General features: G+C 44.8%; 55 protein-coding genes, 1 rRNA gene and 1 riboswitch. Of the genes, 17 read left to right on the top strand and 39 right to left on the bottom strand.

From position 1 onward, the window contains the following. Positions 1-94 (bottom strand): 16S ribosomal RNA (locus F0232_RS22795); the annotation flags it as partial. 580 nt (positions 95-674) lie between these two features. Here F0232_RS22795 and F0232_RS22790 point away from each other — a divergent pair. Continuing rightward, positions 675-1,127 carry an RNA-binding protein gene (locus F0232_RS22790; protein ID WP_102425826.1) on the top strand — a complete coding sequence of 151 codons (453 nt, stop codon included), beginning with the start codon at positions 675-677 and terminating at the stop codon, positions 1,125-1,127. Here F0232_RS22790 and murI read toward each other — a convergent pair. From murI to btuB, 3 genes are read right to left on the bottom strand one after another with little or no spacing between them, the layout of a single operon-like run. Next, positions 1,090-1,896, bottom strand: a complete 807-nt coding sequence (gene murI, locus F0232_RS22785; RefSeq protein ID WP_205416605.1) for a glutamate racemase — start codon at positions 1,894-1,896, stop codon at positions 1,090-1,092. The two genes, F0232_RS22790 and murI, sit on opposite strands and share 38 nt — an antisense overlap. A gap of 60 nt (positions 1,897-1,956) precedes the next feature. Continuing rightward, positions 1,957-2,622, bottom strand: a complete 666-nt coding sequence (locus tag F0232_RS22780) for an ATPase (RefSeq protein WP_105057896.1) — start codon at positions 2,620-2,622, stop codon at positions 1,957-1,959. Between the two features lie 48 nt (positions 2,623-2,670). Then, positions 2,671-4,506, bottom strand: coding sequence for a TonB-dependent vitamin B12 receptor (btuB, locus tag F0232_RS22775; RefSeq protein WP_105057897.1), 1,836 nt, complete (start codon positions 4,504-4,506; stop codon positions 2,671-2,673). 39 nt (positions 4,507-4,545) lie between these two features. Continuing rightward, positions 4,546-4,750: riboswitch (cobalamin riboswitch) on the bottom strand. A gap of 154 nt (positions 4,751-4,904) precedes the next feature. On the opposite strand from btuB, the gene trmA reads away from it, so the two are divergent. Then, positions 4,905-6,014 carry a tRNA (uridine(54)-C5)-methyltransferase TrmA gene (trmA, locus tag F0232_RS22770; RefSeq protein ID WP_061034228.1) on the top strand — a complete coding sequence of 370 codons (1,110 nt, stop codon included), beginning with the start codon at positions 4,905-4,907 and terminating at the stop codon, positions 6,012-6,014. 86 nt (positions 6,015-6,100) lie between these two features. Here trmA and F0232_RS22765 read toward each other — a convergent pair whose 3' ends face one another. Both F0232_RS22765 and fabR read right to left on the bottom strand, forming a co-directional pair. After that, complete coding sequence (locus F0232_RS22765; protein WP_004740556.1) at positions 6,101-6,472, bottom strand: YijD family membrane protein; 372 nt, start codon at positions 6,470-6,472, stop codon at positions 6,101-6,103. Then, the gene (gene fabR / locus F0232_RS22760; RefSeq protein ID WP_004740554.1) at positions 6,472-7,113 is read right to left on the bottom strand and encodes an HTH-type transcriptional repressor FabR; all 642 of its coding nucleotides are present in this window, start codon (positions 7,111-7,113) and stop codon (positions 6,472-6,474) included. Before fabR ends, F0232_RS22765 begins: the two co-directional genes overlap by 1 nt. A gap of 327 nt (positions 7,114-7,440) precedes the next feature. Between fabR and sthA the strand changes: the two genes are divergently transcribed. Next, positions 7,441-8,841 (top strand): Si-specific NAD(P)(+) transhydrogenase, encoded by a 1,401-nt coding sequence (gene sthA, locus F0232_RS22755; protein ID WP_105057898.1) that lies wholly within the window; start codon positions 7,441-7,443, stop codon positions 8,839-8,841. A 171-nt stretch (positions 8,842-9,012) separates the two neighbouring features. Here sthA and dinF read toward each other — a convergent pair whose 3' ends face one another. The 4 genes from dinF to F0232_RS22735 all read right to left on the bottom strand — a co-directional run bounded on the left by dinF (position 9,013) and on the right by F0232_RS22735 (position 12,541). Next, positions 9,013-10,368 (bottom strand): MATE family efflux transporter DinF, encoded by a 1,356-nt coding sequence (gene dinF / locus F0232_RS22750; protein WP_171750977.1) that lies wholly within the window; start codon positions 10,366-10,368, stop codon positions 9,013-9,015. A 119-nt stretch (positions 10,369-10,487) separates the two neighbouring features. After that, positions 10,488-11,366 (bottom strand): class I SAM-dependent methyltransferase, encoded by an 879-nt coding sequence (locus F0232_RS22745; protein ID WP_105057899.1) that lies wholly within the window; start codon positions 11,364-11,366, stop codon positions 10,488-10,490. A 97-nt stretch (positions 11,367-11,463) separates the two neighbouring features. Then, the gene (gene lexA / locus F0232_RS22740) at positions 11,464-12,084 is read right to left on the bottom strand and encodes a transcriptional repressor LexA (RefSeq protein WP_004740541.1); all 621 of its coding nucleotides are present in this window, start codon (positions 12,082-12,084) and stop codon (positions 11,464-11,466) included. 94 nt (positions 12,085-12,178) lie between these two features. Then, a complete protein-coding gene (locus tag F0232_RS22735; RefSeq protein WP_061034231.1) occupies positions 12,179-12,541 on the bottom strand; it encodes a diacylglycerol kinase in 363 nt (120 codons plus the stop codon). A 221-nt stretch (positions 12,542-12,762) separates the two neighbouring features. Here F0232_RS22735 and plsB point away from each other — a divergent pair, with 221 nt between their 5' ends. Next, positions 12,763-15,186, top strand: coding sequence for a glycerol-3-phosphate 1-O-acyltransferase PlsB (gene plsB / locus F0232_RS22730; RefSeq protein ID WP_061034232.1), 2,424 nt, complete (start codon positions 12,763-12,765; stop codon positions 15,184-15,186). A 100-nt stretch (positions 15,187-15,286) separates the two neighbouring features. Here the strand turns inward: plsB and ubiA are convergent, their stop codons facing one another. Both ubiA and F0232_RS22720 read right to left on the bottom strand, forming a co-directional pair. Continuing rightward, positions 15,287-16,141, bottom strand: a complete 855-nt coding sequence (gene ubiA, locus F0232_RS22725) for a 4-hydroxybenzoate octaprenyltransferase (RefSeq protein ID WP_008224247.1) — start codon at positions 16,139-16,141, stop codon at positions 15,287-15,289. After that, positions 16,142-16,681, bottom strand: a complete 540-nt coding sequence (locus F0232_RS22720) for a chorismate lyase (protein WP_162884274.1) — start codon at positions 16,679-16,681, stop codon at positions 16,142-16,144. 161 nt (positions 16,682-16,842) lie between these two features. On the opposite strand from F0232_RS22720, the gene F0232_RS22715 reads away from it, so the two are divergent. Then, entirely contained in the window at positions 16,843-17,250 is a 408-nt protein-coding gene (locus F0232_RS22715) for a flagellar basal body-associated protein FliL (RefSeq protein ID WP_004740536.1), read from the top strand. A 72-nt stretch (positions 17,251-17,322) separates the two neighbouring features. Here the strand turns inward: F0232_RS22715 and glpG are convergent, their stop codons facing one another. The 6 genes from glpG to ftsY form a co-directional block, all read right to left on the bottom strand. Next, positions 17,323-18,165 carry a rhomboid family intramembrane serine protease GlpG gene (glpG, locus tag F0232_RS22710; protein ID WP_105057900.1) on the bottom strand — a complete coding sequence of 281 codons (843 nt, stop codon included), beginning with the start codon at positions 18,163-18,165 and terminating at the stop codon, positions 17,323-17,325. A gap of 48 nt (positions 18,166-18,213) precedes the next feature. Continuing rightward, positions 18,214-18,534: a thiosulfate sulfurtransferase GlpE gene (gene glpE / locus F0232_RS22705; protein WP_105057901.1), complete on the bottom strand. Its 321-nt coding sequence runs from the start codon at positions 18,532-18,534 to the stop codon at positions 18,214-18,216. Positions 18,535-18,959: 425 nt separating this feature from the next. Then, positions 18,960-19,817 carry an RNA polymerase sigma factor RpoH gene (rpoH, locus tag F0232_RS22700; protein ID WP_004740532.1) on the bottom strand — a complete coding sequence of 286 codons (858 nt, stop codon included), beginning with the start codon at positions 19,815-19,817 and terminating at the stop codon, positions 18,960-18,962. Positions 19,818-19,994: 177 nt separating this feature from the next. Next, positions 19,995-20,963: a permease-like cell division protein FtsX gene (gene ftsX / locus F0232_RS22695; protein ID WP_105057902.1), complete on the bottom strand. Its 969-nt coding sequence runs from the start codon at positions 20,961-20,963 to the stop codon at positions 19,995-19,997. Further along, the gene (gene ftsE, locus F0232_RS22690) at positions 20,953-21,627 is read right to left on the bottom strand and encodes a cell division ATP-binding protein FtsE (RefSeq protein ID WP_004740528.1); all 675 of its coding nucleotides are present in this window, start codon (positions 21,625-21,627) and stop codon (positions 20,953-20,955) included. Before ftsE ends, ftsX begins: the two co-directional genes overlap by 11 nt. A 77-nt stretch (positions 21,628-21,704) precedes the next feature. Next, positions 21,705-22,964, bottom strand: a complete 1,260-nt coding sequence (gene ftsY / locus F0232_RS22685) for a signal recognition particle-docking protein FtsY (protein WP_171750976.1) — start codon at positions 22,962-22,964, stop codon at positions 21,705-21,707. A gap of 230 nt (positions 22,965-23,194) precedes the next feature. On the opposite strand from ftsY, the gene rsmD reads away from it, so the two are divergent. Both rsmD and F0232_RS22675 read left to right on the top strand, forming a co-directional pair. After that, entirely contained in the window at positions 23,195-23,797 is a 603-nt protein-coding gene (gene rsmD / locus F0232_RS22680; RefSeq protein ID WP_061034237.1) for a 16S rRNA (guanine(966)-N(2))-methyltransferase RsmD, read from the top strand. Positions 23,798-23,807: 10 nt separating this feature from the next. Beyond that, the gene (locus tag F0232_RS22675; protein WP_004740523.1) at positions 23,808-24,074 is read left to right on the top strand and encodes a DUF1145 domain-containing protein; all 267 of its coding nucleotides are present in this window, start codon (positions 23,808-23,810) and stop codon (positions 24,072-24,074) included. An 80-nt stretch (positions 24,075-24,154) separates the two neighbouring features. On the opposite strand, the gene F0232_RS22670 is transcribed toward F0232_RS22675, so the two are convergent. The 4 genes from F0232_RS22670 to F0232_RS22655 all read right to left on the bottom strand — a co-directional run bounded on the left by F0232_RS22670 (position 24,155) and on the right by F0232_RS22655 (position 27,161). Then, complete coding sequence (locus F0232_RS22670; RefSeq protein ID WP_061034238.1) at positions 24,155-24,739, bottom strand: YhgN family NAAT transporter; 585 nt, start codon at positions 24,737-24,739, stop codon at positions 24,155-24,157. A 171-nt stretch (positions 24,740-24,910) separates the two neighbouring features. Next, entirely contained in the window at positions 24,911-25,147 is a 237-nt protein-coding gene (locus F0232_RS22665; protein WP_008221868.1) for a YecH family metal-binding protein, read from the bottom strand. Between the two features lie 90 nt (positions 25,148-25,237). Beyond that, the gene (locus F0232_RS22660) at positions 25,238-25,858 is read right to left on the bottom strand and encodes a lysoplasmalogenase (protein ID WP_061034239.1); all 621 of its coding nucleotides are present in this window, start codon (positions 25,856-25,858) and stop codon (positions 25,238-25,240) included. A gap of 928 nt (positions 25,859-26,786) precedes the next feature. Beyond that, positions 26,787-27,161 (bottom strand): DUF4145 domain-containing protein, encoded by a 375-nt coding sequence (locus tag F0232_RS22655; protein ID WP_105057904.1) that lies wholly within the window; start codon positions 27,159-27,161, stop codon positions 26,787-26,789. 244 nt (positions 27,162-27,405) lie between these two features. On the opposite strand from F0232_RS22655, the gene F0232_RS22650 reads away from it, so the two are divergent. Next, the gene (locus F0232_RS22650; RefSeq protein WP_017061032.1) at positions 27,406-27,735 is read left to right on the top strand and encodes a DUF2500 domain-containing protein; all 330 of its coding nucleotides are present in this window, start codon (positions 27,406-27,408) and stop codon (positions 27,733-27,735) included. Between the two features lie 60 nt (positions 27,736-27,795). Here F0232_RS22650 and F0232_RS22645 read toward each other — a convergent pair whose 3' ends face one another. The 7 genes from F0232_RS22645 to rhtB all read right to left on the bottom strand — a co-directional run bounded on the left by F0232_RS22645 (position 27,796) and on the right by rhtB (position 34,258). Beyond that, positions 27,796-28,809 (bottom strand): acyltransferase, encoded by a 1,014-nt coding sequence (locus F0232_RS22645; RefSeq protein WP_105057905.1) that lies wholly within the window; start codon positions 28,807-28,809, stop codon positions 27,796-27,798. 160 nt (positions 28,810-28,969) lie between these two features. Then, positions 28,970-30,190, bottom strand: a complete 1,221-nt coding sequence (arsJ, locus tag F0232_RS22640) for an organoarsenical effux MFS transporter ArsJ (RefSeq protein ID WP_105057906.1) — start codon at positions 30,188-30,190, stop codon at positions 28,970-28,972. Positions 30,191-30,286: 96 nt separating this feature from the next. After that, the gene (locus F0232_RS22635) at positions 30,287-30,778 is read right to left on the bottom strand and encodes a cyclin-dependent kinase inhibitor 3 family protein (protein WP_105057907.1); all 492 of its coding nucleotides are present in this window, start codon (positions 30,776-30,778) and stop codon (positions 30,287-30,289) included. A 41-nt stretch (positions 30,779-30,819) separates the two neighbouring features. Next, positions 30,820-31,821, bottom strand: a complete 1,002-nt coding sequence (locus F0232_RS22630; RefSeq protein WP_060468838.1) for an ArsJ-associated glyceraldehyde-3-phosphate dehydrogenase — start codon at positions 31,819-31,821, stop codon at positions 30,820-30,822. A 112-nt stretch (positions 31,822-31,933) separates the two neighbouring features. Then, positions 31,934-32,275: a metalloregulator ArsR/SmtB family transcription factor gene (locus tag F0232_RS22625; RefSeq protein WP_105057908.1), complete on the bottom strand. Its 342-nt coding sequence runs from the start codon at positions 32,273-32,275 to the stop codon at positions 31,934-31,936. A gap of 99 nt (positions 32,276-32,374) precedes the next feature. Next, positions 32,375-33,595, bottom strand: a complete 1,221-nt coding sequence (locus tag F0232_RS22620) for an EAL and HDOD domain-containing protein (RefSeq protein ID WP_102423317.1) — start codon at positions 33,593-33,595, stop codon at positions 32,375-32,377. Between the two features lie 45 nt (positions 33,596-33,640). Further along, positions 33,641-34,258, bottom strand: coding sequence for a homoserine/homoserine lactone efflux protein (gene rhtB, locus F0232_RS22615; protein ID WP_061034245.1), 618 nt, complete (start codon positions 34,256-34,258; stop codon positions 33,641-33,643). Between the two features lie 81 nt (positions 34,259-34,339). On the opposite strand from rhtB, the gene F0232_RS22610 reads away from it, so the two are divergent. Together F0232_RS22610 and F0232_RS22605 are read left to right on the top strand one after the other, a co-directional pair. Next, positions 34,340-35,320 (top strand): alpha/beta fold hydrolase, encoded by a 981-nt coding sequence (locus F0232_RS22610; protein ID WP_105057909.1) that lies wholly within the window; start codon positions 34,340-34,342, stop codon positions 35,318-35,320. A gap of 190 nt (positions 35,321-35,510) precedes the next feature. Next, complete coding sequence (locus F0232_RS22605) at positions 35,511-36,338, top strand: Cof-type HAD-IIB family hydrolase (RefSeq protein WP_105057910.1); 828 nt, start codon at positions 35,511-35,513, stop codon at positions 36,336-36,338. A 66-nt stretch (positions 36,339-36,404) separates the two neighbouring features. On the opposite strand, the gene F0232_RS22600 is transcribed toward F0232_RS22605, so the two are convergent. After that, the gene (locus tag F0232_RS22600; protein ID WP_004740480.1) at positions 36,405-36,872 is read right to left on the bottom strand and encodes an EVE domain-containing protein; all 468 of its coding nucleotides are present in this window, start codon (positions 36,870-36,872) and stop codon (positions 36,405-36,407) included. 39 nt (positions 36,873-36,911) lie between these two features. Here F0232_RS22600 and F0232_RS22595 point away from each other — a divergent pair, with 39 nt between their 5' ends. Beyond that, positions 36,912-38,447 carry a COG3650 family protein gene (locus F0232_RS22595; protein WP_105057911.1) on the top strand — a complete coding sequence of 512 codons (1,536 nt, stop codon included), beginning with the start codon at positions 36,912-36,914 and terminating at the stop codon, positions 38,445-38,447. A 2-nt stretch (positions 38,448-38,449) separates the two neighbouring features. Then, a complete protein-coding gene (locus tag F0232_RS22590; RefSeq protein ID WP_105057912.1) occupies positions 38,450-39,046 on the top strand; it encodes a tRNA-uridine aminocarboxypropyltransferase in 597 nt (198 codons plus the stop codon). A 127-nt stretch (positions 39,047-39,173) separates the two neighbouring features. Here the strand turns inward: F0232_RS22590 and F0232_RS22585 are convergent, their stop codons facing one another. From F0232_RS22585 to F0232_RS22550, 8 genes are all read right to left on the bottom strand, one after another. Next, a complete protein-coding gene (locus F0232_RS22585; protein ID WP_105057913.1) occupies positions 39,174-41,654 on the bottom strand; it encodes an EAL domain-containing protein in 2,481 nt (826 codons plus the stop codon). Positions 41,655-41,846: 192 nt separating this feature from the next. Further along, positions 41,847-44,345: an EAL domain-containing protein gene (locus F0232_RS22580; RefSeq protein ID WP_105057914.1), complete on the bottom strand. Its 2,499-nt coding sequence runs from the start codon at positions 44,343-44,345 to the stop codon at positions 41,847-41,849. Between the two features lie 169 nt (positions 44,346-44,514). Continuing rightward, positions 44,515-45,231 (bottom strand): 5-amino-6-(5-phospho-D-ribitylamino)uracil phosphatase YigB, encoded by a 717-nt coding sequence (gene yigB, locus F0232_RS22575; protein WP_105057915.1) that lies wholly within the window; start codon positions 45,229-45,231, stop codon positions 44,515-44,517. A gap of 15 nt (positions 45,232-45,246) precedes the next feature. Then, positions 45,247-46,179 (bottom strand): tyrosine recombinase XerC, encoded by a 933-nt coding sequence (gene xerC / locus F0232_RS22570; RefSeq protein ID WP_061034253.1) that lies wholly within the window; start codon positions 46,177-46,179, stop codon positions 45,247-45,249. Then, positions 46,148-46,846 (bottom strand): DUF484 family protein, encoded by a 699-nt coding sequence (locus tag F0232_RS22565; protein WP_008221909.1) that lies wholly within the window; start codon positions 46,844-46,846, stop codon positions 46,148-46,150. Before F0232_RS22565 ends, xerC begins: the two co-directional genes overlap by 32 nt. Positions 46,847-46,891: 45 nt before the next feature. Next, entirely contained in the window at positions 46,892-47,722 is an 831-nt protein-coding gene (gene dapF / locus F0232_RS22560; RefSeq protein WP_008221911.1) for a diaminopimelate epimerase, read from the bottom strand. 11 nt (positions 47,723-47,733) lie between these two features. Then, the gene (gene lysA, locus F0232_RS22555; RefSeq protein ID WP_061034255.1) at positions 47,734-48,987 is read right to left on the bottom strand and encodes a diaminopimelate decarboxylase; all 1,254 of its coding nucleotides are present in this window, start codon (positions 48,985-48,987) and stop codon (positions 47,734-47,736) included. A gap of 42 nt (positions 48,988-49,029) precedes the next feature. Beyond that, positions 49,030-49,242 carry a lipoprotein gene (locus F0232_RS22550; RefSeq protein WP_017061011.1) on the bottom strand — a complete coding sequence of 71 codons (213 nt, stop codon included), beginning with the start codon at positions 49,240-49,242 and terminating at the stop codon, positions 49,030-49,032. On the opposite strand from F0232_RS22550, the gene cyaY reads away from it, so the two are divergent. Further along, positions 49,222-49,536: an iron donor protein CyaY gene (cyaY, locus tag F0232_RS22545; RefSeq protein ID WP_008221918.1), complete on the top strand. Its 315-nt coding sequence runs from the start codon at positions 49,222-49,224 to the stop codon at positions 49,534-49,536. The two genes, F0232_RS22550 and cyaY, sit on opposite strands and share 21 nt — an antisense overlap. Positions 49,537-49,605: 69 nt before the next feature. On the opposite strand, the gene F0232_RS22540 is transcribed toward cyaY, so the two are convergent. Further along, entirely contained in the window at positions 49,606-52,134 is a 2,529-nt protein-coding gene (locus F0232_RS22540; protein WP_061034256.1) for a class I adenylate cyclase, read from the bottom strand. Between the two features lie 344 nt (positions 52,135-52,478). Here F0232_RS22540 and hemC point away from each other — a divergent pair, with 344 nt between their 5' ends. From hemC to F0232_RS22520, 4 genes are read left to right on the top strand one after another with little or no spacing between them, the layout of a single operon-like run. Further along, the gene (gene hemC / locus F0232_RS22535; RefSeq protein ID WP_105057917.1) at positions 52,479-53,417 is read left to right on the top strand and encodes a hydroxymethylbilane synthase; all 939 of its coding nucleotides are present in this window, start codon (positions 52,479-52,481) and stop codon (positions 53,415-53,417) included. A 2-nt stretch (positions 53,418-53,419) separates the two neighbouring features. Further along, on the top strand, positions 53,420-54,148 hold the full coding sequence (locus tag F0232_RS22530) for a uroporphyrinogen-III synthase (protein WP_061034257.1): 729 nt from the start codon (positions 53,420-53,422) through the stop codon (positions 54,146-54,148). 19 nt (positions 54,149-54,167) lie between these two features. Continuing rightward, positions 54,168-55,385, top strand: coding sequence for a uroporphyrinogen-III C-methyltransferase (locus tag F0232_RS22525; RefSeq protein WP_105057918.1), 1,218 nt, complete (start codon positions 54,168-54,170; stop codon positions 55,383-55,385). Continuing rightward, on the top strand, positions 55,385-56,566 hold the full coding sequence (locus tag F0232_RS22520; protein WP_105057919.1) for a heme biosynthesis protein HemY: 1,182 nt from the start codon (positions 55,385-55,387) through the stop codon (positions 56,564-56,566). The genes F0232_RS22525 and F0232_RS22520 overlap by 1 nt, the downstream gene beginning before the upstream one ends. Positions 56,567-57,623 lie beyond the last annotated feature (1,057 nt).

The raw sequence follows: 57,623 nt of genomic DNA, 5'->3' as shown, positions 1-57,623 counted from the left end.
CCCCGAAGGTTCAGATAACTCGTTTCCGCTCGACTTGCATGTGTTAGGCCTGCCGCCAGCGTTCAATCTGAGCCATGATCAAACTCTTCAATTTAAGATTTTGTCGACTCAACGAATACTGACTTCAAAACTACTGTGTAATTTTAAAGCTATTACCATTCCAACAGAATGATAATGAATTGACTGTGCCGATAATAAATTATCGATTGGTCACTCAGTTCATTGAAATCAATTTGAAACCGAAGTTTCATTTTTTGATATTCATCAACGAGTGCCCACACAGATTGATAGGTTTAAATTGTTAAAGAGCGCTAGCGTTTTGTGATTAACATCTCAGTCGCTAGGGGTGCGTACTATACTCGCACCGTTTTTAGAGTCAAGGGTTATTTTCAAACTCTTTTTCTCTACCGATTTCGCTGTGTGACTTTCGTCTCACTCCGTGTCGGTGAGGCGGCATTATAGAGAGATTGAGAAGGAGCACAAGAGCTTTTTCAAATAAAAGTTTTGTTCGCCTAAAAAGCCACCAGATCCGCATTTTTCGAATAAAAACTAAACATTTGAGACGTATCACAGCAATACATTGGAAAAATGAAAGGCATGAACGTAAGATTCATGTGTCTATTTTGTTAATGGTAGATGCGTCTATTTCGTTTATTAATATGTAGTATTCCGATATGAACTCAAAAAAATCGATGTTGTTAATTGTCGCACTGGCTGTATTAGGCGGCATTGTTTTCTCTCAGGTAGATATATCGCCTGCAATTACCTTTATCCTTGGTGTCTTGGCTTCCGCTTTTGTTGTTAACTTTTCAAGCACCGACTCAAAATCAGATTCAGAACCTAAAGCTTCAACAAAAACGCTTTATGTGGGTAACCTTCCATACAAGGCGAACGAATCGCATGTTCGTGAATTATTCTCAGAACATGGTGAAGTGTTTGCAGTACGCTTAATGAAAGACAAGCGAACTGGTAAAAGAAGAGGCTTCGGATTTGTTGTTATGGCAAGTAATGATGTGAATCATGCAATCTCTGCCCTTAACGACAAAGATTACATGCAACGAACTTTAAAAGTACGTGTTGCGAATGATCCTAAGCATCCTGAAGCGGACGAATCTGAACAGAACTAAACCCTAACTGCTTCAACATACTATTTAGTGCACTTTCTTTCTTGGGAAGTGCACTACAAAAAACCTCTCTTACTCCCCCTTCTTCATGACCATCTTCTAAACCCAACAAATCTTGGACTCGTTTCGCTATCGCTTTACCCGAATCCACCAATGCCACACTTTCGCCTAATACTTGCTGAATCTCAGACTTTATCAGTGGGAAATGGGTACAGCCTAAAACAGCAACATCAATGGTATTAATCATCGGCTGAAGGATTTGCTTGAGCTCTTCTAAGTTGATTGCCTCTCCTCTGAGCTTATCTTCGGCCATATCCACCAGCCTCGTCGAGCCAAGAAGTTCAACCCTCTTATTAATTGAGAAGTTTTTGATCAGTTCGTGCGTGTATTCACGGGTAATGGTCGCCGGAGTAGCAATCAGCCCCACCGCTTTGTTTGCTAGCAAAGAAGCCGGCTTGATTGCCGGAACAACACCGACAATAGGGATAAGATTATTGGCTCTGAGTGTAGGTAAGACAATCGTGCTCGCTGTATTACAAGCTATCACTACGATATCTATCGCGTGACTAGCCACAAAACTGGCGACTATGCTCTGAACTCTTCTAATCAGAACCTGCTGATTGAGCTCACCATATGGGTAAGCTTCATTATCGAATACATAGATATAGTTATGATTAGGCAATAGCTGACTTATCTCTTTATAGACAGATAGCCCACCCACCCCTGAATCAAAGACCAATATGTTTTTTTGTAGACTATCCGACACGACGATTACCTATATGTAGTTTCGCAGCAATAATACCCCTTCACTTAGTTTTCGCCAATCTTCACGCTATAGAATACAAGCTCGATAACGTTGATGTACAAAACGCTCACCTTGCTCTATCGCTTCTAGTTCTATATCAAGCTTTCCTTTAAAGCATGGTGCAGAGGTCACTAAGGTATGGAATTCTCCATCTTCACCACACGGATCCACATGGTTAGGTAATCCCTCTATTAGTTCATTGGTATATTTCAACCCACAGTAGCTAATATCTAGTGCGTTGCTGTCTACTGTGACTAGAAAGGTTTCGATTTCTCTGTCTATTATCTCTCGAGCTAACGCCTTACTGCTCTCTCCCATGAGAGGGAACACACATTCCCAGCCAGCAGGTTCAATATAGCTTCTTCGGTAGTCGGCAATACCGTTACAAAACATGTCACCAAATGCCACGCTATCAATTGATAAGCCAGAATCTTTCAATGCAGAAACAATCGTACTTTGATAGACCTCATTACTTGGGAACACTTCCGGAAGCTCGATTGTGATAAGCGGCAAACCGATTAATTGCGCTTGCATGGCAACCACATCAATAGGAGTGACTTGGAAAGGAACTTCATCTCCAACATAGGTAGTATAGAGAGCAACAACTTCATACTCAGCACTCTCAAGCAAACGCTCTAGGGTTAAGGTGGAGTCTTTGCCTGATGACCAACTTATGACGACTTTCTTTTTCATTGATATACCCAATAATAAAAAACCGCCCGAGGGCGGTTTAGGTGTTAGTTAGAACTGGTAAGTAGCATTGACGTAATATGTACGCTCTGGCGATGGGTATCCACCAGCAGTTTCATACTCTTCGTCTGTTAAGTTATCTACTCGACCATTTAAGGTTAGGTTTTCATTCGCATAGTAGTTAACTGAAACATCGAACAAGCTATACGCGGCAAGATCTTCAGAGAAGTCAGGTCGCTCACCTACATATTGGTAACCTAGTGAAACATCAACCTCGTCGAAACTAGCCACTGCATTATACTTGTATATCTTCTTAGCTCGGCGTATTAGTTGCTCACCAGATTGATCTTCTGGGTCTTGAAAGTTAGCGCTCACTTGATGATTAATAAAGCTAGTATCAAATCCAACGACCATTTCCACACCACGCAGTTGGCTTTCGCCATCGGTATTGTAGTACTTGCTTGTTGCGTAGTTGTAATCAATTAGGTCTTCGACGTTCGTGTCATAGCCAGTAATCGACCAGTCAATACCCTTGATTAAGCCACCAAAGGTCAGCTCAAATGAATCTGCCTTTTCAGCTTCTAACTGTGCATTCCCGTAGTAGCTATATAGTTGATACAAGTTAGGTGCTTTGAAGGATGTACCATAAGCTGCTTTTACAACAAGCCACTCAGCATAACGATAGCCTAACCCTGTATTGTAAGTAGTTTCTGTACCAAACTGCTCATTGTCATCAACACGAAGACTCAATTCTCCGAACACTTTATCCGCATCTGCGTTTAATGCAGCGAAGTACGCAACATTCGTTCTGTCGTATTCAGTATTCGAAGGCTTAACAATATAAGCCTCATCACGCCAATCTACACCGCCACTAAGAGTCATTGCCGAAGTCAGTTTGTATGAATTCACCCATTGAACATTTAGCTGTTCAAGCTCATCAGATGTTGCTGACGCTGAGTTCTTGCCTAAAGCCTGTTCGTAGTTCCAGTTATCTTGATTCTGATAGTTAACTAGGAAATCAGACTTAAGTTCACTGCCACTATATTTAACACCAGCAGCAAAGGTAGAGTTCTGAACTTCTGCCTCTTTGTAAGAGTGGACAGGAGCTCCCGTTATATAGTCAACATACGAACCATCATATTGAGAGATAGTCTCAAACATGCGGAAGTTAGCAAAACCACTCCATTGCTGATCAAAGTTATGAACATAGCCAATAAGTGCATTGCGCGATTCAAAACCATGTCGGTCACCATCATTTATTCCCGACATAGGATGAACGTTGTATCCCTCATCGGAGTCATAGCCAACAGATACGTTTAAGTGACCATTTTCACCAACCTTAGTACCACTAACAAAGCTCAACTCTTCATAATCTAAGCTTCCGAGACCAGCACTTACTGCCGTTTTTTCATTGTCGGAATTTGCAACGGTAATAATGTTGATAACGCCACCGATAGCTTCAGAACCATACATAGCAGCACGGGCACCTCGAACGTATTCCACTCGATCGACAAATGTAATTGGTAATTGGCTAAAATCGACACCACCTTTTGCTGCTCGCGCAAAACGAATACCATCAATTAGAACAAGTACTTGATCAGAGTTAGCACCACGAACAAAGATCGAAGCTTGCTGACCTCGACCTCCATTTTGTGAAACCTGAATACCCGTCAATCGTCTAAACACATCTGTTAGAGACTTAGCTTGGATTCGATCGATATCTTGGCGTGTTACTACTTCAACTTGAGCGACAACACTTTCCGTGCTCTGCTCAAAACGGTTAGCCGTAACCACCATGGTTTCATCAGCAGATGCTTGTTGGGCGTGTAAATTGGAGATAGGTGAAAGCAGCGATGCTACAGCAACCGCTAAAAGGGATTTGTTCATGTTGTGATCCTAAATCGCGTAAATTCCTACCAAACCACATGTTATGGTTTAGCCGCTGGCAGGTATTCGGACTCAAGAGCACAACCTTATGGTTACCTGATATTCGACTTCCCACAAAAAGCTATTTGCAGTGTCTTATGAATACTCGTTCTCTTTTACCGCTGCGCGTCAGTTCTGGATTCACACCAGATTCCCTCTTCAGCCATCTATACATCTAAATGGCACCAGCTTGCCGAAGATAGTATTGACCTCTGAATCATTTGTCTAGTCTAAGATAGTTATAAGCTATAGTTTTCATGGCCTATTTACACTGATTGGCTCTCAACACTGGACAAGCGCCTGTGATTGAATAAAATCTGCGCTCTTGATTTAAAAGCACGACAGCAAAAGGCATAACAATGGCGAATTTAGATGTAAACCCGCAACGCTACCAAGAACAACTGGCAGAAAAGACTGAGCGTCTGACTGAAATGTTCTCAGAATATAATGTGCCTGAGCTGGAAGTGTACGAATCTCCAGAACAACACTACCGCATGCGTGCTGAGTTCCGCGTGTGGCATGAAGGTGACGATATGTATTACGTCATGTTCAATCAAGAAACTAAAGAAAAATACCGTGTAGACCAGTTCCCTGCTGCTAGCCGTCTTATCAATGACTTAATGCCTTTGTTAGTTGATGCAATGAAGGACAACCACTCTCTACGCCACAAGCTATTCCAAGTAGACTTCTTATCTACGCTTAGCGGTGAGATTTTGGTGTCTCTGCTTTACCACCGTCAACTAGGGGAGCAATGGATTCAAGATGCTAAAGCGCTAAAACAACAATTGAACGATGAAGGTTTCAACCTAAACCTGATTGGTCGTGCACGTAAGATGAAGATCGTATTAGACCGTGATTACGTTATTGAAAAGCTAGACGTAAATGGCGATAGCTACATCTACCAACAAGTAGAAAACAGCTTTACTCAACCAAACGGTAAAGTTGCTGAGAAAATGTTGGAGTGGGCCGTTGACTGTACTCAAGACAGTAAAGGCGATCTACTAGAGCTTTACTGTGGAAACGGTAACTTCTCATTAGCACTGGCACAAAACTTCGAGCGTGTATTAGCGACTGAGCTAGCGAAACCATCGGTTGAATCAGCGCAATACAACATTGCAGCCAATAAGATTGATAACGTTCAGATCATCCGTATGTCTGCGGAAGACTTTACGGTAGCGATGGAAGGCAAACGTGAGTTCCGCCGTCTGCAACAAGCAAACATCGATTTGAAGAGCTACAACTGCAACACTATTTTTGTTGATCCACCACGTTCAGGTATGGATGTAGATACTTGTAAGATGGTTCAAGGCTACGAGCGCATCATGTACATCTCTTGTAACCCTGAAACATTGAAAGAGAACCTAGATATCTTAAGCGAAACACACGATATTACTCGTTTTGCTCTATTCGACCAGTTCCCTTACACACACCACATGGAAGCTGGCGTATTCCTAGAGCGTAAAGCGTAATACTCGCTTTCCTAATCTAGGTAAAAGCCAAACTGTAGACACAAAAAAACGAGCCAATCGGCTCGTTTTTTTGTTTATAGGTTGGATTAAGCTGTCTTACCGATAAAGCCTAACTTCTTACCTACCCAAGCGAGCAGTAGCATTGCAACGATAATCGCGAAGAAGTTTGAACCCGCATCTGGGTGTTGTGCTTTCACAAACGCAGAGTGACCAAATGCGCCCACGAAGAAACACGCTAAACCAACTAGCGGGATATCTTCCGATACTGGGTTAGTGAGGTACTCTTGGTACAGTGCTTGTACAGCTAAAACTAAAGCAATCAGTGGGAAGATTGAGAAGCCCACTTCGCTCATTGTTACCCAAGATAAAAGTGCATCGCCACACACACCAGCAATCAGAGCCAGTACCAGTGTTTTTCTTTCTGAGCCACGGTTTACAGTATTATTTTCATTCGACATTATTCTATCCCGCCTTTTAATCGGTTACGTTCACGTTCTTTACGATACCAAAAAGCCCCTTTGGCCATCATTCGCAATTGCATGATCAAGCGCTCAGCCAGTTCGTCTCGCTGACGTCGATCTAAATCTAATGCTTCTGCCCCTGAGTTAAAGACCAATATGACCGAAGCTTCTGCTTGCGTAAAAGCTTCATCTCGTGTCATGCCAGTCGTGATTAGGTATTCGGTTAACTCAGCAGAAAAGTGCTGTATCTCACGAGCCACCGCTGTACGAAACTCAAATGAAGTTCCTGAGCGCTCTCGCAATAACAGTCTGAATACGTTAGGGCTGCTTTCAATGAACTCCATAAAGGTTTCAACCGATGTGCGAATAACACTGCCTTCTTTTACTATACGCTGCCTAGCTTGACGCATTAGCTGGCGCAGTAGTAAGCCCCCCTCATCTACCATGGTTAAGCCAAGCTCATCCATATCTTTGAAGTGACGATAAAAGGAAGTCGGTGCTATTCCAGCCTCACGAGCGACTTCTCTCAAGCTTAGGTTGGAAAAACTACGATCGGCACTGAGTTGGCTAAATGCTGCATCGATTAAGCTGCGACGAGTTTTTTCTTTTTGCTGTGCGCGAATGCCCATTGGTTTCATACTTTATCAATTTCTTCTTTTACAGCCTAAACAGGCATGTCTAATACTCTGTTCAATATAACGCGAATCACTTATTTTTATAAGATACTCCGGTTATATAAGACACCAAACACGCCTCTTTGTTCACGTACCGAAGTAAATACGTTCGCAGAAAAAATTTCAATATCCACACCGCCATTTGGAGACATACGACATACCAAAAATTATTTTTTCGCTAGCACTGCGTGATCCCGCCGACTCTCTGATGCCCTTTTCATGTACGCAAGAACAGAATCAGTTAAAATCCCGCTACAGCAATGTTAATCAAATATAACAAGGAAGATATCTATGCCACACTCCAACCACTTTGATGTAATCGTAATTGGTAGTGGCCCCGGAGGCGAAGGGGCAGCGATGGGATTAACCAAAGCCGGGTTGAACGTTGCAATCATTGAAAAAGAGAGCAGCGTTGGTGGTGGTTGTACCCACTGGGGAACCATTCCTTCGAAAGCTCTGCGTCATGCTGTAAGCCGTATTATCGAATTCAATAATAACCCTCTATTCTGTCAGAACAACAAAAGCATTCACTCGACATTTTCCAACATTCTCGGGCATGCGAAATCCGTTATCGATAAACAGACTCGACTGCGTCAAGGCTTCTACGATCGTAACCAATGTACGCTGGTGTTTGGTACAGCTCGTTTCATTGATACCAACACTATTTCGGTAATGCAAAGTGATGGTACCGAAGAGCATTACAGTGCCGACAAGTTTGTGATTGCGACAGGTTCTCGTCCATATCAACCAGACAACGTCGACTTTCTACATGAACGCATCTACGACAGCGACTCGATTCTTTCTCTTAAACATGACCCGCAACACATCATCATCTACGGTGCAGGTGTTATCGGCTGTGAGTACGCGTCGATCTTCCGTGGTTTGGGCGTAAAGACCGATCTCATTAATACACGAGACCGTCTGCTGTCATTCCTAGATAATGAAACCTCTGACGCACTTTCTTACCACTTCTGGAACAGCGGTGTGGTGATTCGTAACGATGAGACCTTTGAGAAAATCGAGGGCACTGACGATGGCGTTATCATTCACCTGGAGTCAGGCAAAAAGATGCGTGCTGACTGCTTGCTGTATGCCAATGGTCGAACCGGTAACACTGACAAACTGAATTTAGGCGCGGTTGGTCTAGAAGCGGACTCTCGTGGTCAAGTATCAGTGAATACCAATTACCAAACTAATGTTGACCATGTATACGCGGTCGGTGATGTGATTGGCTACCCTAGCCTAGCAAGTGCTGCTTATGACCAAGGTCGTTTTGTTGCACAAGCGATTGTTAAAGGTGAAGCGGAAGGTCACTTGATTGAAGATATCCCTACGGGAATCTATACCATTCCTGAAATCAGCTCCGTCGGTAAAACCGAGCAAGAGCTGACGGCAGCGAAAGTACCTTACGAAGTAGGACGCTCTTCATTCAAGCACTTAGCTCGCGCTCAAATCGCCGGTAAAGACATCGGCAGTTTGAAGATTCTGTTCCACCGTGAAACCAAAGAAATTCTAGGTATCCACGTATTTGGTGAGCGTGCCGCAGAAATCATTCATATCGGCCAGGCAATCATGGAGCAAAAAGGAGAAGCGAATACTATCGAGTACTTCGTTAATACCACCTTTAACTACCCTACAATGGCCGAGGCGTATCGTGTTGCCGCTCTTAACGGCCTTAACCGTTTGTTCTAAATAAAGAGCGAGTAGGAGTATTTGACCACCCATAGGCCAAATACATAAACAGCAAGCCATGAGCTTGCTGTTTTTATTTAAGGCATTGAAAAATATAACAACAAGAGTAATTAGATCATGATGTTCTAAATGCCACTTAATCTGTACACCCTCTATTTATACCCATTAGAACTAGGCGAGAAATTCGCCCTTCTTCCACTGCGACACAAATAACACACCAAGACCTATACCACGCATTGCCATAAAGCTGAGCATCGCAAGCCACAGAGCATGATTTTCTAAGCTAGCCGCTAGGAAGAAAATCGCAAAGAAGCTGCAGGTCGCGACAAACATACTATTACGCATGTCCTTGCCTTTAGTTGCGCCAACAAAAATCCCATCGAGTAAGAAGCACCACATTGAAACCAGTGGCATTGCGATCAACCAAGGCAGATACACCTCAGCTTGGCTTTTTACATCTGGGATGGTGGTGATCATATTAATTAGATTAGACCCAGCGATCGCGAACACTATGGTCAGAACCAAACAAATATTGAAGCTCCAAAACAAAGTACCTATCAACGACTGATTCAACTCATCTTTATCTTTCGCTCCTATCGCCTTACCCACCATGGCTTCCATCGCGTAGGCAAAACCATCCATTCCATAAGAGATGATCATCAAGAAACTCATCAATACCGCATTGGCTGCCACGACATCATCACCAAAGCTTGCTCCTTGAAAAGTCATGAAAGTAAACGTGGCTTGCAAGCACAAAGAGCGTAGGAAGATATCGCGATTCAGTTTTACGAAGCGGCTTAAACCTTGGCTGGTTTTCTTAATCAAAGCCCATGGTGATGGTAACTGTCTCTTTATCCAGATTCGATAAACGCAGATCAGTCCAAACGTTAGACCTGCATAGTCAGCCAATACCGATGCCAGTGCAGCACCTTCCACCTGCCAACCGAAACCAATCACAAAAACAACGTCCAACACGATATTGGTGATGTTAGTGATAATCACCATCCACATCGGCGCTTTAGCATTCTGAGTTCCAAGTAACCAACCCAAAATAACGAAATTCGTCAGTGCTGCAGGGGCACTCCATGCTCGAATGGAGAAATACTGTTGTCCATAATGCTTCACTTGATCACTGGCACTACTTGATGAAAAAACCAGGTCAGCCACTAGGCCATGTAACAGTAAGAAGACACCAGCAAACCCGAGAGCCATAGTCGCGCCCTGTACGAAGACCAAACCAAGCTGCTTGCCATCGTTTGCACCATACGATTGTGCGGCAAGGCCAGTTGTCGACATACGCAAGAAGCCAAGCAACCAAAAGGTCACACTGATCATGGTGCCACCTAACGCCACACCTCCTAGATACCAAGAATGCTCTAAGTGGCCGATAACAGCAGCATCAACTAAACCCAGTAGTGGAACGGTAATATTAGAAAGCACCATCGGGATCGCGAGCAACAGCACTTGTTTGTGCATTGCCTGATTAGATAGCGTTTGGAAAATGGTTTGGGGATTAAATAGCTTCACGATCACCTCTTTGATTAGAGGCGATAGTTTAACCTAGTGAGTGTGCTTTCACTATGTTGTGAAATTTTTGATTATTACTAATATGGCTTCGAGTATATGTAAATAGTGCTGCTCTAGCGCTACCACTTCACCAGCACCAATTGCGGTGTTAAACGCTTTTTAACCTGGGATATTTTGCACAATAGTCGCTGCCATAGTTTCCAACGATTGCATTGTTGTTCCAATGGCGAAAATGCTTTAACCCACTGCGCCCATGGTAGCCAATTAAGAATACTATCGACTGGGGAAGATAAGCCGTGTGCATAATCACCAGAACCGAGCTTTTTCCCTAAAGTACTTGAGCTCTTATCTCCTGCTAGCACAACACACGCATGCGCATGAGTAAAGTAACGGCTCAGCGATTGAATAAAGTGCGCGGTTTGCTGCTCATTGCAATCCAGCAGTGCATGTTCACACACCACCATTACCGAAGCTTGCTCTGGAATATTGAGTTCATCCAACCATGTTAGGTCATCTACTGAACCACACTCCAAACGGTAGCGTTCATTTTTGTGGAACAAACGTTGTCGCCAAAGTAGATTCTCGGTTACATCCAGCTCTACCCAGTGACAGCGGCCATTGTCTAATCGGTAAAAACGGGTGTCGAGCCCTGCTCCTACGTTAATAATCCAAGCATCAGGATTGTGAGATAGAAATTGCTGAACTTGAGAGTCACAAAGTTGAGTCAATGTCGCGTAGAGAAGTTGTTGTTGGTCGAGTTCGCCAGTAAGGCACTCAGGTGCTAGCTGGCAACGCTTACAAGCTTGAGCTGCAATAGGGTCATAGACTAGGCCATCATCGGCAAGGCTTTCTCGGCTGCGAAACCAAAGGTGTTGAACGAGGTTTGTCGGAACTTGAAGTTCTTGGTGTGTAGATGCTTGATCAGCGGAAACCTTTTGATCAGAGGAGCGCGGCTTAGCTGTAAGCGGCTTTATTTGAGGCTTGGTTTGGATTGGCATCATCATCTTCCTTGTATCTCGACAAAGAAGATGATAATGAATATCAATTACAATAACAAGTTATTGAGAATAAATATCAATAAGATGTTTGTACTGATTACATCCAGTCCGTGTTGCGAATGATACCAACAGCAAGACCTTCAATAGACAAGTGCTGAGATTCTAGATCGACACGGATTGGAGAAAACTCTTCGTTTTCAGCATGTAACAGCACTGTCGAACCTTTGCGTTCTAGGCGTTTTACCGTTACATCATCATCAACACGAGCAACCACAACCTGACCGTCGCGGACGTCTTGTGTTTTGTGAACAGCAAGCAGATCGCCATCCATAATACCGATGTCTTTCATACTTTCGCCATTTACACGAAGTAAGAAGTCAGCTTGAGGTTTGAACATGCCTGGGTCAACTTGGTAATGCATTTCTACATGTTCTTGAGCCAAAATAGGCTCACCTGCGGCAACCTGACCGATCAAAGGCAGACCTTGCTCTTCGTTCGCTGCATCTTCAAGCAAAATACGAATACCACGAGACGCACCCGGGATAATCTCAATCGCCTCTTTACGAGCAAGAGCTTTCAAATGTTCTTCTGCAGCATTTGCAGAACGGAAGCCTAATTCACGGGCAATTTCTGCGCGTGTCGGTGGCATACCGGAATCTTCAATCTTACCTTTGATAAGGTCAAAGACTTGTTGTTGGCGGGGCGTTAACGGCTTCATGATTCACCTGTCTTTTTATACAGTTGACTGTGAGTATATCCAGTAACTGGACAAAAGCAAAGCAATTGGTTGTTTTTAGTTCATTTTTCGCTAATTACAAAACCAAGATCTCGAACCACACATAAGCCGCAAGCGCTAAACAGATGAAAACGGCTGCCGAACCGACATCTTTCGCCATTCCCGAAAGTTCATGATGTTCACTACCAATACGATCAACAACTGCTTCAATTGCAGTATTGATAAGCTCAACCACCATTACCAGCACGACCGATGACACCATTAAGATTCGCTCGACCTGGCTTACATCTAAGTAAAATGCTAACGGAATAAGAACCGTAGCCATAAAGACTTCTTGTCGAAATGCTGCCTCGTTTTTAAACGAACTTGTGATGCCTTGCCATGAAAAGCCTGCTGCTTTCACGATGCGTTTTAATCCGGTGTTTGATTTTTTGGTCATTTTTAACCCTATACTCAATCAGTCGATGAATGATTTTCCACAAACTTAACGGCAATATGACTATTTCCATTAAAAGGTTAGACCAGTTTCTGGTATTCTTGCATCGATTAAATTTACGCCTAGGCTTATCCCTATTTTACTTGAAGGATTTACCCTTTCTCATCATAGAAATAGAGATACGCTTAAGCACATTGAAATAACTATTGAGGCTGTGAACCTATATGTCTTCTGGACAATCTTTTTCACGTTCATTAATGAAATTACCTTTATCCGTATTGGTAAAAGGCACATCAATCCCTTCGAATCCAGTTGAAGATTTGCAGATTGATTTAGGCAAACCAATTGTATACGCCTTGCCGTTTCGCTCAAGCGTCGACCTGCTTACACTACAAAAGCATGCGCTAGAACTGGGATTACCGGATCCGCTAAGCAAGCTTGAAATAAGTGGTAAGTCACTGCCACGCTACGTTTTTATCTCTTCACGCAAAACTCTGTTGCAAGACGATGATTACGTACCAGCCTCTTCTATTGAAGTCTTCTCTGAGCTACTTGCATTGCATGCAGACGACTCAGAGCTGGATGTGCAAGTTATCCCTGCAACCGTATTGTGGGGCCGTAAGCCTGGTAAAGAGAATAACCAGAAGCCTTACCTACAAGCAATGAACGGCTTAGAAAAATCGAAAGCTGTACTACTCGCAGGCCGCGACTGCCTAGTGCGCTTCAGCCCTGTAGTATCTCTGCGTTACATGGCGAATTCACACGGTACCGACAGCACCATCGCACACAAACTAGCGCGTGTGGCTCGAATCCACTTCTCTCGTCAAAAACTGGCAGCATCTGGCCCTAACCTGCCAAGCCGTCAAGCATTGTTCGATCGCCTACTAAAATCAGAAGCGATCAAGAAGGCGATTGAAGACGAAGCGAAGTCAAAGAACATCTCCATCGAGAAAGCGAGCAAAGAGGCTCAAGACATCATGGATGAGATCGCAGCAAACTTCTCTTACTCACTGATCAAACGTGGCGAGAAGATTCTAGGTTGGTTGTGGAACAAGCTTTACCAAGGCCTACATATTAGCAACGCTTCAACCGTTCGTAAGCTGGCACAAGATGGTCACGAGATTGTTTATGTCCCTTGTCACCGCAGCCATATGGACTACTTACTGTTGTCTTACGTGCTTTACCATGAAGGTATGGTGCCTCCGCATATCGCTGCCGGTATCAACTTGAATTTCTTCCCTGCCGGCCCGATTTTCCGTCACGGTGGTGCGTTCTTCATTCGCCGTAGCTTTAAAGGTAATAAGCTGTACTCAACGATCTTCCGTGAATACCTCGCAGAGCTGTTCGCTAAAGGTTACTCGGTAGAGTACTTTAGTGAAGGTGGCCGTTCTCGCACCGGTCGTCTGTTACAAGCGAAAACCGGTATGTTAGCGATGACCATTCAGGCAATGCTGCGCGGCATGAACCGCCCAGTAACGCTCGTGCCTGTTTACATCGGCTACGAGCACGTAATGGAAGTGGCGACTTACGCGAAAGAACTACGTGGTAAGCGTAAAGAGAAAGAAAACGCGAGCCTAGTAATTCGTACTATCCGTAAGCTACGTAACTTTGGTAAAGGCTACGTGAACTTCGGTGAGCCGATTCAACTTAACCAATACCTAAATGAACACTCTCCAGAGTGGACGAAAGACATCGACCCAATGGGTACCAGCAAGCCACAATGGATGACACCTGTGGTTAATGACTTGGCAACCAAGATGATGACACACATCAACGATGCGGCAGCGACCAACGCACTGACACTATGTGCAACCGCTCTGCTTGCCTCACGTCAGCGTGCATTGTCTCGTGACTCTCTGGTTTCTCAGATCAATTGCTACCTGTCTCTACTTAACAATGTGCCTTACTCAGACACATTTACGGTACCGAAAGACAGCGCGGAAGAGTTAGTGAAACATGCAGAATCTCTGAACAAGTTCTTAATTGAGTCAGACTCAATGGGTGACATCATTTCACTAGACCGTCACCAGTCTATTCTGATGACTTACTACCGCAACAACATCATTCACTTGTTTGCTCTGCCATCGTTAATTGCTCAGATGACCATTCGTCAGCACGGCCTAACGATCGATGCGATTCAACAGAACGTAGCGGCAATCTACCCGTTCTTGAAGAAAGAGCTGTTCCTAAGCTACGACGAAGATCAGCTAGAGACTGTAGTTGCAAACATCATCGATGAATTGGTTAGCCAAGGTATGCTTGTTGTGTCTGACAACCAAGTCACCATTAACCAGTCAAACAGCCAAGCACTGATGCTACTAGGTCGCACGATCTCAGAAACACTTCAGCGTTACTCGATTGCTCTGAACCTATTGGCAGAGAATCCGGAGCTGGATAAATCTGACCTTGAGCAGAAGAGTCAAGACATCGCACAACGTCTAGGTCGCCTTCAAGGCATCAACGCACCTGAGTTCTTCGATAAAGGCGTGTTTGCTTCGATGTTTGCTACGCTTAAGCAGCAGCAATATCTGGATAACGACGGTAATTGCGATTTAGAGAAGACTCAGCAGTTCGCTAAACTTCTGTACTCAATGCTTTACCCAGAAGTTCGTTTGACGATTCAAGAGAGCATCCACCAAGCAGAATAGTTTGTTGGCTCGCTAGCTTTAAGCGCTAAACTGAAAACGTTCAAAAAAGGCACCCACTGTGGGTGCCTTTTTATTTGCGCTCTTGTTATCAAACCATCGCTTACCAAAAAGTGATGAACAAGCCGATGGTGACGGCCATTCCCACATAGTTGTTATTAAGGAAGGCTTGAAAACACAAATCTCGATCGCGATGACGCATCAGGTGTTGTTGATAAACAAACAAACCACCTGCTACCAACAGTGCCCAGTAGAAAGTATCACCTAGGTGGTAATGCATGCCTAACGCAATCAACATCGCTAAAGTCACTAACTGTAGTGAGCCAACAATCAGTTTGTCAAAACGGCCAAATAAAATCGCCGTCGATTTAATACCAATCTTCAGGTCGTCATCTCGATCAACCATCGCATATTGCGTGTCATAAGCGATTGTCCACAGTGCGTTAATCACGAATATAAACCACACAATGCTTGGTAGCTCATTGGTTTGCGCAGCCCATGCCATTGGAATCGCCCAGCTAAACGCCAAACCAAGGAACAACTGTGGAAGATGCGTAAAACGCTTCATGAAAGGGTAAATGAACGCTAGGCCCACCCCAATGAAAGAGAGCTTAATGGTCAGCGGATTCATAGTCAGTACTAACAAGAATGAAATCACGGCTAGCACTAAAAAAAGGATAACGGCTTCTTTACTCGACACCAAACCTGACGGCAGTGGACGCTGCTTGGTACGCTTTACATGACCATCCACCTTACGGTCAGCAAAATCATTAATCACGCAGCCTGCTGAGCGCATTAGTACAACACCCAACACAAATACGACCAAGACATCCAAATCTGGCATACCTTGTGCGGCGATAATCAACGACCATAACGTAGGCCAAAGGAGTAACAAGGTACCAATCGGGCGATTCATTCGCGTTAATTGCCAGTACGCTTTCGCTTTGGTGGCAAGCATTTACACACTCTCCTTAGAGTAAATGGGTGATGTTGGTAAAAACAGTTCTGCTACAAGCATCGGTTTATGGTTCATCCATAATCGAGAGCGGCGTGCGAGTAATCGTTCGTCGCCAGCGATAACCCAACCGACTTGCAGCGCGTCTCGCTCGACGTTCTCCGCACTAAAAACGGTCAACCCTAACGGGACATTACCTTGTTGAGAAAGGTCTGAATGCTGATCTTCTAATGTCACTCGAGGAATTAAGGTTCGGCCTAATACCCATGGTTCATCATCCCCATTCAAAATTACTTTGCGAAGTAAGCAATCAGACGATGATAAAAGGTGCTGCTCATCTTGTTGCACAATTGAGCGTTCTACAACTTGATTGTGAAGCAACTCCACAGACAGATGTTGGCAACACTTACCCAACTTACGGGAAAGAGAACCTTGCTCCATCAGCCACTCTTTGGTGGTTTCATTAGGAAAATCAAATGTTTCTGTACTTTGCCAATCTACATTCATTAAAGAATTAAGATACAGCGATATTGGCTGATTCATACTAGTATTCAATAGGTGACTTTACACGTACAATAAAGCTTCAACTTTCGAACAAAATTAAAGCGTCTTCGAATTGTAAACGTATTTAGATTTAGACCGTTCATTGTAACAAGACTAATGCGTTTCGAATATCGCGAATAAACTAAAGAAAAGTCACAAATATGCACAAACGTTATGTAGCCCAAATATTTCTTGCGATTACTCTACTCTTTTCAGCATCAAGTTTCGCAGAAGAGGAATCGGAACCTAAACTAGCCTACTTCACGCTAGAACCAGACCTGACCACCAATTTTTACACTAAAGGTAAAAAACTGGGCTACATTCAAGTTCGTCTCGATATCATGGTGGCGAATAGCAAAGATTTAGCAACCATCGAGCATCACCAACCATTGATTCGTGATGCAGTAATCGAGCTATTAGGCAAACAAAACGAAGAGACGATTAAATCACTGTCCGGTCGTGAAGATTTAAGAAAAACGTTAGTTGAGCATCTCAACAAGATTTTACTTCCAGAGACGGGCAAAACCCTGATTGCGGATTTGCTGTTTACCAAATACCTCTATCAGTAACAGCGGGTATAAAACGAATCTAAAAAAAGCGGCTCATTTGGCCGCTTTTTTTGTTTCTATCGATGCTAGGAACTAACTTCTTGCCGATTTCGGCGCTTTCATTGAATCAACGAAACCGATAATCACGCCCGCCGCTAGACCCGCTAGGTGAGCGGTATTGGCGATCGCCATAAATGGCTGCATGTACCCAAGTGCCAACCACACCAGCATAAAGCCAACGATCTGTCTTGGGATTCCCAAACCAAGTTGCGGTGCTTTTGCGCCCACCACCCACAGGTAGCCAACCAGGGCATACACAACACCAGATAAGCCACCGAAGTTGGCCCCTTCAACCCAGTATTGCCCAGCTCCCGACAACGCCGAAGAGACTGCAAAGATCTGAAGTAGCTTAAGACCACCTAACTTTTTCTCAATATCTCCACCCAGTTGCCACCACCACAAAATATTGAAAGCGATGTGCATAACCGAGAAATGAAGCACGGCATGACTCAACCAACGCCACAATTGCCACTGCTGTCCGTCCACCGCAGGGAAGTGCAACGCATTGAAAATCGCTTGGCCAAAACCGATCTGCTGAAGTGCAAAAATCACCACGCACACCAACATGATGCTAAGTGTCACAGGGCCGGCCTTGGCTTTTATCATCCCCATGAAGCTAGGCGTGTGATAATGGAAGTGACTCTTTCTAGTCTCAGCCATATCCCAAGAGGCCGCTTGGTAGCGTTTATGATTGGGTTCCGACAAGAAGCGGTTGAGCTCCGCTTCTGTTTCAACTTGAAACTGGCCATCAAGCAGCCAAAGCGCAAAGCGCCCTTCTCCCTCAGGTGACATCTGAATAGGGATCTGGCGAGAAGCCATGTAATCAATAAATGCTTGAGCAAGACGTGGATTGTCTAACACCATCAGTCTAATCATTGTTATTTCCTATTCATGCTATGAGAGATGTTTAAGCGATAAAGGTCATTAGCCAGCACTCACAGGAAGTTCAGCACGGTGCCATGCTTCGAAGCCACCATCAACACTATATACCTCTTCAAAACCTTGGTTCACTAAATATTGTGCCGCACCTTGGCTACTAATGCCGTGGTAACACATTACCAAAATAGGTTGTTCAAACTCCACCTCATCCATAAACGAGACCATAGTGTCATTTGTTAGGTGATAAGCGGTTTTTGAGTGAGCAACCGCGAAAGATTGCGGGTCGCGGATATCAACAAGTCGAGCTTGGCCTTGTTCAATAAGGGCCTGAGCACCTTGCACGTCGATATGTTTAAACTGGTCCATGACTTTCTCTTTTTATACTGATTTACTTTGCTGCCATTGTAACCTATCCCAAGGCTAACAATCACATCCACTTAATAAGGTTATCCACCAGCGATCACTTTTACACCATTTGTGGATAAATCTGTGAATTGCGTGAATAAAGTGCCTTTGAAAAAATAGATCCACAACATGTAGTGATGATCCTGATCTAACTGTGGGTTAACTAAAACATATCCCCACTCAAAAAACACGCTCAAAGCCTTACTACACCCTGCTTTTAGACAGCTGACGAATAAACTTGTCACAGAGTTATCCACAAAATCATTTTGCAAATTACGATCGCAAAAGTTGAGAATTCGATCCAAAACAAAAAGGCCGAGATCTCTCGATCTCGGCCTTTTCAAAATTCAGTTTTTTGCTAGCTACTATTTAGAAACTAAGTGCTATTAGAAATCGCCAACGGCTTGTTTCAATTTCTTCATCGCATTCTTTTCTAACTGGCGAACACGCTCTGCTGAGATACTGTAGGTATCCGCTAAGTCTTGTAGTGTTGCTTTATTGTCATCTAACCAACGTGAGCGAACAATGTGTTGGCTACGCTCATCTAGGCTTGCTAGTGCTAGACCTAAACGGTTATTGGTGTGAGACTCCCAGTTAGATGCTTCAACCGTTTCAGCAACGTCTGACGCTTTATCTTCTAGGTAGTAAACCGGAGCTGTGTAAGCAGAACCGCCGTCATCGTCATCCATTGGTGCTTCAAACGTTGCGTCTTGCGCTGCCAAGCGAGATTCCATCTCACGAACTTCAGAGGGCTCAACACCCAGTTCACGAGCGACTGTCTCAACTTCACCGTTATTAAACCAACCTAAACGCTTTTTAGATTTACGAAGGTTAAAGAACAGTTTGCGCTGTGCCTTAGTTGTCGCAATCTTAACGATACGCCAGTTACGCAGAACGTACTCATGAATCTCAGCTTTGATCCAGTGAACTGCGAAAGAAACCAATCGAACGCCAACCTCTGGGTTGAAACGCTTAACGGCTTTCATTAGACCGATGTTACCTTCTTGAACGAGATCAGCCATAGGCAGCCCGTAGCCAGAGTAACCTCTTGCAACGTGCACCACGAATCGTAGGTGTGAAAGGATCAAGCCTTTCGCAGCGTCGATCTCACCTTTGTAATGTAATCGCTCTGCAAGTCCACGTTCCTCTTCAGGCGTCAGCATTGGGTAGCTGTTCGCTGAGCGGATATAGCTGTCTAAACTATCTTGTGTGACTAAAGCCATTTGATACGCTTGGTTTGCCATTCGGTTCCTCATCAATCTCTGATCTGGAGTAGTACATCTATTAAAACCCAACAATCTTGAACCTAAAATGAACAGGTTTCAAGAAGGGGGAAGTAATTATGCATAATCAATTCGTCTATACAAGGCAAAAACTGGTTAAGAAGTGCCTATTTTTCGTCTAAATATGACTCTATTCACCTAAACAGGTTCAATTTCTTTTAGGTGACGCTGTGCAGAAAGCTTCGCAGCCACACTACCCAGCAGGGTTCCAACGATCAAAAGCAGTAATGATTCATCCCAGCTTAGGCCAATTAAGCGGAAGTGGCTGTCGTAAAGCTGAGCCAAGTCATCCACTGCGCTGTTCAGTAACACGGTAATTAATGCCGTCATTACCCATGCGCTAATCGAACCTAATACGCCGAACCACATACCTGAATATAGATATGGTCGAAGAATGTAGCTGTCGGTGGCACCAATCAGCTTCATGGTTTGAATCTCTTCCTTATGCGCCAACACATTAAATCGTAATGTGTTGCCGATAATCAAAAACACAGCGCCCAACATCAATACCGTTAGGGTAATGACGATGACAGCGGCTAGCGCTTTAATCGCGTCTAATCTTGCTAACCAATCTTCGTCTAAACGAACATCAGTCACTAATTCTTGTTTTTTAACTTGGCCTGCCAGCTCTTTGATTTGAGCATCGCTTTGTACGCTTGGTGTTATCACCAACACACCTGGCAGTGAATAGTCGTCGAGAATAGTTAGGGCATCATCAAAGCCAGAATACTGGCTGAGGTCAGCAAGCCCTTGTTGAGGTGAAATGTACTCCACCAGCTCAACTTGCTCCCAACTCTCGATTTCATCCTTAAGCACCATCACTCGAGGCTCAGGAATGCCATCCTCTACATAAGCACTAATTTGTGACGGGCTGGTGACATCTTTTGCCACTTCACCTACGTTTTTCCCTAGTAGGTACAAACACGCAGGCATTGCTAAAGCCATAGAAATAACCGCAAGCGTCAGTAAGTTACCTAACGGACGTTGCCACATCTGCGAGAACGATGACTTAGCTTGCTTCCAATGCACCACGAAGAAACCGTCACTTGAAGTGCGGTTTGTAGCGCGATTAGATTGAGGTTTTTTGATGCGCTTATTAGCGGCCATAGTCTTCAACCTCACTCAAAAAGCCTTGGTTTAATTCAAGATGACGGTATTGAGGGCGAGTGTTCACTAACCCAATATCGTGCGTCGCTAGGATGATCGTCACACCGGCACGGTTAAACTCTTCAAACAGTCGCAATACGCGGTTAGATAATTCCGGGTCTAGGTTACCCGTAGGCTCATCCGCAAGCAGCAGGGTTGGGCGGTTGACCACAGCACGGGCAATGCCCACTCGTTGCTGTTCACCACCAGAAAGCTGGCTTGGCAAACAGCGTGCTTTATCTAATAAGCCAGTCTTGTCCAACGCAGCACTGACTCGGCGCTTTATTTCATTTTCAGAAATAGATTCGATACGCATAGGCAGAGCAACGTTATCGAAGATAGAGCGATCCATCAGCAGACGATGGTCTTGAAAGACAATCCCAATATTACGACGTAAGAATGGGATGTCTTTAGCAGGAATACGAGTGATATCGTGATCGTTGAACCAGACACGCCCATCAGTCGGGCGCTCAATCGCGCAAATCAACTTCAGCAAGGTACTTTTACCTGCACCGGAATGCCCGCCTAAAAATGCCATCTCTCCACGTTTGAGATGGAAATCCACTTTTTGGAGTGCTTGGCGTCCGCCTCGGTAGGCTTTGCTCACTTGCTGAAATTTGATCACCGAAAATTCCTCTTACGATCACTAATATCAAATTTAAAACGATAGCAGGTTAAGGATAAACCACTTTGCTACTCGCGTTACTCTTCGCGGCTAAATAGCGCTTCAATAAAGTCTTTTGACTCAAATGGACGCAAATCATCAATACCTTCACCAACACCAATGTAACGAATTGGAATCTGGAACTGGTCGGCAATTGAGAAAATCACACCACCTTTAGCAGTTCCGTCTAACTTCGTTAGCGTAATACCGGTTACTGGTGCAACTTCACTGAACAGTTTCGCTTGGCTGATAGCATTCTGACCTGTACCAGCGTCAAGTGTTAGCATGATTTCGTGCGGTGCAGAGTCATCAATCTTCTTCATGACACGAACAATCTTGCGTAGCTCTTCCATCAGGTTGCTCTTGTTCTGCAAACGACCCGCTGTATCGGCAATCACGACATCCACGCCACGAGCTTTAGCAGCTTCAATCGCATCGTAGATAACAGATGCACTGTCTGCGCCTGTGTGTTGAGCGATAACCGGCACATCGTTACGCAGGCCCCAAACCTGAAGTTGTTCAACAGCTGCTGCACGGAAGGTATCACCCGCCGCTAGCATCACTTTCTTGCCTTCATTTTGGAATTGTTTCGCTAGCTTACCGATAGTCGTTGTCTTACCAACACCATTCACACCAACCATTAAGATAACGTAAGGCGTTTTCGTAGTATCAACCACTAATGGCTGTTCCACTTGGCTTAAGATGTCTGCCATCTCTTCTTTCAGCAGACCATAAAGCGCTTCGCCATCTTTTAGGTCATTGCGAGATGCTTTTTCTGTCAGGTTTTCAATGATCTTAACGGTGGTGTTCATACCCACATCCGCGATCAGCAGCTGCTCTTCTAGCTCTTCGAACAGATCATCATCGATTTTCTTGCCTTTGAACAAACCAAAGAAGCCAGCACCAATGTTTGCTTTAGTGCGGCTTAGGCTACGCTTAAGGCGAGCAAAGAAGCTTTCTGTTGGCTTCTCTTGTACTTCTTCAACCTGAGCCTGAGGAGTAACTTCTTGTTCCTGTTCTGCTTCTGCTTCTGCTTCTGCTTCTGCTTCTGCTTCTGCTGCGACAGGTTGCTGCTCATCTTGAGCCTCTTCCAGAGTTTGCTCTGACTCATCAGGCTGAGATTCTACTGACTGAGCGGCTTCCGCTTCAGGCGCGACTGGTTCAGCCTCGACTTGTGATTCAACTTCAGTTTGATCTTCAACGTTTTCTACGTTCGCTTCATTCTGAGTTTTTGGGCTTTGTTCTTCTTCACCAAAACCAAGCCACGATAATAATCCGCGCTTCTTTTTTTCCGTCATCAGAGGAGTTTCCTAGATCTACTAATTAGCTGTATTGGCTTAATGCACGTCGACTCTTTGCTATTGTTATACAATACAAGCTTGTACAAACGAATAGTAAAGAAAAATGACAAAGCAGTGATAAGTTTGCTTTTAGCTTGATACACTTTGTCATTGCAAATTTATTTAATACTCGAACCAACTTAAATTGGGCTCGGTATAGTATCACTTTATTAGCGGTCAAAAAATCTATGGTAAGACGTCGCCAGCAAAACACATCACAAAAAAAGCCTTCCGGTGGCTTTGTTCGAATTATTAGTGGCTCATGGAGAGGCAGAAAGCTGCCCGTTCATGATTTAGAAGGCTTACGCCCAACCATTGACCGAGTAAAAGAGACACTCTTTAACTGGGTCGCACAAGATATCCCAAATTCGACCTGCTTAGACGTATTTGCAGGTTCTGGTGGTTTAGGTTTTGAAGCAGCTTCTCGCCAGGCAAAAATGGTGACACTGCTCGAAATGAATCAAAAGGCCGCTAAGCAGCTTTCAGATAATGCTAAAGAGCTCAAAGCAGACAACATCAATGTGGTAAATACTGATGCTATCTCTTTCCTCAAGAAGGCAGGAACGCCTTACGATGTGGTATTCCTTGATCCACCATTTCGTAAAGGCTTGTTAGCAGAAACGGTACAACTACTTGAGAGCAATGGCTGGCTTGCGGACGACGCGATTATTTACGTCGAAACAGAGAAAGAACTCAAGCTAGAAGCGATGCCAGAAAACTGGGAACTGCACCGCGATAAGACAACTGGCCAGTCGAGCTACCGACTGTTCAACCGAATCACTGAAGAATAGGAATGATTGAATGAATATCTTGCTTCCATTAGCCAAAGCCGCTATCGCCTTTGTATGGTTTGTGTTGATCGTCAACATTTTCCATCCGTTCCCTGGTAATGCTGCAATTGCGCTTTACATCATGACAGCGTTCTTGTTCTTTATGCACGGCTTGCAGATGCTGATCTTTATCGGTGCCTTCGGTGATAAAATCGAAATGACGCGTTGGGAAAAATGGTCCATTCTGATTTTTGGAATCTTCGCCCTACTCGATATCCGTCGTAAGTACATGATGTAATCGAAAGCTGTTACCAAACAACAGATACCAAAACGCCACTCAGTTGAGCGGCGTTTTTTTATTGAATAATGATAACGCTACTAAGACATGTAGCCCTTCACACCGTCTAAGAACATTTGAGTCGACAGCATAACAAGTAATAAACCCATCAGGCGCTCGATCGCTTTCAGCCCTCTCTCACCTAATACACGCAAGAAGAAGCCATTAAACATCAAAATGAAGAAGGTAGCTCCCCACGCCAGCATTACAGCGGCTGAAAGCTCAAGCATGTTGTCTGGATGCTGTGTCGCAAGAAGAATCAATGCGGCAATAACAGACGGACCAGCAATCATTGGGATCGCCATCGGCACGATAAACGGCTCTTCCCCTGCCGCAAGTCCTGTAATGCTGCCTGCGCTCGGGAAAATCATCTTAATCGCGATGATAAATAGAATGATACCGCCAGAGATGCTCAAGGTTTCAGGCTGTACGTGTAGGAAGTTCATGATGCTTTGACCCGCAAACAAGAACAGCAGCAAGATAACCAGTGCGAACATCAGCTCACGAATCAGAACAATACGGCGACGCTTCGGATCAATATGCTTAAGGATAGAGAGCACGATTGGCAGATTGCCAAGCGGGTCCATGATAAGAAACAGCATGGTTGCTGCAGATAATATTTCCATAAGTTTGTCTCGAAAAGCGAAGGTGCGCGGAGTATAGCAGTCTCAACATTGATTTTCGAACGCAGTCATCAGCTGACTAACTTATGTCATTGCAGCATGTTAACGAGAACAAACAGGCAAGAATAGACAGAGCGGATACCACAAATGCATCCACTCTCAAATCACTCAAGATTAGTGATTACACACTCGCTCGCGATTCGTGCACAACTTGTCATCGACAAGCACGACCTTTTCCATCTTCAGGAAAAATTTCAGCAAGCCATCCAGATCGAGACCATTAAGCTTACAAGTATGGAAACGAGCTTCAGTGCCATACATCTGAGCCAGTTCTTGTGTCAGCTCTTCTCGAGTCAGAGGCTTTTCACTGAGTAGGTTTAAAACGTTGTGTGCGTGAATTTCGGTAGTCATAACTCAATCTCATGTTTAATGAATTACACGTAGAGTACCGAGTTTGAGTGAAGCTGCCTTGATATAGCTCAGGCTTGGAGACGCTCTACCCTAAATGGTCAGAGAGGCTACGATAAGAGCATGGGCGAGAAAGTAGCTGCCCGTTACCCAGAAGTAAGCACTTTTGATTGGGCTGCGGTAGCAGTTAAGTGCATAAGCCAGTGCCGAGAGCAGCAATACGCTACAACCTGCAAATCCAACCGCGTGCGATAACTTAGGGTCAAGCAACCAAACCTCACCAGAAGCCCAAGTTAACTGAATAAGTACAATCCCCATAATCACAACTGGGAAAACAAGTTTATCTAGACGTGGTAGCAGTAAGAAGAAAGCCACAACACAAGCAGCTAAGAGTAAAGCGAACAACCACCAGACCATTTCTCCAGACAACTGCAACCAAAAGGCTTTGCTATAGCAGAGTTGAGCTAGCAGAAAGCAAACAAAATATAGGGGACGTTTTTGAGTGAGGGTGTGAAATACATCTGCGATCGCCGAGATCGCCAGGCCAGCAACGACCCAATACGTATAGTCAGCAACAACAGACTGAGTTAAAGCAATGATCGCTAATAATACAAAGGTAAATACCTTATACGATAAGGCCTGACCGATATGTCCTTGTTTCGTTCCTGCTACTGCTCCGATACCAGATAAGGAAACCGCTAACCAACTCCACATACCACTTGCCCTATTGCTTTAAATCGTCGCCAGTCTAGGCACACGAATATTGATGTAAAGCCTCAGCCCCTCAAAATTGGATCTTGATTACGCTTCCACTAAAAAGAGCATCTTTAGATTGAAGTCGTCACAATTAACGATTCGAGAATGGTGATTCGTTTAAAACTGCAGCAAATCATTATAAAACCCTCTTAAACTTCGCTTAGAGAAGCCAGATCCCGTTTTCACCTAGTTATTCTCTTAAGATTTCCTTCTTTGCCCCTAAAAAACGCCCATTATCGACTTTAAAAAATAAAACAATGAACAAAAAAACCAATTATTAACAGCAACTTAGAAACAAAAAACATGGATTAATTGGAAAGTAAAAACGTCATTCCAACCTAGACTTATAAAGTGGGAAAGTTACTTTTAAAATGACGAGTTTTGTCAGTTTTTTTTAAGTTCCATGTAAAAAACACCACAAAAACCAAAGCAAAAACCCTAAAAACCATCAAACCCCCACCCATAAAGCACCAAGCCTTATTAATACAATTTAACAACCATTAACAATATAAATTACACAAAACAACCATTATAAAACAACAACTTAAACCAGTTTAGAACAAACATAAATCACAACGAACAAAATAAGAACACACCAAAAACCACACTTAAACACACCAAAAAAAAGCCATATACCAATACTTTTCTACTACTTTTGGGGCTTTCGAAAGTAATTCTTGATCTAAAGCTATAAGTAGTGCTATTCTTTAAAAAATAGCGAGAGACAACCAAATTTAGGAGTAGTGTTATGATTTCATCTTCGCAAAGACAAGGACTTGTAATGATCGCGGTAGTTGTTGGTCTAATGACACTACCGATGATGTACTAAGCAAGTTACAGATAAAAAAAGGGACGCCATGAGCGTCCCTTTTTTTGTTCAATTTTTTCACTTCGAAAACAGATGCAGTGTTAGCACATCCCAGTTCGCATAATAGAAACCTGCGGCAGCTAAAGTCATTGCCATCATCAGTAAGATCGCAACTCGCCAGATAAAACGACCACTACGTGGAGTCAGCGCCTTCTCACAGTCGTTACACATCATGATGAATTTATGTTGGTCTTCCAACTTAGCTTCATGTTCATTGACGACCTTGTTACGACACGTTGCGATATAACGCAGCTTGCTCACCATATCGTGCGGTAGCCTTTCTTCACAGCTTGTTACAAGCTCATGCAATCCTTCGCCTTCGGCATGATATTGAAGCCTCAATAATTTCTCTATATTGCGAGTTCTTGTCACCACTTTTTCAATATCGGTCATCTTGGCCCTCCCACTCCACACTATAATTCTAGTCGAGCATTTCCTTATTTTTATACAAAATCACTGTTATTTACGAGAGAAAGAGACAATAAATAACAATGCTTTATCCCAAACGGGCTATTAAATGTGATGTCTGCCGAAAAATAATCAGCTTGGCTTACAACAGTTCACGAATAACGGCTTTAAACACATATCCCTATTGCTTGAAAGACTAGAATAACCATCACGACTACATGGAGGTTATATGCCTAATTCACTCTTTTTTGCCATCTTTGCACTCGCTGCTCTAGCGGCTTGGGTATTTATTGGTTTCTATCGAAAACACTCGCAAGGTGAAAATGCGCCAGAAAAGAAAGTGAATGTCACGGTGTTAGACAAGCAATCCATCGACCTTCCTGACGCAGAACCTGGCCAAGAAGATCAAGAGTACTGGATTTACGTTCAACGTGGTGTGGTTGGTCCGAAGCGAGAATTCCAAGTCGGCATCCACTACTTTCACGCCCTTAACCCCGGCGACAAAGGAACCTTGACCTACCAAGGCGATAAGTTCTTACACTTTGCGTTGAAGCGCTAAACGTCAGCCGCTTCAACTAGCTCCCCTAAGCAATCCATCATAAAGCCTTAGCACTCACCGCTAAGGCAATAACCAACGTGTTTTCTCTGACTTAGACACCAACCAGCTCATCCATAACGCGCCAGCTCCGCTGATCACAATCCATAGTGGAATAACCCAAGCTGGATGTCCTTGGTACCAACCGAACTCTTTCATTGGCCACAAGACAATAGGGTGCAGCAGGTAAATACCTAAGCTGTGCTTACTGATAAAGCCAACCACTTGGTTACTCTTCTCAGACAAGCCTTCACCATAGTAACGGCATACCATGAACACCATGCTCGCTGCTAATACCGTATTCAACGTCTTGTAAGATAACCAACGCCCTACCGTGTACTCTTCTGCCACCAAGCTTGCATCAACCACCATATAAACAGTGGTTAGTAACGCTAATCCACCAAGTAACACACTCACGCCAACTGTCATCTTGTTAAGTGGCACAATCTTATACAGCAGGTAACCCAGCGGTAAGTATCCTGTGTACAACCACAATTCGTGACTCCAAGGACCATCGATTTTCAATAAGAACAATAACGTTGTGAACAACCATACCGCCGTAAAGGCATAGACCGATCTATCACCGTACTTCCTCACCATGATCTGTAAAAAAGGAATCACGAAGTAGAGTGGGATGAAGTAATAGAAGAAACCAAGGTGGTAATAGGTGTAATGATGATAGCTATTAAGCAACACGTCCCAACTGACGTCGGTATCAAAGCCCATTGCAGACCAACCGGACAGGTAGGTATAGAAAAGCGACCAGACAATAAAAGGAATCAACACCTTACCCAGACGGCGCTTAAGGTAATACTTGGCATCAAACGGACGTTGGTCACTGAGCATCAATGCGCCAGTTATCAATATAAAGACAGGTACAGCCCAGCGACTGAAGCCATTGACTGTGATTGCTGTTAACCATTCGCTGAAAGGAATGGTTCCTAGCTCGTTGCGATAAGGCGCCAAAACATGAATCGCGATAACCGCTATGGCCGCGACACATCGTGCTAAATCAAAAAAGAGAATTCGCTGCTTCATGTAAATGCCTGATTAATATTCAATCATTCTACTATAGCAATAAAAAAGCTGACCGGAATAAATACCAAGTCAGCTTAGTGTTAAAGGAGATGCTTATCGCGAATTTAGCTCATACGACGCTAGCTTATGCGACTTGAGCTCTTACTCATGCGGCTGAATCTTATGCCGCTGAAATTTGCGGCACTTTCGGTAAACGCAAAGAGATCACCGTCGTTATCGCTAAGAATGCGAAAGAGACCCACAGACACGCAGACAAACCAGCCATTTGGAATACCAAGCCCGACAATATCGTGCCAATCAAACGGCCCATCGCGTTTGCCATATAGTAGAAACCGACATCAAGCGACACGCCATCACCTTTCGCATAACTCACAATCAAATATGAGTGAAGTGATGAGTTCACCGCAAAGATGGCACCAAATACCATCAAACCACCAACGATAACTAGCTCAGGTTGCCAACCAATCTGTACCGCATAAGCAATAGCAGCGGTCACGATAGCCAGCGCACCTGCCCATAACAGCGCGGCATGGCCATCAGGCACCTTGCCTTGGGCTTTACCCGTAATCTTCGGCGCTATGCCTTGTACAAAGCCATAAGCGATTGTCCAAGCCGCTAAGAAACCGCCAACCCATGAGTGATCCCAACCAAACACACTGCCTAGGTAAATCGGTAAAGCAACCACAAACCACACGTCACGAGCACCGAACAGGAACATACGGGCCGCCGATAGGATGTTGATCGATTCAGATTTCGAGAAAATCTGTTTAAACTTAGGTTTTGTTTTCGCTTTACCCATGTCCGATTCTAAGCTCACCAAGCTGCCAATGAACACCAATGTCAGCACAGCAGCCATCGCAAGCACAGCGTATTGGAAGCCAATCGTTGAAAGCAGCAAGCCACCAATAAAGAAACCTGCACCTTTCAGCGCATTCTTAGACCCCGTTAGGATAGCAATCCACTTATACAACGCACCTTGCTGTTCATCTGGTACCAAGGTTTTGATAGAGCTCTTGGCACTCATCTTATTGAGATCTTTGGCGATACCCGACAGCGCCTGCGCCGCCATTACCCAAGGAATGGTCAACATGGCCGTTGGCAGGGCAAGCATACCCAAGGCGACAACTTGCATCCCTAAGCCGATGTTCATGGTCTTATTGAGACCAAGACGCGCCCCTAACCAGCCACCGATTAGGTTAGTCACCACACCAAAAAATTCATAGAAAAGGAACAGTGAGGCAATTTCTAACGAACTGTAGCCAAGGTCGTAAAAATACAGAACCACCAGCATGCGAAGTGCACCATCAGTAATGGTGAAGTTCCAGTAGTTGAAAGTCACCAACATGTATTGGCGAACGCTCTTACTTAGATTTGAAAACATAACACTATCTCTGCAATCAAAACAAAAAGAGCTTTTGGATCACGATAAGCTTAACACTCCAGATACCAAAAGCTCCTTCTCTAACACCGATGACTATTAGCTATTCGCTACACCATGAATGTATTCAACTTGGATCGGTTTAGTGAAAGCACCCGGACGCAGTGCTTGAACTTCTTGAACAATCTTGCTCAGATCCCAGCCTTTCTCTAACAGCAGGTGAGCCGCGAATAAACCGGTACGGCCTGAACCACCCATGCAATGCATCGCGACTTTCGCACCGCTATCAACGATTTTGTGTAGCGTTGGACTTGCTGCTTGCCACTTCTGCGCAAACTCAGCACCCGGTGCACAATCGTCTTCGATTTCGATTTGAAACCACTGCATGCCTAGTGCACGTGTTTTTTCGCCAAGTGCTGCCACGTCTTTGCTCGCAAGCTCTGCATCATCAAGCGCAGTCACGATAGCTTCAACGCCCTGCTCTTTCAGTTGTGCCAGAGATGCGTCAAGGTCAGCGTCTTTAGTGCCTGGGCATGGAGTCAGGATTAGTGCGCCTTGCTCAAGGTCTAGTTGCCATGTTGGGTGTGTCATTATGTTTTCTCCGGATTCTACTATTTCTTAAGTACGCAGGCTTATGCTAAACCGACTGTACGAACTAACTCAGCCGTACGTGTCGCGTAGCCCATTTCGTTATCGTACCAAGCGTAGATCTTAACCATGCGCTTACCGACCAACATAGTTGATAGTGCATCTACGATGGTTGAACGTTGGTCACCTTTGTAATCAATAGAAACCAGTGGGCGCTCTTCAAAGCCAAGAATGCCTTTTAGCTCGTTCTCAGACGCTTCTTTCAGCATCGCATTAACTTCTTCAGCTGTCGTGTCTTGCTTCACTTCGAAAATGATGTCAGTCAGAGACGCGTTCGCTAGTGGTACACGAACTGCGTGGCCGTTGATGCGGTTTTCAAGCTCAGGGAAGATCTCAACAATCGCCTTAGCAGAGCCAGTTGTTGTTGGGATTAGGCTCATGCCACATGCACGTGCACGACGTAAGTCTTTGTGCGGCGCATCTAGGATAGTTTGCGTGTTAGTTAGATCGTGAATTGTGGTGAATGACGCGTTCTCGATACCTAGCTTCTCGTTGATTACCTTAACCACAGGAGCGATACAGTTAGTTGTACAAGATGCTGCAGTCACAATCTTATGTACTGCTGGGTCAAAGATGTTGTCGTTAACACCAACAACGATGTTTGCGATGCCTTCTTCTTTCACTGGCGCCGATACCACAACGCGCTTCACGCCCTGCTCTAGGTATTTGTTTAGGAAAGATGTCTTACGGTGAACACCTGTCGCTTCGATAACCACATCACAGCCAGACCAATCGATCGCGTCGATGTCGCGCTCTTTGGTGGTTTTGATGCGTTGACCGTTGATGATCATCTCATCGCCTTCAACCGAAACTTCGTGGTTCCAACGACCTTGCACTGAATCGAACTCTAAAAGGTGCGCCAGTGTTGCAGTGTCGCCAGCAACGTCATTAATTTGTACAAACTCTAGCTCAGCCCAATCGAATGCTGCGCGAAGTGCTAGACGGCCGATACGGCCAAAACCATTAATACCTACTTTCACTGTCATCGTATTTTCTCTCAGTTAATTGCCTTCATATTTGAAGCCGCAGCGTTGTTGACTACGTTCACTTGTCGCCTAGCTGCAACTCCAACTATTTCGGCAATAAGTTTTAATGTATTTAAACGCAACATTGAGGGCGTGAAGCTATCGCTTCTAAGCGCTCAATGTCTTGTTGGTATTCAGTTTTCAAACAGTTCGATGCGATAAGGTCATCAATTAACTTTAGCATCCAACCCGGTAAATCTTGTGACAGGCGGTAAAACACCCACTGCCCTTGGCGAACGTCAGTCAAAATGCCGTTTGAGCGTAACTGCGCAAGGTGGCGAGAAACCTTTGGCTGACTTTCTTGCAATGCCTGAGTCAACTCACCAACTGAAAGGCACTCTTGGCGCACAATCAACATCAAGCAACGTACTCGCGTTTCGTCAGACAGTAATTTAAAAAATTGGTGAGGAAGCATAACTACATACTCATATATGGATATGCGTATATCTTAGTTGTAAAAAAACGCACGTCAAGGCGTGCGTTTTAAATGTCATAAAAGTTTAATAAAGCAACACTACAGCTTGTTGGTCACTGTGTGACTCCAGCGACGCGCTTCTGTAAGTTCAGTTTTCACCTGATCCACGCTAAGCCCTAAGTCAGCGCAGTGCTCATCAATCTGCTGCCAATCCGCATGCTCAAAGCTCTCTTCAAGGGCAAGCAAGGTACCGTAAGGGCCTTCCCTACGTAATAGAGCAACCTTGATACTTTTACACAGCGGCAACTGCTCGACTAAGTTCTCTAGCGACAAATCCAACAGCGCATCTAACAAGGAGAATAAGCCAATCATAAAGGCCTGCTCTCTATACCCTTCAAATGCCTGATAGCGAGACATACGCTGACAAAACTGAGCACGCTGTAGAGACAATCCATACAGCTCTTTCGGCTTTTTATCGGACACATAAGAGGCGACGGCTAACGAGACAAACATTTTCAGTTTCTCTTGCCCTAGATACACCAAAGCCTGACGAAAAGAAGAGATGGTCACTTCAAGGCGCGGCGACATAGTATTCACAAACCGCAACAGCTTATATGAGAGCGCCACATCTTTCGCAACAATGCTTTCCACCCGCTGAAAGTCCACATCGGGCTTACACACTTCTTGGAACAGCTCCATAGCAATCACTTGCTCAGGGCTAATGTACTTACTCTTGATGATTTCCGGTTTATTGAAAAAGTAGCCTTGGAAAAACTTAAAGCCAGCCTCTTTCGCTTGCTGGAATTCTTGCTCGGTCTCAACACGCTCCGCCAAAAAGCTAAACTTTTTCCCTTGATGCGCCCTAACTAAATCACACGCTTCATCCAAACCCATCTGCATAATATCGAGCTTTACGATATGCGTGTATTTAAGGAAACGTTCCCATTCTGGGGTCGAAGTAAAATCATCTAGGGCGATCATGTAGCCTGCTTGGTAAAGGTCTTTAACCGCTTCCAACAATTCATCTGTCGGTTTGCAGGTTTCCAGAATCTCTACCACCACCTTATCTTTCGGCAAACTTAAGGGCAGTCGACGAATCAAACTTTGATAAGGGAAGTTGATAAAGCAGCGTGAAGATGGGATAGAAGGGTTAAGACCCACAGACAAGAAGTTCTCAACAATCAGACGATACGTTGCTCGATTAGACTCAATATGCGCTGGGTACGCATTCTTTTCTCCATCGCGAAATAACAACTCATAGCCGAGTGTATTCCTCTTGCGATTTAAGATAGGTTGTCGAGCAACGTATGTAGCGGTCATTTCTTGATAACTCTGATTGGTTTAACTATAACTCAGTCGCTTAATCTAAGCTTTCGCGGCAGCTAGCAAAGCACCGCAGCCCATGAACATACCACCAAATATTTTATTTATCTTACCCATTATGCGATCAGAGCGAATAAAACGTCCCATTTGTGACGCTAATGAGGTGTAACCCAACATAACAACGCTATCAATGAATACTGTCGTCACACCTAGCACTAATAACTGAGGTGCTTGAGGTTGTGTAGGGTCAATAAACTGAGGAAACAAAGCCACCAAAAACACGATTGATTTCGGGTTAGTTAGGTTGATAAGCACAGCGTTTCTCAGCAGTTTGCCACTCGACAGAGTAGAGCTTTCTTCAGATGCTACTAGGCTCGAGCTATCACGCCACTTTTGAATACCTAACCAAACTAAGTAAACCACGCCGACCCACTTAATGATGGTGAACGCCAACGCAGACTTAGCAACGAGCGCGCCGATACCCGCGCCCACCAGCATAATGTGGAACGCAAGACCAAGCTGTAAGCCAACAATTGATGCGAGTGACTTTTTAGTGCCATAGCTAAGCCCATTACTGATTGAGTTAACGGTACCCGAGCCCGGAGCCAAGCTAAACAAAATCGCTGTGACAACATAAGCAAGCCAAACATGAGTATCCATTTGCATTTCCTTACTAGTTCTTTAATCTAACAACATTAGTAGCAATAAAGCTCTCACACGCATCAGTTCAGGTAATTTCCCATGGAAAACCACAGCGAAGCCACCTTCCCTTACACTCAAGAACCTCAGTTCGATCATGCGATTAAACACCCGATCAACGCTCTTTGGCAACAAAGAAAAGAGGGGTATTTAACATCGTCTGGTAAAAAGAAACTGTACTGGTGCAGCCTCACCTCAGAGAAGCACAGCAAAGCCATTGTGATTTCAAATGGCCGTATTGAATGCTGCCAAAAATACCAAGAAATCTTTTATGATTTTTATCAACAAGGCTATGACGTTTATTCATTTGACCATCAAGGTCAAGGCCAGTCGGAACGTATGGTAGCAGACTCTGACATTGGTCACATTCATGAGTTTGATGATTATGCATCTGATATGTCTGACATGATTGCCAGTTTTGACCTCAGCAAGTATGCCAAGCGATATCTGTTAGCCCACTCAATGGGTAGCACTATCGCAACACGCTATCTACAAACCCATCCAGACCACCCATTTGATAAGGTCACCTTGTGCGCCCCAATGTTTGGTATCAACACCGAGTGGTACTTAAAGCCTATCGCGATGATTGTTGGGCAAGTGCTTACCGCGTATCACGCCAAACCGGTTTACGCGCCAGGTCAGCAGGCCTATTACTCGAAACCTTTCGAGAATAACCTCCTGAGCCAAAGCCAGGTGCGTTATCAGTGGTTTCGCCGACTTTACGAAGATAACCCGTCACTGCAAGTCGGTGGTGCTAGCACTCGCTGGGTATGGCAAGGGTTAATGGCAGCCAAGCAGTCAATCCAACAGACTCGTCAAATCAAGATCCCTCTATTGCTGATTCAAGCTGGTGAAGAAAAGATTGTGAGTAACGATGCTCAGGTGAAATTCATCAATAAGCTGAAGAAAACCAACCCGGATTGCCAATTTAAAGTTATTGAAGGCTCAAGGCATGAAGTGTTGTTTGAGCAAGACAAATACCGCAATCAAACACTGGATGCCATTAATCAGTTCTTTGTTTAGTACTCACATCAACTGAATAAGAAGAAACGAGCCATAAGATAGCGAATAAAGAGGAAGAGAAGTAAGTGAGCTTTGCCCTCTTTTCTTGCATGATTTTGGCATACAATTTCTGGGTCGAGATATTGTAGTTCAAACGATACTAGCGTTGGCTAGTGTTGATATCGGTTAAGCACTTTGCAATGAGGGTTAAATGACTATTCCTGCACTTAAAGATTCCGTGAAAATCGTTGCCTCTGATTTAGATGGTACGCTTCTAGCTCCCAACCATCAGTTGAGCGATTTTACCAAGCTAACGCTTAAGAAGTTACACGAGCAAGGTTATACCTTTATCTTCGCAACGGGTCGCCATCACGTCGATGTAGCTGGGATTCGTCAAATCGCAGGGATTCCGGCATACATGATCACGTCAAACGGTGCTCGCGTGCACGACCAGAATGATCAGCTAATGTATAGCCAAAACGTACCTCAAGAACTCGTTCAACCGGTTATTGATATTGTTCGCCAAGATCCAAACATCTTCATTCACATGTACCAAAATGAAGATTGGCTACTCGATCGTGAAGATGAAATGCTAGCTAAGTTCCACAGTGAGTCTGGCTTCAGCTACAAGCGCTTTGGAGCAGACAATGCGCCGAGCGACGGCATTGCCAAGGTCTTCTTCACTCACCCAGAGCAAGACCACGAACACCTAGTGACGTTCGAGCAAAAGCTAAAAGAAGCATTTGGAGACAAGCTAAATGTTGCCTTCTCAACGCCTTGGTGTCTGGAAGTAATGGCCGCTGAAGTATCTAAAGGCCACGCTTTAGACGCTGTTGCGAAATCCCTGAACCTAACGCTGGATAACTGTGTTGCCTTTGGAGATGGTATGAATGACGCTGAGATGCTGGCAATGGCAGGTAAAGGCCTAATCATGGGCACTTCACACGAGAAAGTGATGCAAGCACTACCAGACAATGAAGTGATTGGTAGCAACGCTGATGATGCCGTTGCGCACTACTTAGAGAAACACCTACTCTAAACAACCCCATCATACAAAAAGGCAGCCAATGGCTGCCTTTTTTGAACCTTACGCTAAAAGCTTCCTCTAACGAGAACCGAGCACTTCTTTGCTTAAGATCGCCTGCCACTCTTGTTCCGTCACAGGCATGATCGATAAACGATTGCCGCGCTTCACCAATGGCATTTCAGATAGTTCCGGCATGGCTTTAAGAGTCGCTAATGGGATCAAGCGTTCAGTCACTCGAACAAACTCAACATCAACCATTATCCAACGCGGGTTATCGGGTGAAGATTTAGGGTCGTAGTAATCACTCTCAGGGTCGAATTGAAAATGGTCTGGGTAAGCTTCTCTGGTTACTTTTGCGATCCCCGCTACACCCACTTTTTTACATGATGAGTGGTATATCATCACTAGGTCGCCAAGCTTGACCTCATCACGCATCATGTTTCGAGCTTGATAGTTACGAACTCCCTCCCAACAAGAGGTTTTTTGTACTCTCAGCGTCTGAATAGAAAAGGTGTCGGGTTCTGTTTTAAATAACCAATATGCCATAATAAATCCAATTAACGGTTGCTCCGAGGAAGATATAACATGAAGGTAATGAAAAACCCAGTGACATGGCTAGCCGCATTCGCGCTACAAGGCTGTGTAACCGCTCCAGAAACACCGCAACAACCTGAAGTTCCACCAGCAACCTTAGATGAACCTCTGAGTGTTCAACCACAAACCTTCATCATGCGCGGTCAAGTTGTCGTAGGCCATGAAAGCCGCACGTTCATCCCTTGTGGTAGCCAACAACAATACTGGTTAGATATGTCCCCTGAGCTAGCGCTAGAAGCACAAGGGCTAGCAGCCAGACCTTATCAAGCTCTGTATGGTGAACTGATTGGTCACCTTACCGTACCTAGCCAAACCGGCTACAACGCTGATTTCACGGCACGTTTCGTGGTTGATCAAGTCAATATCTTAACGGCAGAAAACCCTGAACGCTGCAACCAACCGCTACGCTCCACACGAGTCTTTGGTAATGAGCCATTCTGGTCAGCCACCTTTGATAAAGACCAGCTGACCTACACCAAGATGGGCGAAGCACCTCAGGCTCTCAACATCGAATCAAGCCGCACCACGCCAATCAGTCGTGATTACCAACTAGAAGGTAAAGCAACGCAAGGCAAGCTCAATCTGAAAAAAGAGAACTGCAGTGACGGCATGAGTGACTCTATCTACGGCTGGGAAGCGAAACTCAACCTTAATGACAGCAAGTACAACGGTTGTGCAACAGTTTCAAACCAAGATCCTACACTGGACTGGAGTGGTACCTATTTCGCTAGCTCAACGCAGAACTCAGGATTCTCTATTAACCTCGAGCTCAACGATGACCATAGCGCAGTAACAACCTACTCTTACAGCAACGGGGATCCTTCTATTGTTGAGCAAGGCTTCTGGCAGCAACTCAACCAAAACCAGGTTCAGGTTGTGATGACACGCCACCAACAGCAATACCTAATCTCTGAGCGTATCTTCACACTCGATAACGGTAAGTTGGTCGCAGAGAAAGAAAAGGTCGGTAACATCGTTTACCCGATCGCCAATGGTGGCCTAGTGCTATTCGAAGCAAAGCCTGTACAAGCGCAAGCCAACACCGTTGATCTAACGGCAAGCCAAGTGAACTCCAGTGATCAATTTGATCCAAAAGTAGACCAAGCGATCCGAGAGTATTTTAAGATCAACAATAGCTCGCCTGATGATACTAAATATCGCTGGCTCACCTACGACCTCAACGGAGATGGTAAAGAAGAACTGTTCGCTCAGCTGGATTGGTGTGGCTCAGGTGGCTGTACACTGCTGATTTTCGAGAACCATCAAGACAAGTGGCGCTTCAATAGCCGAGTAACACTGGTAAAAGGCGACATACGTGTAGGTAAGTCTAAAAATCACGGTTGGCACGATCTGATCTTCAATGTCAGCGGCGGTGGTGCAATAGCGGCCAAACACGCACTCTCATATACGGGTGTCAGCTACCCACTCAACCCAAGTGTGGCACCGGTAGCCGATGATGCTGATATCAGCGATGTGGTTTTGTTTGCTAACGACATCTCACCAGTACAAAGCGGAGTTAAGCTATAACCATGAGCGATCAGCAAGCTTGCAGTGGGTGTGGTTTCACTCATCAATGTATTTGTCATCGAATACCGAATACCGAAAGCCAAACCCAGTTAGTGTTACTCACTCATGAGAATGAACTAACACGAGACACCAATACCGGAAAGCTACTGCAACAGTCACTCAAGCAGTGTCAGTCTTTTGTTTGGCAGCGCAAGACGCCTCCAGCCGAACTACTGGCTTTACTTAATGATGAAACTCATCAGCCTTTGCTGTTGTTTCCAAGTGATGAAAGCATTGAGTGCCAGCAAGCGGTATCGGATGCAGTGAGTGAACGAACGCCGTTATTCATCATCTTGGATGGTACGTGGCAAGAAGCGAAAAAGATGCTCAACAAAAGTCCTTGGTTACAGACGATTCCTCAAGTGCACCTCGATGTAACCAGTGAATCTTCATATACATTGCGCCGCAATCAAGACAATGGACACCTGTGTACCTGTGAGGTTGGCATCGAGCTACTCAAGGCTTTAGATGAAACTCAATCGGCAAACCAGATAGAGGATTACTATCAGCACTATCTAAAAGTATTCCAAGCGGACAAAAGTGGACACGCTCTAAGATAGATTAATACGAAGTGCTTAAGTACTAAAATAAAAAGGGTGAGCCACCAGCTCACCCTTTTCACATCTCGCTTTAATTCATTGAACAGAATAGTGTTTCACGTGAAACAACCAGACGTTTTGCCAGTCATCAGAACAGCCGTTTAGGCTCTCCGAAGTAATAACCTTGTAGGTAGTCGACACCCATGTCTTCTGCAATTCGGCAGATTTGCTCATTATGAACAAATTCAGCGACCGTCTTCGCATTCAAGATCTGACATAAGCTAACCAACTGCTGAGCTATCTTACGCTGCTTTTTGTCTTGATCGATATTTCGAATCAGGCTGCCATCGAGCTTAATAACCTGAGGCTCAAGCTTGAGTATCTCGTCGATGTTCGAATAACCTGAGCCAAAATCATCAACAATGATATTCACACCCAGATCGCGGAAGTGGTTACACACCTCGATTAAACGACCGTAATCCTGAATTTGTTCGGTTTCCAGCACCTCTAAACCAATACGCTGCGGGTGACTGATTTTCTTGATTGCCTGCTCAAGGTGAAGAATGGTTTTCTCGTTATTAAAATCCTGCGGTGCCAAGTTAATCGAGAACGAATCGGTTCGCTGACTCATAAAATCAAAGGTACGCGTAATCATCTGACGACTTAATCGAGTATAGAGATGCGTCCCCTCGATAATCGGTAAGAATTTTCCAGGCGCAATCAACTGGCCCTCTTCTTCAATTCGAACCAAACACTCATAGCTTTCGACCTGGTGATCATGTGCCGACACAATAGGCTGTGCACAGGCCACAATATTTTGGTTAAGTACCGCACGGCTCACACAAGACAACCACCCCAACTGCTCTTGGCGGTGCTTCTCTAGCTGAATAAGCGTCTTAGCACTCACTAAATGTTTGTTCTGACTGACGGCACTGCGCCTCGCATCAATTGCCTTCAGTAATAAGTCATCAATCGAGGTGGTTGGAAAATCCCGACGACTCGCAATGCCCGCACAGATAGACACAGAAAGATAATCAATATCTGGCAAACCGGAGGGTTCAAAGTTAACGTGCTCGGTTTGGTCAGAAAACTCCGAGAAACGTTGATGGATATGTTCTTGGCTCGCCCAGCTATCAAACACCACCGCCCATTCGCCAATACCGATACTGTAAAGCTGACATCCTTTATCAAAGAACTGCCACAACGCTTTCTGAAAGTAATCACTCAAGTCATGAAGAAGTTTGTCACCGACTCGATAACCATACTTCTCATTGATTTGACCAAAGGTCGTTACCTTAAGAGCCAATAAGTGGCTATCAATCGTCATCTTCGATAACTTCTCACGCAGAACACTTCGATTGGGCAAACCTGTACGACGATCGATTCGATAACTTGCGGTTAATGCCGTGGCTTGCTGCTCAATCTTGGTCGCCATACTGTTATTCATGTCATCGACATCTAAAAGAGCATTACGAATCAGAGAAAACAGTGGCGAGATGTTGGTCGCTGGTTGGCTCTCAAACAGAGGAGCAGCCTTACCCTCACCCTCCCTAAGCGCAAGATACGTTAAGCTATGGTGCAGAATTCTTTGTTGCCCATTGTCTTGAAACAACTCGCCCATACAGTACACACCATAGGTGTCGGCAAGCTTTTGGAAAACCTCAACTTCTTGGTTACCATCAATAAAGTCTAGCCGTGAGATACAGTTGTAAATAAAGAATTGCTCGGGGCGATGAGCAGCGACCTGCTGCACACCTAAACGAACTTGCTCCAAGGTTAATGATGGATGGTCGTAACAAAACCTAACCTCATCGCCAACCTCAAATGAACCGCTAAACTCAATCTCACCACTTTCCTTAATCTTGAGTGGCATGTAAATATTTTGAGCTTTTGGATCACCAACCATCATCGGAAAGTTATGCAGTTGCTCAAACGGAACCTCGAGCCCATCGGCCAGGTAACGATTATAGAGTTCACGAATCGGCATGCCGTCTAATTCTGCTAAGCAGTTATCGTGAGCCGCCGTCACTCGGAAAGTACGACCAATCGGATTCCACTCAGTGTAATAACCTTTAGTGATTGCCAGGTCATCACTATGCAGCGCTACCATCACGTAGGCACACTCATAGCACACGCCATCCAGCATGACCCATCGACCGCTGTCTGTTGATGTTGAGGCACCACCGCAGATAGGAAATGAATATCTCGATTGCTCAAAAGCAGCAAATAAAGATCGATTATTGATCTGCAAGCGATCGGCAAAGCAGATAATACTTTGTGTTTTCTCATGACAACCCAGTTGCTGATACATAGCTTGGCTATCAAGCACTGGTTGTTCACTGTATTGAACTACACCACAAGAGTACGAAGTCGCATCAAAGCGAGTGATAATCAGGTAAAGGCCTTGGTGGAGAATGACACCTTGACGGATGTAGTGGTTGGCACTGCAACCTATCAATTTAGCCTTGGGGAAGTTTGATTGGATGACTTGGCAGGCAGCCAAAACCTCGTCTTTCTGGAAAGACGAAAACACCTGAATCAGTAGAGGTTCATGACGATGAAAATCTAGCTTTTCCAATTCACGATGGGTTTGTTCTATGTCTTGTATCAGAAGAGAGGTCGACTGCATATTCACATTAATCGTTGTGTTAATGATCAGTTATTGTGCTTTCTATCGATAAGGCATGCACGGAATACTTACGATCATCTTATGAATAATGTGACCTAAGTTAGACATCATTCACCCCACCACAAAACAGTCACTAATGGTGGTTAAGCTGTTTCGCAAGCAACTGGTATAGCTGCTTACTCGCTTTAATAACTAAAACAGTCGCTTAGGCTCACCGAAGTAATAACCTTGTAGATAATCGACACCCATCTGTTCGGCTATCTCACAAACCTGTTGATTGTGAACAAACTCAGCGACCGTTTTGGCATTAAACACTTGGCACAATCGCACCAGCTGAGAAGCAATGTTTCTCTGCTTCTGGTCTTTGTCTATGTTACGAATCAAGCTGCCGTCGAGCTTAATAATCTGTGGCTCCAGCTTGATGATCTCATCAATGTTGGAGTAACCAGAGCCAAAATCGTCCACGATGATTCTTGCTCCTAGCGAGCGGAAGTGGTCACACACCTCAATCATACGGCCATAATCTTTGATCTGCTCAGATTCGAGCACCTCGAGCCCAAGTCGAGTGGGATCGTTCATTCCACTAATCGCAGTCTCAAGTACCTCCAGTGTCTTATCACTTAGGAGATCTTGCGGAGAAAGGTTGATGGAGAACGGACTCTGCTTATCTGCCATATAGCCGATGGTGTTCTTAATCATGTGGCGACTAAGACGTGTATAAAGATGGGTGTCGGCAATCATAGGCAAGAACTTACCTGGTGGCACAATCGTCCCATCAGACTCCATGATTCTCACCAAGCACTCTTGACCAATCATTTCGTGCGTCCCCGCCTCCACAATCGGCTGTGAGTAAGTAATGATGTTCTGATCCAAAATCGCTCGGCTTACGCAGCTCAACCAACCGAGCTGCTCTTTACGATCTTCTTCGCTCACCTGAATATCTTTGGCGTTGGTAATATGGGTATTGTTACGCACGCCATAACGTCGAGCTTCAATCGCTTTCAGCAAGATTTCATCACCGCTGTCAGTCAAGAAGTCACAACGACTGGCAAAACCACCACACAGAGACACCGACAAATAATCAATGTCGGTTAAGCCATACGGCTCAAAGTTAATGTGTTCGATATCATCCGCGAATTCAACGAAGCCTTCTTTTATACGCGCACTATCGACACTCGCATTAAAAATGATCGCCCATTCACCCACACCAATACTGAACAACTCAACCTTCACGTTCGGTTCTTTCACCACACGAAGCTGCAAGCGTTCAACAAAGTGATTGGAGAGATCAAGCAACAACTGGTCACCGACTTGATAACCATACTTCTCATTCACTTGATGGAAATTAGTAAGCTTCAGAGTTAGCAAGTGCTCACTAAAAAGAATCGTGTTGAGTCGCTCTTTCAAAACAATACGGTTAGGCAGCCCAGTACGAGAGTCGATACGATAACTCTCAGTTAAGCGGCGTGCCTGTTGATGAAGTTTCTTCTCCATCTGTGTGTTCATGCTATCAAGATCAGCCACTGCATTTCGTACCAAGTTAAGTAGCGGTGAAACCGTAGAGTCACACTTAAAGTCTTCACAACGAAACTCATTAATCTCGTCAGACTCTCTCATCGCGATATAAGTTAGGCTGTGGTGAAGAATGTCTTGACGCTCTTCTGTACGATAAAGCTCACCCATACAGTAAGCACCACACGTATTCACGATCCCTTCAAACGGCTTCAGCTCTAGTTTGCTATCGATAAACTCCAAGCGAGAAACACAGTTATAGATGATTACAGACTCAGGTTGATGCATGGCAAGCATCTCTGCACCATGGCGCACCTTTTCTGCAGTGAGTGACGGGTGGTTATAACAAAACTGAGCTTCTTCACCTATCTGCCAAGGACTATCAAATTCGATACTGCCATCATCATTGATGCGCAACGGTGTAGAAATGCCTTTCTTTCTGCCAAGCTCACGATAGAGCGGAAAGCTCATTAGTTGGCTAAAAGGGAGATCTTTGCCATCAGCCAGGTAGTGCTTGAACACCTCAATCGCTGGCTTATCATTCAGCGCATATAGGCGGTTCCCTACCGCATGAGTCACTCGTAGCTTCATCCCAATAGGGTTCCACTCAGAGTACGCGTCTGACCAAACCTTCAACCTCGGATTGGTCAAAGCGACCGCTACACACGCGTGTTGGTAGGTTTGTTCATTATGCATGACCCAACGCCCGTGCTCATTTTCGTGACACAATCCACCAGCCACAGGCAATGCGTAAGAGCTATTTTCAAAGGCGCCGTAAATAGGGTAGTCACGACCTTCAACCTGATCACACAGGCTGATGACGGTTTTGGTATCTTTCGAGAGATCGAGTTGAGAAGCGAGGGCTTGGCTATCTTGGTTTGGGTTACCAGTAAAAGGCTGCACCGCTGAGGTTAAACGAGTTTCGTTGAACTCACTAACAATCACTAAGGTACAGGTGCTCTCAAGACAGTTATCACAGATAACATGACGGGCACTCTGGCCGATCAGTGTCGCATGGCTTAGGTGCCCCAGTGCCACACTGGCAATTTGACGAGCTATATCAGGTGATTGAGTAGAGAAAAGTTGAATTAGGTATTGTTTGCTGTCACACCATTCGCGCTGAGCAAATTCGGATCTAAATTGCTCCTCTGTATTTGCGAGAAATGTATATGTTTGCATGCCAACCCTTGTTCAAATTCTAATGGAGTAGAGAACCCGCAACCACCGCTATGACTGAAATGAATCGTAAAAAGTAATCGCCAATTATCCTAGCCTAAACAGGCTGTTAATGGCGACTAATGTAACAATTCACTATCATAAATGCGACACAATAAGCTCGCAGTAGAAATTAAATTAGTCGCATAAGGTCACTGAGTTGATCTATTTCAACATCAGGAAGCACACTCGCCTTCGAAGAAAGGTATAAATTGGAACCAGTGTCATTAAACCAGCATGCTTGGAAGCCATTTTTCTTCGCTCCGTAGACATCAGTTCTCAGGTGATCCCCCACATGAAGAATGTTATTCGCATCAAAACCTAGGTATTGCTGCGCTTTATCAAACATGTCTGGGTAGGGTTTTGCTCTGCCGTCAGGGCCAGCTTTGAGGATTAACTGGAAGTATTGCCCAAGGCCAATTTTATAGGGGTCGACATTACCATTGGTTATCGCCACTAAAGGAACACGCTGGGTAAGTTCCGCCATGACGCGGTGTGTTTCTTGAGGGACATCGACTTGATTACGCAACCACAACGCGTACTCGATACCATCATGAGCCGCTTGTTCCGCTTGCTGCTGCGAGTAACCCAACTGCAGTAAACCAGTCTTAATCTGGGTTTCACGCCACAAGGTGACATCGTGCTTTAGCTGTGGGTTTTCCAATGCGACTTGTTGTTTTACAGCTTGCCACTCTTCCAAAGATAAAGAAGTAGACACAGGGTGCTCTTGAAAAAGCCACTGCGCCATCTCCTTCTCAACCTTCATGATCACAGGCCAGTTGTCGTATAGGGTGTCATCCAAGTCAAAGGTCATGGCTTTGATGGGCTGTAACCCTCGATAAATTCGCATAGTAAAACCTTTAATCTAATCTTTGTTCTTCTTACGAGCTCTGGGATGAGCCTGATCATAAGCTTGTGCTAAGTGTTGAAAATCCAAATGAGTGTACACTTGAGTAGTCGAAATGTTTTCATGACCCAGCAATTCTTGAACAGCACGTAGATTTTGGCTCGATTCAAGTACGTGGGTCGCAAAGGAGTGACGCAGTTTGTGCGGGCTAATATGGCTCGCTACAGATTGCTTCTTGCCCCACTCTTCCATACGTTTTTGCACACTGCGGTGTGAGATGCGTGTTCCCAGCTTGGAAACAAACAGCGCGTCCTCTCCCGGAGAAGCCAATTCACCGCGGACTCGCAGCCACTTATCGACCCACTCTTTGGCTAAGCCCGAAAATGGCGCCTTGCGCTCTTTGTCACCTTTACCGATGACTCGGATTTCTCCTTGGCGGCTCAGCACGTCTTTGAGGTTAATACCAACCAGTTCAGCAAGACGCAAGCCAGCACCGTACATCACCTCCATCATCGCTCGATCACGAATCGACAGCGGATCGTCTTCATTCACATCAAGCAACTGACCGACTTCATCTACATCGAGGTTTTTTGGTAACGGGCGCTGCTTACGAGGTGCAGAGACCCCTTTTGCAGGGTTTGCAGTGATTTCGCCACGTAAGACAAGAAAATCAAAGAAGCTACGCAGTGACGATAAGCGAGTCGCAATACTGCTTGCCTTCATTCCATCACGCATGCCTTTACTGGCAAGTTGTCTTACCCAAGCCGCATCGACTTGGCGCCAATCCTTTAGCCCCAGAGTGACTAAGTGTTCAGCCATGGTTTCAAGTTGTTGTTTGTAGTTTCGCTGGGTGTGTAGGCTGAGTCCCTTCTCGCTTCTTAGATATTCATAGAAGCGAGAAAGAGGCTTTTGAAGGCTATTAGGAAGAGGTGTTTTGGGCTCTAGGCTCATTATTTATCTGCCAAGGTAAGGTGTCCGCCAGATGAGACACAACAAGTGCTAAGTGGCGTAAAAAGAGCGTATCCATATGAGGTTGGAAATGCCCGCCATCTTCACTAGAAAAGGCGAGTAACCCCAATGGAGACTGCTTAGCGAGCGGTAGTACTACATAAGAGCCTAGCTCTGGAACCGGGAAATCACCAAACAAATCTTGTCTGTCAGCTTTTCTTAAGCGCCCAAGGTAGGCATCTTTGCCATTAAAGTGGTTGAGTGAAAACTTCGAGTAGCCCTCTTCGCTGAGCTGATAAAAACCCGTTTGCGAAAGGATTCGCAAATGAGCCTTCAACCCTAGGTCGAGTGCCTTTTGCTCAACCGCTTTAATCACCTGCATGAAGTCACTGCATTTCAGTACTTGCGCTTGCAGGTCCATAAACTCATAGAAGGTTTTATCGTTACTCGCCGCCAAAGACATCAAGCCAGTGATCTCTTCTTCTAGCTCTTCGATTCTCTGGCGTTGACGTTTAAGCTGAATCTCCACAAGAGAAACGGCACCCTGCTCAACGTTATTAATAGCAAGGCGATCCACCAAATCTTTTCGGTCTTGGAAAAAATCTGGGTTATCACGTAAATATTCCGCGACCACTTCTGCGGTGAGAGCGTCGGCTTCAACGTTAGACAAAACCTATCCTTTATTTTTTATGTATCTATCTGTTATATGTCGAAATCAGCAAGAAAGCTGGCCATCAAACACATGCGTAGCAGGGCCTGTCATATACAGAGGTTTACCCGGGCCTTGCCAACTAATGTGTAAGTCACCGCCCGGTAGACGAACTTTCACATTTTCAGCCAGTAAGCCTTGAGTGATACCCACTGCAACAGCACCACACGCACCGCTACCACAAGCCTGAGTTTCGCCCGCTCCACGTTCGTAAACACGTAGACGAACTTCTTCACGGTTAACCACCTGCATAAAACCAGCATTGACACGCTCAGGGAAACGCTCATGTGATTCAAGCAGTGGACCCAAGGTATCCACATCGGCCGTATCGACATCATCAACGACAGTGACCACATGCGGGTTGCCCATGCTGACCGCGCCACAGAATAAAGTATGTGCATCGGTTCTTAGGATGTAGGTCTTTTCAGGTTGCTTCGCTTTAAATGGGATCTTGCTTGGTTCGAACTCAGGAATGCCCATGTTCACGGTGATCAGGTCATTCTCTTCAATCTTGAGAACCATTTTACCTTTCTTGGTGCTGACGTTGATGCTGTACTTATTCGTTAAGCCTTTCATACGAACAAAGCGTGCAAAACAACGAGCACCATTACCACACTGCTCCACTTCACTGCCATCTGCATTAAATATGCGGTAATGGAAATCAGTTTCTGGATCATAGGGAGCCTCAACCACAAGTAGCTGGTCAAAGCCCACACCAGTGTGACGATCCGCCAAACGACGGATCAAATCTGGAGAAAAGAAAATATTTTGAGTAATGCAGTCCACGACCATGAAATCATTGCCCAAACCATGCATTTTAGAAAAGTGGAAGTGCATAACGCTTTAAATTACTCCGGAAGAATGTTTTCAAGTTCCCACAAGCTCGTAAGCTCTTCACGCTGACGAACCAAATGAGTTTTGTTGCCATCAACCATCACTTCAGCCGCACGCGAACGAGTGTTGTAGTTTGAAGACATGACAAAACCATAAGCACCAGCTGAGCGAACAGCAAGTAAATCGCCCTCTTCAAGCACTAGCTCACGATCTTTACCTAGGAAGTCACCTGTCTCACAGATAGGACCAACCAAGTCATAAGTCACAGCTTCACCCTGACGCGGGCTTACAGGAACGATGTCTTGCCAAGCTTGGTAAAGCGCTGGACGCATCAAATCGTTCATTGCAGCATCGATAATGGCAAAGTTCTTGTGTTCAGTTGGCTTGAGGAACTCAACTTTCGTTAATAGTACACCAGCGTTAGCAGCAATCGCTCTTCCAGGCTCGAAAATCAGCTCTAGATCAGAATGATTGTCTAGACGCGCCAATAGTGCTTTTGCGTAATCTGACGGTTGTGGTGGTAATTCATCACGATATACCACACCCAAACCACCACCAACATCAAGGTGCTTAATATTAATACCATCAGCACGTAGTTGGTCGATCAGAGCAAGCAAACGATCAGTCGCATCAATGAAAGGCTCGATGTCAGTTAATTGAGAACCGATGTGGCAATCAATACCATGGATAGACAAGTTCTCAAGTGTTTGTGCAAAAGCGTAAACGGCAGGCGCACGGTCGAAGGCAATACCAAATTTGTTATCACGCAGACCTGTCGAGATATAAGGGTGAGTGTTTGCATCAACGTCTGGGTTGATACGCAGTGAAATCGGCGCCTTAACACCAAGCTCACCAGCGACTTTATTCAGTCTCTCTAGCTCTGGCTCAGACTCTACGTTGAAACACTTAATGTTTAACTCAAGCGCACGTTTCATTTCAGCGGCTGTTTTGCCGACACCAGAGAACACAACTTTCGCCGGATCGCCACCTGCAGCCACAACACGCTCTAGCTCACCGCCAGAAACGATATCAAAGCCAGAACCTAATCGAGCTAGGGTATTCAATACGCCAAGGTTCGAGTTCGCCTTAACGGCATAGCATACCAAGTGTGGATGCTCACCAACCGATGAATCAAACGCATTCCAGTGGCGTTCTAATGTAGCACGAGAATATACATACAGCGGTGTACCATATTGCTCTGCGAGTTGTGAAAGTGCGACGTCCTCAGCCCAAAGCTGGCCATCTTCCTGATAGTTGAAGTAATCCAAAGTTCTTATCCCTTATAAATAACGATTTCTGCGTGTTTTCACTTATTGTGATTGTTCGGTCTGCTGAACTTCATCAGGATCGTACAAAGGACCCGTTTGACCACAACCAGAAAGTCCAATAACGGACATCATAAATAGAGCAGTAATTAATTTTTTCATTTTGCATATCGTGATTATTAACTCAATGCCCCCTATAATCGCACCACACTCAGGAAAAGCAATAGGATAGAAAGGATGAACGAGACTGAATTTCATCAGCTGGTCGATATACAGATGCAAAACATCGAAGAAGCTATCGATGAATCAGAGGCAGATATTGATTACGAAGTGACGGGCAACGTGATGACGCTGGAGTTTGAGAACCGCAGCCAAATCATCATTAACCGCCAAGAACCAATGAAAGAAATCTGGTTAGCGTCTAAATCTGGTGGCTTTCACTTCAAGCTAGTTGACGACAAGTGGACATGTTCAAAGACGGGCATGGAGCTGTTTGAGATGGTTAAAGAAGAATGCGTGAAGCACGCAGGTGAAGATATCGACTGGGTCTAACACTGATAAGCAAAACAAAAAAAGGAGTGATTCAATCACTCCTTTTTAATATCTATCTGTCGAAATCAACTAGATGTTAACTATCTTTGAGCTCCGAGAAGCTAAAGTGGCATCATTACGATAAGGCACAACATAAGAGTTGCCCTCTTCTGGATGAACGATTTGGTAGTACTGAGGTAAGTTAAAGTTAATCAACTTTGACGACATCTTCGACTCATCTTTTACCGACGTGTAGAAAGAGTTTACGCTCGCGATCATCTCATCTTTTTCACCGCTGTACTGGTGATACACCTCAACCTGATTCGATTCGTCCAATACATAGATATTGAAACCTTTATCGGTATCTTCAAAGAAGAACTGAATTAAGCCCTCACTCGCAAAACCATCCACCACTTCTGGCAGTTGATACTCCTGCTCTTTATCGAGCATCAGTAAAGGAGAACCCTTCAACTTATTAGTTGAGATACTACGATAGAAGTCGACTGAGTTTTCCAACATCTGTACCGATACACCACGACGCTCGAAGAACAGACCAAACATCTTATTAGCTAAACGAATAGCCTTAAAGCGACGGCGTTTCTCTGGTTCAATCGGCTTTAATCGTAAATCGATACACTCAGCAAGCAGTTGATACACCATATTACGCATCACACCACGCAGGTTTTTGCTGTAACAGAACACATCAACCGACTCTGGCGGCAACGCATCTTGGTGCATTTTACCAAGTACCGTCTTAAGGGCATCCAACATTGCTGTATCACCTTGGAAATGCAGCGTACGTACTTCATGCCAAGAGTTACGATAAACCAGATCGACACTGCCGACTAAACTCTTACCTTCTTCACCAAAACTAAAGATATCGGCGTTCTTCAGATCGACCTTCAAAGCACGACCGCTTAATTCAGAAGTCGGATCGTTTTCAAAGTTGATGAACATCGCCAGCTGGCTGATCTCACACGGACTCGCCAGTGCTTGCATACTCGGACGGCGTTTACGTAAAGAGAAGGTATTACGTAGGTCACTCACCATTTGATAGAACTTATCGATATCAATGTGGGCGTCACGAACCACAGAATGCAAACGTGTCGATTCAGTAATCAAACCATTAAAGAATGACCATGCAACCAGCTTACTCAAGTACTCATGGTGCTCGAGCGAAGGCTGACCAAGAATGCGGTGCGCAATCAGTGGCTGTTTGTACAAGTACCAACCCGCTTTATTCGATTGCCCTTGGCGAACCTCTATAAAGCTCAAGTCAGGTTCATGCAGATCCGGAGAGATTTGCGGATTCAGTAGCGTCACTTTGCCAGGCAACACCTCAAACGCAGCATAAAGCTTACGTGCCAAGATACTGATATCTTGTGGACTGATTGCCGAAGTGATGTCATTACGACGTGCAAATTGAATCAGGTTACGATAGCTCAGCATCAAGGCATCAAGCAGTGCGTGGTGCACCACTTTCACCTGCTCAACCTTCCAGTTACGTCGGTTATCGAGCTCAGCAATGGTTTCCTGTCCCCAATTCCAAGACTTAGTCATCTCGGTTAGGGCTTCACGACGCCATGCTACAGAACCGATACCTGCTTCACGCGACAACTTCTCGTGGGTCTTAAGGTAGAAACAGCGTCTCACCAAATCCAAACGAGTGTGGTCGTTAATACGCTCTAGGTAGCGAGTTACCTTTTCTAGCATCAGATAGTAGCTATCCATGCCATACAGATCCGGTTCATCCGCAAAAAAGCGACGCTTGGTATCGATACTCAAGAGTTGGGTGTTTGGGTATTCCCATGAATAGGCTTCTAGCAAGATCGCCTTTAACACCGATTTATACGGTGAGTCGATACTCTTATAGAGCTGCCACAAGTTAGAACCAAAGTACTCTTCTGCAGGAATGCGATTCAGCTTACCGAAATCAATCCACTGCGAACAATCAAGATAGCCATCCTGACACAAGCCTTGAACATATTCGTCATAGCACTCTTCCATTTCTGGCGGAATGATTTGCCACAACAAACGTTGACCAGCCAAGCGAACCGCTGAGCGATAGAACTCATCAAGCAGTAATAAGTGCTGTGAAGAACCACAGTTATCACCGGTCATCTCTTCTGAATGGTTCGAACGGAAACGCTCTTCATCCATTAAGAAGAAGTTAGCTTCAACGCCTAAGGTTTCAGCCCAGTCGGTAATCAACAGACATTTATTGGTAAGGCTATCGCGAGCTGGGCCGTCCATATCCGGAGATACACACACCCAGATATCGAGGTCGCTTGACGTGCTTTGACCAATAGAAGAGGTACTGCCCATGGTGTAAAGGCCAAGAATTGCGGGCTCCGCAGACTCGGTTAGCTTGCCACCTAAAGTAAGTTCAGTATCAGAGACAAATTGCTTTTGGAATTCATTAAGCGTGAAGCTACGAATTCCAAAAGGAACTTGTTGATCATAATAACCAGGCATCATTGGATGATTGAAGTGAAGTAGTGCGGGAATAAGATTGAAAACTCGTTGACCTTGCACATTCATCAACGCCAACGCACGATCAATGCGCTGTTGATTTAGATTGTCTAATCGTTGAATCAATGTTTGAGTGTAAGCCTGCAAGGTAAGTCCTTGGTTTGAGATTAAATGCACTTCTGTTTAGTTACTGAACGAAAGCAGCAACAAAACGTGATCAATTTAACACTTTTACCCCTAATGGTAAAGCAAAGGAAGCCGCCAGACCGGCTAATTCCTTAATGACAAAAAGTTAAACTCACGGCGCCGTAGTGTCCTCTTTATTGACTATTTCTAATAATAGCCCATGTTTCAAATGAGATACCAATCACACTATTTTGGTGAACTTATGAAAATCTCTCAGCTATCAAAGCATGGAATGATCAAACAGTAAGAATTTTCGCCTCACAATGGTAGGATTAGGCTATTACAGAACCTATATCGGAAACACCATGACAAATTCAACACCAATCCGTATCGCAACCAGAAAAAGCCCTCTTGCCCTTTGGCAGGCATACTTTGTAAGGGATGCTCTTCAAGCTGCTCACCCTGGTTTAGAGGTTGAGTTGGTAACTATGGTGACCAAAGGTGACATCATCCTAGATACACCGCTTGCCAAAGTGGGTGGTAAAGGTCTGTTCGTAAAAGAACTTGAAGTGGCAATGCTAGAAGGTCGTGCTGACCTTGCAGTTCACTCAATGAAAGATGTACCTGTCGACTTTCCTGAAGGCCTAGGTCTAGTGACGATTTGTGAACGTGAAGATCCTCGTGACGCATTCGTATCAAACACATACAACAACATTGATGAACTACCACAAGGTGCTGTCGTAGGTACATGTAGCCTGCGTCGTCAGTGTCAGCTTCTAGAATACCGCCCTGATTTGATCATCAAAGAGCTGCGCGGCAATGTTGGCACTCGTCTGGGTAAACTCGATGACGGCCAATACGATGCTATCGTTCTGGCAGCAGCAGGCCTTAAGCGTCTGGAACTAGAAGAGCGTATCCGTAGCTTTATCGAACCAGAGCAATCTCTACCAGCAGTAGGCCAAGGCGCTGTAGGTATCGAGTGTCGTCTTGATGATGAGCGTCTGATTAAACTTCTTGAGCCACTGAACCACCAAGACACAGCAGACCGCGTACTTTGCGAACGTGCAATGAACCTGACTCTGGAGGGTGGTTGCCAGGTGCCTATCGGTAGCTACTCACTATTAGATGGCGACAACATCTGGCTACGTGCACTTGTAGGTGAACCTGATGGTTCTAAGATGGTTCGCGGTGAGATCTCCGGCCCTCGTAAAGATGCTGAAGCACTTGGCGTTACTCTGGCTAATCAACTGCTGGATGACGGTGCGAGAGAAATCTTAACCAAGCTATACGCAGACCAAGAATAATCATGACTGTGTTGGTAACTCGTCCCGGTGTAGAGGGACAATCGCTTTGCCAACAACTAGCGGATGAAGGGGTTCAAGCGATCCATCATCCGCTTATTCGTATCATTGATAATCCAGACACAGCCAACTTAAGCGTCCGGCTCAACAACAGCGATATCATCATCGCTGTCAGCCATCATGCCGTGACCGCGGCTCAAAATATCCTTTCTAAAACTTCGTCCGTTTGGCCTACTTCGCCGCTTTATCTTGGCGTTGGTCAAAAAACTGCGCACGTTTTAAGCAAAGTCTGTAAACAAAAAGTAAACTATCCTCAAGTTAGTGATAGTGAACATCTTCTTAAACTTGCTGAACTGAGAGACGTAAATAACAAATCCATTTTGATACTACGTGGGAATGGTGGGCGAGAGCTCATTCGAGATTCTTTGCTCAACCTAGGTGCACAAGTCTCTTATTGTGAGACCTACCGTAGAGAATATATTCCAATAAACGATCACAATACCTATCAAACATGGATAAACAAAAAAACGTCCAAAGTAGTCGTCACAAGTCAGGAACAACTGGAGTATCTGTGCTCCATTACCCCTGGTGAGTATTCTGCTTGGCTTTCAACGAGACATTTGTTTGTTCCAAGCAAGCGCATAGCACAACGAGCACAACAGCTCGGCTTCTCTAACGTTACGAATACTCAAAGTGCTGCGAACCAAATATTACTGGCTGCTCTCCAGCCCTAGCTAGAAACAGGAAATAAGCATGACAAGCAAAAAAAATAATGAGCATATTGAACCTGAACAGAACCAAGATACTCAGCCAGTAGCGACCAAAGACGAAAGCGCTGAATCAAAAGAAGCTGAGTCAAAGCTTGAGGCCCCAGCACCGAATACGACTCACACTGAGCAGACTCAAGCCGACCACAAAGAACAAATTGAGAAAGCAGAAAAGCAAGGCAAGCGCGGTGTGAAATTCGGCGCTATCGCTATCGCAATTTCTATTATCTTCAGCGGTGGTATTGCCTTCCAAATGCAGCAAAAGAGTGCTGAATATTCAGATCAAATCGCAGCACTTCAAGCCCAGCTACAAAATACCCAATCTGCTGTAAATAAAGACCTGCAAGCCATCAAACAAGAGACCATCCAAGAAGCATCACATGCGGTAGAGAAAACTCAGGTTGTACAATCTCAACAACAAAAGAGCATTCAAAGCCTGCAACTAGCGGTAGCTGATGTCAAAGGTCGTCGTCCGAATGACTGGCTGCTTGCTGAAGCCGATTACCTAGTAAAACTTGCTGGCCGCAAACTATTCCTTGAGCATGATGCTGTTAGCGCAACCAAACTTATGGAAAGTGCCGATCAGCGTATCGCCGCACTCAACGATCCAAGCCTAGTATCTCTGCGCCAGTCTATGACTAACGACATCACTAAGCTTCGCACTATTCCTCTGATCGACCGCGATGGTTTGGTGCTACGTATCACAAGCCTTCAGCAACAAGTCGATAAGCTACCTCTAGCGAATGCGATTCTTCCTGAGGCTGAAATCGTCGAGAAAAAAGCCGTATCTCAAGACATTAATGACTGGCAAAGCAACCTGATGACGTCGATGAAAGACTTCTCAGAAAACTTTATCACTTTCCGTAGTCGAGATGGCGAGGTTATCCCTCTACTATCACCAGAACAGCACTTCTACCTGCGTGAAAACATCAAGGGTAAACTGGAAACTGCAATTCGTGCAGTCTACAAAGAGCAAGGTGAAGTTTATAGCGCAGCTCTAAAGACAGCTAACGAGTGGTCTAAGTCATACCTAAACCAAGATAACAACTCAGTCATCGAATTCGAGAAGGCAATCAAGCAATTAAGCGAACAGAACATCACTGTTAAATACCCTGTGAAGCTTGAGTCTCAGAATCAGTTATCTGATGTGATTCGTGAACGTCTACGCCGTGAGGTGACGGTAATGACCTCGGAGGAGAAATAATGATTCGTTTGATTTTTCTTTTCCTTGTACTCGGTGCAGGTCTGTTTGTCGGCACTCAGTTTTCAGGTCAACAAGGTTATGTGCTGATCTCAATTGCCAACAAGACGATTGAGATGAGTGTGACAACAATGGCTATCTTTGTGATTGTCCTTTTGGCTGCACTGTTTGGCTTAGAGTACCTATTTAAGAAGCTTATTTACGCTAGCTCAACAACTTGGAACTGGTTCAGTGTTCGTAAACTTAAGCGCTCTCGCCGTTATACCAATGAAGGCATAATCAAGCTTCTTGAAGGTGACTGGAAAGGTGCTGAGAAGAAAGTGACACGTTGGGCAAATCACCACGACATGCCTCTGCTTTGTTACCTAGTGGCCTCTCAAGCAGCGCATGAGCAGGGCAATACCGCTGAACGCGATAAATACATCGAACTGGCTAGCCAACAAGACGATTCTCTATTGGCCGTTGAGCTAACTAAAGCCAAACAACAGATCAGCGAATCAAACTACGAAGCCGCTTTCGATACGCTTTCAAATCTTAAAGGTTCACACCCGAACAACACTGCAGTCCTGGGCTTACTAAAAGCGACCTACATGCAGCTTAAGTTATGGCAACCATTGCTGGAACTAACGCCTAAGCTCGCTAAGAACAAGCTCCTAACAGCAGATGAGCAGCGTGAACTAGAGCAGAAAGCACAATGTGGTTTGCTTCACGATGTGGCACAACAACAAGGCAGCGAAGGCTTAATCAGTCACTGGAACAAGCTTTCAAGAAAACAAAAGCAAAGCTCACACCTTGTCTCTTGTTTCGTAAAACAACTGATCGCACGTAAAGCCGATGCAGAAGCTTTCACAGTTATCAAAGAGAACATTGCTAAAACAGGTTCGAACGAGCTCTACATGCTACTTCCAGAGCTGAATCTTGCTGATCACCATCCAGTGGTTGTTATGCTAGAGCGCGCTATCAACAAAGATAACAATAACGCAGAAGCACACAGTGCATTAGCTCAGTTCTATCTAAGAGAACAAAAATGGGCAGAAGCGCAAAGCCATTTCGAAAAAGCACTAGCACTTCGCTCTAATGTTTCAGATTACGGATATCTATCTGATGCACTAGAGAAGCAGAACTTAACCAAAGCAGCCCACGAGGTATCTCGTAAGGCACTCGCTCTAGTTCAACCAGCTTAAATCTCGCTGTATAAATAAGAAGCCGATGCCCAGCATCGGCTTCTTATTTATCTATAAATTACCTCTCAACAAGCCCTACCTCCACAGTCTCCCACCACAGAGCAAAGTCATCTAGACCAATCACATAACCAAAATCAAAGAGGGTTAAGAAATAGCACTAAAATGCAGCCCCTCACTAACGCTTAGCGAAGCATTAATGCCAATTCTAACAAGAGCATCAAAATAAGACCCTCCCCCTTTAGACACGATTAGAGGAATGAAATATCCACGATAGACTACCAGTCACATCTTCCATTGTAGGGGAGATCATGTAGCGTCCAACCTCTGAACCTGTTTGTTACCAGAAACTACCAAGGTAAAGTCACTGTTGAGGTTAGGACTTTCATATCACGCTAGACTGAAGAAGTAATTGAAAATAAGTAACCTTATAAGACATTGCCAGAGCGATGAGAGTCTAAGACCTCGTGATCAGTAGCGTAATAATTAGGGGAACGGACATAACCTTTTCGGGAAGGTTTCGACCGCAGCACGTGACACTATGTTTCAGATAGAAGAAAGCCCGCTATTTCTAGCGAAGCTTCTTGATAAAAATCGTAATGACTAGCTTGTAAGAGAGAGGAGAGCGTTAGTCAAAGAGCAAATTGTCGAACCCCACAAAGCACACGACTCTACTCGTAAGACTAGACCTTCAGATAAGTTATGGAATGTGGGGAGGGTTCTGGGTTGTGGACAAATCTTTTGCTTACTCTATCGACTGAAGAGTGACCACAGTAACTCAAATGCAATAAAGCCCAAGCAGTTATACTTGGGCTTAGCATAGTGGTGGAATTGCTGAGCTGGTATTCCATCGGACTCGTACATAAACCGGACTCATTGGTAGAAGACCAAATTATCGCACTCTAGAAACGACGAAAGCCTAGTCGTAAGACTAGGCTTTCTAAAAGGTTTGATGCAGTTGAGTTGTCATTCTATCTATTCGCCAATTGATTACTGAATATACATTTTTGATAGATGTAAAAAAGCCCTGCTATTTCTAGCAGGGCTTCTCTAATAAGTG

It is taken from the genome of Vibrio sp. T3Y01 (genome assembly GCF_013114525.1).
In the GTDB taxonomy this organism is placed as follows: Bacteria; Pseudomonadota; Gammaproteobacteria; order Enterobacterales; family Vibrionaceae; genus Vibrio; species Vibrio chagasii_B.
This window is presented reverse-complemented; position numbering and strand designations above follow the sequence as displayed.

Coding starts and splice junctions, on each gene's coding strand:
- hemC (WP_105057917.1), top strand. CDS start 52,479: ATGACAAATTCAACACCAATCCGTATCGCAACCAGAAAAAGCCCTCTT.
- plsB (WP_061034232.1), top strand. CDS start 12,763: ATGTCTTCTGGACAATCTTTTTCACGTTCATTAATGAAATTACCTTTA.
- F0232_RS22650 (WP_017061032.1), top strand. CDS start 27,406: ATGCCTAATTCACTCTTTTTTGCCATCTTTGCACTCGCTGCTCTAGCG.
- rpoH (WP_004740532.1), bottom strand. CDS start 19,817: ATGGCAAACCAAGCGTATCAAATGGCTTTAGTCACACAAGATAGTTTA.
- F0232_RS22665 (WP_008221868.1), bottom strand. CDS start 25,147: ATGACTACCGAAATTCACGCACACAACGTTTTAAACCTACTCAGTGAA.
- F0232_RS22655 (WP_105057904.1), bottom strand. CDS start 27,161: ATGACCGATATTGAAAAAGTGGTGACAAGAACTCGCAATATAGAGAAA.
- F0232_RS22720 (WP_162884274.1), bottom strand. CDS start 16,681: ATGAATCAGCCAATATCGCTGTATCTTAATTCTTTAATGAATGTAGAT.
- F0232_RS22605 (WP_105057910.1), top strand. CDS start 35,511: ATGACTATTCCTGCACTTAAAGATTCCGTGAAAATCGTTGCCTCTGAT.
- xerC (WP_061034253.1), bottom strand. CDS start 46,179: ATGAGCCTAGAGCCCAAAACACCTCTTCCTAATAGCCTTCAAAAGCCT.
- F0232_RS22610 (WP_105057909.1), top strand. CDS start 34,340: ATGGAAAACCACAGCGAAGCCACCTTCCCTTACACTCAAGAACCTCAG.
- ubiA (WP_008224247.1), bottom strand. CDS start 16,141: ATGCTTGCCACCAAAGCGAAAGCGTACTGGCAATTAACGCGAATGAAT.
- F0232_RS22625 (WP_105057908.1), bottom strand. CDS start 32,275: ATGCTTCCTCACCAATTTTTTAAATTACTGTCTGACGAAACGCGAGTA.
- F0232_RS22550 (WP_017061011.1), bottom strand. CDS start 49,242: ATGAAATTCAGTCTCGTTCATCCTTTCTATCCTATTGCTTTTCCTGAG.
- btuB (WP_105057897.1), bottom strand. CDS start 4,506: ATGAACAAATCCCTTTTAGCGGTTGCTGTAGCATCGCTGCTTTCACCT.
- F0232_RS22745 (WP_105057899.1), bottom strand. CDS start 11,366: ATGCCAATCCAAACCAAGCCTCAAATAAAGCCGCTTACAGCTAAGCCG.
- sthA (WP_105057898.1), top strand. CDS start 7,441: ATGCCACACTCCAACCACTTTGATGTAATCGTAATTGGTAGTGGCCCC.
- F0232_RS22595 (WP_105057911.1), top strand. CDS start 36,912: ATGAAGGTAATGAAAAACCCAGTGACATGGCTAGCCGCATTCGCGCTA.
- ftsX (WP_105057902.1), bottom strand. CDS start 20,963: ATGGCCGCTAATAAGCGCATCAAAAAACCTCAATCTAATCGCGCTACA.
- glpE (WP_105057901.1), bottom strand. CDS start 18,534: ATGGACCAGTTTAAACATATCGACGTGCAAGGTGCTCAGGCCCTTATT.
- F0232_RS22590 (WP_105057912.1), top strand. CDS start 38,450: ATGAGCGATCAGCAAGCTTGCAGTGGGTGTGGTTTCACTCATCAATGT.
- F0232_RS22620 (WP_102423317.1), bottom strand. CDS start 33,595: ATGACCGCTACATACGTTGCTCGACAACCTATCTTAAATCGCAAGAGG.
- F0232_RS22520 (WP_105057919.1), top strand. CDS start 55,385: ATGATTCGTTTGATTTTTCTTTTCCTTGTACTCGGTGCAGGTCTGTTT.
- F0232_RS22585 (WP_105057913.1), bottom strand. CDS start 41,654: ATGCAGTCGACCTCTCTTCTGATACAAGACATAGAACAAACCCATCGT.
- rhtB (WP_061034245.1), bottom strand. CDS start 34,258: ATGGATACTCATGTTTGGCTTGCTTATGTTGTCACAGCGATTTTGTTT.
- F0232_RS22670 (WP_061034238.1), bottom strand. CDS start 24,739: ATGGAAATATTATCTGCAGCAACCATGCTGTTTCTTATCATGGACCCG.
- F0232_RS22790 (WP_102425826.1), top strand. CDS start 675: ATGAACTCAAAAAAATCGATGTTGTTAATTGTCGCACTGGCTGTATTA.
- F0232_RS22675 (WP_004740523.1), top strand. CDS start 23,808: ATGAATATCTTGCTTCCATTAGCCAAAGCCGCTATCGCCTTTGTATGG.
- F0232_RS22525 (WP_105057918.1), top strand. CDS start 54,168: ATGACAAGCAAAAAAAATAATGAGCATATTGAACCTGAACAGAACCAA.
- F0232_RS22780 (WP_105057896.1), bottom strand. CDS start 2,622: ATGAAAAAGAAAGTCGTCATAAGTTGGTCATCAGGCAAAGACTCCACC.
- fabR (WP_004740554.1), bottom strand. CDS start 7,113: ATGAAACCAATGGGCATTCGCGCACAGCAAAAAGAAAAAACTCGTCGC.
- F0232_RS22735 (WP_061034231.1), bottom strand. CDS start 12,541: ATGACCAAAAAATCAAACACCGGATTAAAACGCATCGTGAAAGCAGCA.
- trmA (WP_061034228.1), top strand. CDS start 4,905: ATGGCGAATTTAGATGTAAACCCGCAACGCTACCAAGAACAACTGGCA.
- yigB (WP_105057915.1), bottom strand. CDS start 45,231: ATGCGAATTTATCGAGGGTTACAGCCCATCAAAGCCATGACCTTTGAC.
- F0232_RS22645 (WP_105057905.1), bottom strand. CDS start 28,809: ATGAAGCAGCGAATTCTCTTTTTTGATTTAGCACGATGTGTCGCGGCC.
- cyaY (WP_008221918.1), top strand. CDS start 49,222: ATGAACGAGACTGAATTTCATCAGCTGGTCGATATACAGATGCAAAAC.
- arsJ (WP_105057906.1), bottom strand. CDS start 30,190: ATGTTTTCAAATCTAAGTAAGAGCGTTCGCCAATACATGTTGGTGACT.
- dapF (WP_008221911.1), bottom strand. CDS start 47,722: ATGCACTTCCACTTTTCTAAAATGCATGGTTTGGGCAATGATTTCATG.
- F0232_RS22765 (WP_004740556.1), bottom strand. CDS start 6,472: ATGTCGAATGAAAATAATACTGTAAACCGTGGCTCAGAAAGAAAAACA.
- ftsY (WP_171750976.1), bottom strand. CDS start 22,964: ATGACGGAAAAAAAGAAGCGCGGATTATTATCGTGGCTTGGTTTTGGT.
- lexA (WP_004740541.1), bottom strand. CDS start 12,084: ATGAAGCCGTTAACGCCCCGCCAACAACAAGTCTTTGACCTTATCAAA.
- F0232_RS22660 (WP_061034239.1), bottom strand. CDS start 25,858: ATGTGGAGTTGGTTAGCGGTTTCCTTATCTGGTATCGGAGCAGTAGCA.
- glpG (WP_105057900.1), bottom strand. CDS start 18,165: ATGATTAGACTGATGGTGTTAGACAATCCACGTCTTGCTCAAGCATTT.
- F0232_RS22600 (WP_004740480.1), bottom strand. CDS start 36,872: ATGGCATATTGGTTATTTAAAACAGAACCCGACACCTTTTCTATTCAG.
- F0232_RS22580 (WP_105057914.1), bottom strand. CDS start 44,345: ATGCAAACATATACATTTCTCGCAAATACAGAGGAGCAATTTAGATCC.
- rsmD (WP_061034237.1), top strand. CDS start 23,195: ATGGTAAGACGTCGCCAGCAAAACACATCACAAAAAAAGCCTTCCGGT.
- F0232_RS22630 (WP_060468838.1), bottom strand. CDS start 31,821: ATGACAGTGAAAGTAGGTATTAATGGTTTTGGCCGTATCGGCCGTCTA.
- F0232_RS22715 (WP_004740536.1), top strand. CDS start 16,843: ATGCACAAACGTTATGTAGCCCAAATATTTCTTGCGATTACTCTACTC.
- F0232_RS22635 (WP_105057907.1), bottom strand. CDS start 30,778: ATGACACACCCAACATGGCAACTAGACCTTGAGCAAGGCGCACTAATC.
- F0232_RS22530 (WP_061034257.1), top strand. CDS start 53,420: ATGACTGTGTTGGTAACTCGTCCCGGTGTAGAGGGACAATCGCTTTGC.